51 protein-coding genes (2 of these 51 cut by a window edge) are annotated in these 57,671 nt (G+C 33.5%); 15 read left to right on the top strand and 36 right to left on the bottom strand.

All coding sequences use genetic code 11. The annotated features are described in order from the left end of the window. From ACW5YJ_RS13600 to ACW5YJ_RS13610, 3 genes are all read right to left on the bottom strand, one after another. On the bottom strand, window positions 1-478 hold the 5' portion of the coding sequence (locus tag ACW5YJ_RS13600; RefSeq protein ID WP_119603764.1) for a flavodoxin family protein. It extends 140 nt beyond the left edge of the window; 478 of the gene's 618 nt are visible here — the first part of the coding sequence; it begins with the start codon at window positions 476-478; its stop codon lies off the left edge, out of view. A 301-nt stretch (window positions 479-779) separates the two neighbouring features. Next, the gene (locus ACW5YJ_RS13605) at window positions 780-2,087 is read right to left on the bottom strand and encodes an NtaA/DmoA family FMN-dependent monooxygenase (RefSeq protein WP_017723508.1); all 1,308 of its coding nucleotides are present in this window, start codon (window positions 2,085-2,087) and stop codon (window positions 780-782) included. A 746-nt stretch (window positions 2,088-2,833) separates the two neighbouring features. Then, complete coding sequence (locus tag ACW5YJ_RS13610; RefSeq protein WP_017723506.1) at window positions 2,834-3,187, bottom strand: zinc ribbon domain-containing protein YjdM; 354 nt, start codon at window positions 3,185-3,187, stop codon at window positions 2,834-2,836. A gap of 262 nt (window positions 3,188-3,449) precedes the next feature. On the opposite strand from ACW5YJ_RS13610, the gene ACW5YJ_RS13615 reads away from it, so the two are divergent. Continuing rightward, window positions 3,450-3,581, top strand: coding sequence for a hypothetical protein (locus tag ACW5YJ_RS13615; RefSeq protein ID WP_017723505.1), 132 nt, complete (start codon window positions 3,450-3,452; stop codon window positions 3,579-3,581). 180 nt (window positions 3,582-3,761) lie between these two features. Here ACW5YJ_RS13615 and ACW5YJ_RS13620 read toward each other — a convergent pair whose 3' ends face one another. Then, window positions 3,762-4,238 carry an SRPBCC domain-containing protein gene (locus ACW5YJ_RS13620; RefSeq protein ID WP_457338279.1) on the bottom strand — a complete coding sequence of 159 codons (477 nt, stop codon included), beginning with the start codon at window positions 4,236-4,238 and terminating at the stop codon, window positions 3,762-3,764. 214 nt (window positions 4,239-4,452) lie between these two features. Next, on the bottom strand, window positions 4,453-5,835 hold the full coding sequence (locus ACW5YJ_RS13625) for an amino acid permease (protein ID WP_457338280.1): 1,383 nt from the start codon (window positions 5,833-5,835) through the stop codon (window positions 4,453-4,455). 419 nt (window positions 5,836-6,254) lie between these two features. On the opposite strand from ACW5YJ_RS13625, the gene ACW5YJ_RS13630 reads away from it, so the two are divergent. After that, window positions 6,255-7,262: a fatty acid desaturase gene (locus tag ACW5YJ_RS13630; RefSeq protein WP_017723502.1), complete on the top strand. Its 1,008-nt coding sequence runs from the start codon at window positions 6,255-6,257 to the stop codon at window positions 7,260-7,262. A 287-nt stretch (window positions 7,263-7,549) separates the two neighbouring features. Next, the gene (locus ACW5YJ_RS13635) at window positions 7,550-10,222 is read left to right on the top strand and encodes a fibrinogen-binding adhesin SdrG C-terminal domain-containing protein (protein ID WP_457338281.1); all 2,673 of its coding nucleotides are present in this window, start codon (window positions 7,550-7,552) and stop codon (window positions 10,220-10,222) included. Window positions 10,223-10,484: 262 nt separating this feature from the next. Here the strand turns inward: ACW5YJ_RS13635 and mmuM are convergent, their stop codons facing one another. Continuing rightward, on the bottom strand, window positions 10,485-11,393 hold the full coding sequence (gene mmuM, locus ACW5YJ_RS13640; RefSeq protein WP_457338282.1) for a homocysteine S-methyltransferase: 909 nt from the start codon (window positions 11,391-11,393) through the stop codon (window positions 10,485-10,487). 9 nt (window positions 11,394-11,402) lie between these two features. Then, window positions 11,403-12,731: an amino acid permease gene (locus ACW5YJ_RS13645; RefSeq protein ID WP_017722972.1), complete on the bottom strand. Its 1,329-nt coding sequence runs from the start codon at window positions 12,729-12,731 to the stop codon at window positions 11,403-11,405. Between the two features lie 274 nt (window positions 12,732-13,005). On the opposite strand from ACW5YJ_RS13645, the gene ACW5YJ_RS13650 reads away from it, so the two are divergent. The 3 genes from ACW5YJ_RS13650 (at window position 13,006) to ACW5YJ_RS13660 (ending at window position 16,724) form a co-directional block, all read left to right on the top strand. Next, entirely contained in the window at window positions 13,006-14,250 is a 1,245-nt protein-coding gene (locus tag ACW5YJ_RS13650) for a Glu/Leu/Phe/Val family dehydrogenase (RefSeq protein ID WP_107551098.1), read from the top strand. Between the two features lie 291 nt (window positions 14,251-14,541). Then, entirely contained in the window at window positions 14,542-15,486 is a 945-nt protein-coding gene (locus ACW5YJ_RS13655; RefSeq protein WP_457338283.1) for an agmatinase family protein, read from the top strand. A gap of 17 nt (window positions 15,487-15,503) precedes the next feature. Beyond that, complete coding sequence (locus ACW5YJ_RS13660) at window positions 15,504-16,724, top strand: Nramp family divalent metal transporter (protein WP_017722975.1); 1,221 nt, start codon at window positions 15,504-15,506, stop codon at window positions 16,722-16,724. A 397-nt stretch (window positions 16,725-17,121) separates the two neighbouring features. On the opposite strand, the gene ACW5YJ_RS13665 is transcribed toward ACW5YJ_RS13660, so the two are convergent. Continuing rightward, window positions 17,122-17,619: an SRPBCC family protein gene (locus ACW5YJ_RS13665; protein ID WP_457338284.1), complete on the bottom strand. Its 498-nt coding sequence runs from the start codon at window positions 17,617-17,619 to the stop codon at window positions 17,122-17,124. Between the two features lie 97 nt (window positions 17,620-17,716). Beyond that, window positions 17,717-19,345 carry a ribulokinase gene (locus tag ACW5YJ_RS13670; RefSeq protein ID WP_457338285.1) on the bottom strand — a complete coding sequence of 543 codons (1,629 nt, stop codon included), beginning with the start codon at window positions 19,343-19,345 and terminating at the stop codon, window positions 17,717-17,719. Window positions 19,346-19,548: 203 nt separating this feature from the next. On the opposite strand from ACW5YJ_RS13670, the gene ACW5YJ_RS13675 reads away from it, so the two are divergent. The 3 genes from ACW5YJ_RS13675 to ACW5YJ_RS13685 are packed head-to-tail and all read left to right on the top strand — an operon-like array spanning window position 19,549 to window position 22,696. Continuing rightward, on the top strand, window positions 19,549-20,622 hold the full coding sequence (locus ACW5YJ_RS13675) for an alcohol dehydrogenase catalytic domain-containing protein (protein WP_457338286.1): 1,074 nt from the start codon (window positions 19,549-19,551) through the stop codon (window positions 20,620-20,622). A 15-nt stretch (window positions 20,623-20,637) separates the two neighbouring features. Continuing rightward, complete coding sequence (locus ACW5YJ_RS13680; protein ID WP_457338287.1) at window positions 20,638-21,876, top strand: MFS transporter; 1,239 nt, start codon at window positions 20,638-20,640, stop codon at window positions 21,874-21,876. Between the two features lie 40 nt (window positions 21,877-21,916). Next, the gene (locus tag ACW5YJ_RS13685) at window positions 21,917-22,696 is read left to right on the top strand and encodes a DeoR/GlpR family DNA-binding transcription regulator (RefSeq protein WP_017722980.1); all 780 of its coding nucleotides are present in this window, start codon (window positions 21,917-21,919) and stop codon (window positions 22,694-22,696) included. 118 nt (window positions 22,697-22,814) lie between these two features. Here ACW5YJ_RS13685 and ACW5YJ_RS13690 read toward each other — a convergent pair whose 3' ends face one another. The 9 genes from ACW5YJ_RS13690 to eda form a co-directional block, all read right to left on the bottom strand. Then, a complete protein-coding gene (locus ACW5YJ_RS13690; RefSeq protein ID WP_017722981.1) occupies window positions 22,815-24,536 on the bottom strand; it encodes an ABC transporter ATP-binding protein in 1,722 nt (573 codons plus the stop codon). A gap of 480 nt (window positions 24,537-25,016) precedes the next feature. Continuing rightward, window positions 25,017-25,838: an SDR family oxidoreductase gene (locus ACW5YJ_RS13695; protein ID WP_107551103.1), complete on the bottom strand. Its 822-nt coding sequence runs from the start codon at window positions 25,836-25,838 to the stop codon at window positions 25,017-25,019. Continuing rightward, complete coding sequence (locus ACW5YJ_RS13700; RefSeq protein ID WP_457338288.1) at window positions 25,838-26,869, bottom strand: mannonate dehydratase; 1,032 nt, start codon at window positions 26,867-26,869, stop codon at window positions 25,838-25,840. Before ACW5YJ_RS13700 ends, ACW5YJ_RS13695 begins: the two co-directional genes overlap by 1 nt. 2 nt (window positions 26,870-26,871) lie before the next feature. Further along, window positions 26,872-28,278 (bottom strand): glucuronate isomerase, encoded by a 1,407-nt coding sequence (uxaC, locus tag ACW5YJ_RS13705; RefSeq protein ID WP_107551104.1) that lies wholly within the window; start codon window positions 28,276-28,278, stop codon window positions 26,872-26,874. 17 nt (window positions 28,279-28,295) lie between these two features. Beyond that, window positions 28,296-29,591: a TRAP transporter large permease gene (locus tag ACW5YJ_RS13710; protein WP_017722985.1), complete on the bottom strand. Its 1,296-nt coding sequence runs from the start codon at window positions 29,589-29,591 to the stop codon at window positions 28,296-28,298. Next, window positions 29,588-30,097, bottom strand: a complete 510-nt coding sequence (locus ACW5YJ_RS13715; RefSeq protein ID WP_017722986.1) for a TRAP transporter small permease — start codon at window positions 30,095-30,097, stop codon at window positions 29,588-29,590. Before ACW5YJ_RS13715 ends, ACW5YJ_RS13710 begins: the two co-directional genes overlap by 4 nt. Continuing rightward, window positions 30,072-31,109 (bottom strand): TRAP transporter substrate-binding protein, encoded by a 1,038-nt coding sequence (locus ACW5YJ_RS13720; protein WP_017722987.1) that lies wholly within the window; start codon window positions 31,107-31,109, stop codon window positions 30,072-30,074. Before ACW5YJ_RS13720 ends, ACW5YJ_RS13715 begins: the two co-directional genes overlap by 26 nt. 26 nt (window positions 31,110-31,135) lie before the next feature. Then, complete coding sequence (locus ACW5YJ_RS13725; RefSeq protein WP_171915831.1) at window positions 31,136-32,107, bottom strand: sugar kinase; 972 nt, start codon at window positions 32,105-32,107, stop codon at window positions 31,136-31,138. 3 nt (window positions 32,108-32,110) lie between these two features. Further along, a complete protein-coding gene (gene eda, locus ACW5YJ_RS13730; RefSeq protein WP_457338289.1) occupies window positions 32,111-32,710 on the bottom strand; it encodes a bifunctional 4-hydroxy-2-oxoglutarate aldolase/2-dehydro-3-deoxy-phosphogluconate aldolase in 600 nt (199 codons plus the stop codon). Window positions 32,711-32,866: 156 nt separating this feature from the next. On the opposite strand from eda, the gene ACW5YJ_RS13735 reads away from it, so the two are divergent. Continuing rightward, window positions 32,867-33,811: a LacI family DNA-binding transcriptional regulator gene (locus tag ACW5YJ_RS13735; RefSeq protein ID WP_017722990.1), complete on the top strand. Its 945-nt coding sequence runs from the start codon at window positions 32,867-32,869 to the stop codon at window positions 33,809-33,811. 821 nt (window positions 33,812-34,632) lie between these two features. Here the strand turns inward: ACW5YJ_RS13735 and cidR are convergent. From cidR to isaB (ACW5YJ_RS13755), 4 genes are all read right to left on the bottom strand, one after another. Next, window positions 34,633-35,508 carry a cidABC operon transcriptional activator CidR gene (gene cidR / locus ACW5YJ_RS13740; RefSeq protein WP_017722991.1) on the bottom strand — a complete coding sequence of 292 codons (876 nt, stop codon included), beginning with the start codon at window positions 35,506-35,508 and terminating at the stop codon, window positions 34,633-34,635. A 71-nt stretch (window positions 35,509-35,579) separates the two neighbouring features. Beyond that, entirely contained in the window at window positions 35,580-36,407 is an 828-nt protein-coding gene (bla, locus tag ACW5YJ_RS13745; RefSeq protein ID WP_426432900.1) for a class A beta-lactamase, read from the bottom strand. Between the two features lie 471 nt (window positions 36,408-36,878). After that, entirely contained in the window at window positions 36,879-37,463 is a 585-nt protein-coding gene (gene isaB / locus ACW5YJ_RS13750) for an immunodominant staphylococcal antigen IsaB family protein (RefSeq protein ID WP_171914468.1), read from the bottom strand. Window positions 37,464-37,519: 56 nt separating this feature from the next. After that, window positions 37,520-38,116, bottom strand: coding sequence for an immunodominant staphylococcal antigen IsaB family protein (gene isaB, locus ACW5YJ_RS13755; protein ID WP_426432894.1), 597 nt, complete (start codon window positions 38,114-38,116; stop codon window positions 37,520-37,522). Between the two features lie 252 nt (window positions 38,117-38,368). On the opposite strand from isaB (ACW5YJ_RS13755), the gene ACW5YJ_RS13760 reads away from it, so the two are divergent. After that, the gene (locus ACW5YJ_RS13760; protein ID WP_153672439.1) at window positions 38,369-39,760 is read left to right on the top strand and encodes a GntT/GntP/DsdX family permease; all 1,392 of its coding nucleotides are present in this window, start codon (window positions 38,369-38,371) and stop codon (window positions 39,758-39,760) included. A 74-nt stretch (window positions 39,761-39,834) separates the two neighbouring features. Here the strand turns inward: ACW5YJ_RS13760 and ACW5YJ_RS13765 are convergent, their stop codons facing one another. Continuing rightward, window positions 39,835-40,914: an aldo/keto reductase gene (locus ACW5YJ_RS13765; protein ID WP_017722996.1), complete on the bottom strand. Its 1,080-nt coding sequence runs from the start codon at window positions 40,912-40,914 to the stop codon at window positions 39,835-39,837. A gap of 222 nt (window positions 40,915-41,136) precedes the next feature. Here ACW5YJ_RS13765 and ACW5YJ_RS13770 point away from each other — a divergent pair, with 222 nt between their 5' ends. Next, complete coding sequence (locus ACW5YJ_RS13770) at window positions 41,137-41,442, top strand: monooxygenase (RefSeq protein ID WP_153672438.1); 306 nt, start codon at window positions 41,137-41,139, stop codon at window positions 41,440-41,442. A gap of 77 nt (window positions 41,443-41,519) precedes the next feature. Here ACW5YJ_RS13770 and ACW5YJ_RS13775 read toward each other — a convergent pair whose 3' ends face one another. Together ACW5YJ_RS13775 and ACW5YJ_RS13780 are read right to left on the bottom strand one after the other, a co-directional pair. Next, on the bottom strand, window positions 41,520-41,996 hold the full coding sequence (locus ACW5YJ_RS13775; protein ID WP_457338290.1) for a DUF1440 domain-containing protein: 477 nt from the start codon (window positions 41,994-41,996) through the stop codon (window positions 41,520-41,522). A gap of 114 nt (window positions 41,997-42,110) precedes the next feature. Then, a complete protein-coding gene (locus ACW5YJ_RS13780; protein ID WP_171914461.1) occupies window positions 42,111-42,950 on the bottom strand; it encodes a sialate O-acetylesterase in 840 nt (279 codons plus the stop codon). 204 nt (window positions 42,951-43,154) lie between these two features. On the opposite strand from ACW5YJ_RS13780, the gene ACW5YJ_RS13785 reads away from it, so the two are divergent. Further along, window positions 43,155-44,006: an NAD-dependent epimerase/dehydratase family protein gene (locus ACW5YJ_RS13785; RefSeq protein WP_171914460.1), complete on the top strand. Its 852-nt coding sequence runs from the start codon at window positions 43,155-43,157 to the stop codon at window positions 44,004-44,006. Between the two features lie 81 nt (window positions 44,007-44,087). Here ACW5YJ_RS13785 and ACW5YJ_RS13790 read toward each other — a convergent pair whose 3' ends face one another. The 10 genes from ACW5YJ_RS13790 to ACW5YJ_RS13835 all read right to left on the bottom strand — a co-directional run bounded on the left by ACW5YJ_RS13790 (window position 44,088) and on the right by ACW5YJ_RS13835 (window position 54,252). Further along, window positions 44,088-45,350 (bottom strand): DUF1958 domain-containing protein, encoded by a 1,263-nt coding sequence (locus ACW5YJ_RS13790; protein WP_457338291.1) that lies wholly within the window; start codon window positions 45,348-45,350, stop codon window positions 44,088-44,090. A gap of 318 nt (window positions 45,351-45,668) precedes the next feature. Beyond that, window positions 45,669-46,622: an ornithine cyclodeaminase family protein gene (locus ACW5YJ_RS13795; protein ID WP_457338292.1), complete on the bottom strand. Its 954-nt coding sequence runs from the start codon at window positions 46,620-46,622 to the stop codon at window positions 45,669-45,671. A 9-nt stretch (window positions 46,623-46,631) separates the two neighbouring features. After that, window positions 46,632-47,054 carry a hypothetical protein gene (locus ACW5YJ_RS13800; protein ID WP_107551117.1) on the bottom strand — a complete coding sequence of 141 codons (423 nt, stop codon included), beginning with the start codon at window positions 47,052-47,054 and terminating at the stop codon, window positions 46,632-46,634. 102 nt (window positions 47,055-47,156) lie between these two features. After that, the gene (locus ACW5YJ_RS13805) at window positions 47,157-47,933 is read right to left on the bottom strand and encodes a 3-hydroxybutyrate dehydrogenase (RefSeq protein WP_457338622.1); all 777 of its coding nucleotides are present in this window, start codon (window positions 47,931-47,933) and stop codon (window positions 47,157-47,159) included. A gap of 9 nt (window positions 47,934-47,942) precedes the next feature. Next, window positions 47,943-48,590, bottom strand: coding sequence for a 3-oxoacid CoA-transferase subunit B (locus ACW5YJ_RS13810; RefSeq protein ID WP_107551119.1), 648 nt, complete (start codon window positions 48,588-48,590; stop codon window positions 47,943-47,945). After that, a complete protein-coding gene (locus tag ACW5YJ_RS13815; RefSeq protein ID WP_107551120.1) occupies window positions 48,583-49,287 on the bottom strand; it encodes a CoA transferase subunit A in 705 nt (234 codons plus the stop codon). The genes ACW5YJ_RS13810 and ACW5YJ_RS13815 overlap by 8 nt, the downstream gene beginning before the upstream one ends. A 176-nt stretch (window positions 49,288-49,463) precedes the next feature. Continuing rightward, window positions 49,464-50,453 carry an accessory Sec system protein Asp2 gene (locus tag ACW5YJ_RS13820; protein WP_368679764.1) on the bottom strand — a complete coding sequence of 330 codons (990 nt, stop codon included), beginning with the start codon at window positions 50,451-50,453 and terminating at the stop codon, window positions 49,464-49,466. Then, window positions 50,419-52,764: a CDP-glycerol glycerophosphotransferase family protein gene (locus ACW5YJ_RS13825; protein WP_457338293.1), complete on the bottom strand. Its 2,346-nt coding sequence runs from the start codon at window positions 52,762-52,764 to the stop codon at window positions 50,419-50,421. Before ACW5YJ_RS13825 ends, ACW5YJ_RS13820 begins: the two co-directional genes overlap by 35 nt. A gap of 387 nt (window positions 52,765-53,151) precedes the next feature. Beyond that, complete coding sequence (locus ACW5YJ_RS13830) at window positions 53,152-53,655, bottom strand: GNAT family N-acetyltransferase (RefSeq protein WP_017723025.1); 504 nt, start codon at window positions 53,653-53,655, stop codon at window positions 53,152-53,154. Window positions 53,656-53,679: 24 nt separating this feature from the next. Then, a complete protein-coding gene (locus ACW5YJ_RS13835; RefSeq protein ID WP_457338294.1) occupies window positions 53,680-54,252 on the bottom strand; it encodes a GNAT family N-acetyltransferase in 573 nt (190 codons plus the stop codon). A gap of 251 nt (window positions 54,253-54,503) precedes the next feature. Between ACW5YJ_RS13835 and ACW5YJ_RS13840 the strand changes: the two genes are divergently transcribed. Next, on the top strand, window positions 54,504-54,962 hold the full coding sequence (locus tag ACW5YJ_RS13840) for a hypothetical protein (RefSeq protein WP_017723027.1): 459 nt from the start codon (window positions 54,504-54,506) through the stop codon (window positions 54,960-54,962). Between the two features lie 231 nt (window positions 54,963-55,193). Here ACW5YJ_RS13840 and ACW5YJ_RS13845 read toward each other — a convergent pair whose 3' ends face one another. Continuing rightward, window positions 55,194-56,384: a glycine C-acetyltransferase gene (locus ACW5YJ_RS13845; protein WP_017723029.1), complete on the bottom strand. Its 1,191-nt coding sequence runs from the start codon at window positions 56,382-56,384 to the stop codon at window positions 55,194-55,196. 191 nt (window positions 56,385-56,575) lie between these two features. Between ACW5YJ_RS13845 and ACW5YJ_RS13850 the strand changes: the two genes are divergently transcribed. Then, window positions 56,576-57,671, top strand: the 5' portion of a protein-coding gene (locus ACW5YJ_RS13850; RefSeq protein ID WP_135092299.1) for a M20 family metallopeptidase. It continues 83 nt past the right edge of the window; the window shows 1,096 of its 1,179 coding nt (coding positions 1-1,096); the start codon lies at window positions 56,576-56,578; the stop codon falls past the right edge of the window.

A 57,671-nucleotide genomic window follows, 5' to 3' on the forward strand; every position in this document is an offset into this window, starting at 1 on the left:
CGGGGCCAGCTTCTCCTACCCAATACGCATCAACGTTTGGAGGAATCGTAAAACCGATATGTGATAAACCATAAATAATAGAAGCAGAAGCATGTTTGGCACCATCCTCATTGCCAGTTACAATAACGCCCCCCACTTTATTATAGAAAATAGATTGTCCTTTATTATTCTCTAATTTACTAGAACCATAAAGTCTTTCTATAACTAAAGTTGCTACACTACTTTTTTCGCCAAGCCACAAAGGAGTACCAATAATTACAATATCAGCGTCTATTACTTTTTCTAATATTTGGGGCCACTCATCATCTCCCCCCATATCATCATCTATACCATAAGATATACTATAGTCATTTACTCTAAGCATCTCTACATCTACGCCTTCTGATTCAAAAATACTTGCTGCCTCACTGGCCAAAGCTTCAGTATGTGATAATTCAGTTCCATTTTTTAATGTAGTATTTAAAATGATTACTTTCATAAAAAGCACCCTCTTTATATAGTCATTATATTTATACTTACCACTATATAATATGCATAAACTAGTTACTAAAACCATAAATTAATTCAATATTTTTCATTTATAGAATTAAAAATTTGGTGCAATATTTTATAACATTATTTTAAAAATAATTATGAAACTGCATTATAACGATAAAACTAGAGATATAACTTTCTCTGATTAAAAATAAACTCAATTTCTATACCTCAATAGAATTTGACATTTATTTGTTTCATGAAATTTTATAGCTCGTTTTGCTATTATATTCTGCATTAACACACTATTCCACTACGCATTGTAAATTTTCTCTCAAAGTTGTTCCCGTATACGTTTTTCTAAATAAGCCACGTTCTTGCAATATAGGAATTACTTTATCAATAAAAGCTTCAAACATATCTGGATATGTAGGCGGCATAAGTGTAAAACCATCACAACACTCCTCTTCAAACCATTCTTGCATCATATCTGCCACTGTTATTGGGTCTCCAACAATTGTCTTATGTCCCATCCATGTACTCACACGCTGTGCTAGTTCTCTTAATGTAAGCGATTCTGTTTCTATAGTACTTCGTATCGCTTCATACCGCGCTTTCGACACAACTTTTGTCGTTAATTTATCATAGGATGGTAAAGACGGTACTACAGCATCAAAATCCCATCCCTCAACACTTTGTCCTATACTTTGTTCAATCTGCTTAATTTTTTCATTCACATCTATGAGTCTATCTAGTGTCGCTCTTTTTTCTTTAGCTTCTTCCATCGTATCTGCAACATAAACAGTCAAACCTGGTAAAATCAATGGTCTACTTTCAGAATTATTAAGCTGTTCTACTCGTTTCTCGATATCTTTCAAAAATCTCTTAGCGTCTACCTTATTCCAAGCTACTGAAAAAATCATATCTACAGCTTTCGAAGCAAAATCACGACCTGGAATCGAAGTACCAGCTTGACACAAAACTGGATATATTTGAGGACTAGATGGTAAATTAATAGGACCCTTCACCTTAAAATATTCTCCTTCATGATTAATTTCATTTATTAAGGACCACTCTATTCCTCTTCCAGACTTTTTATCATTAATTAGTGCATGACTATCAAACGATTGCCACAATTGTTTTAATACATGTACAAATTCTTCTGCTTTTTTATACCTTTCATTTAAAGGAGGAAGTTGCGTCATTGAATGATTACCTGCTTCATTATCAAATTGTGAGGTAACAATATTAATACCTGCTCTTCCATGACTTATATGATCTAGACTACCTATTAAGCGTGCTGTATTGTATGGATCATAAAATGTAGAAGATAAGGTTGCTATTAACCCAATATGTTTCGTTACTTGTGAAATAGCAGTCAAGGTAGTGATAGGTTCTAAGAAATAAGATAAATGCCCTGTATTTTCTTGAGAAATATATTGCCCATCTGCTAAAAATATAGCATCTAAACAACCACGTTCTGCAATTTTAGCAATTTTTTGTTGATATGTAATTTGCCCTATTTCATCAATTCTAGAGTTTTCTAGTCTCCACGAAGCAGGATGTAAACCTGTACTATAAATAAGTGAAACAATGTGCATCTGATTCTTCATAATATTGTCTTCTAAGCCCCTTATCACTATGAAAATTCTCTCGATATAATCTAGCAAAGTATGATATTACGAAAATTTTCACAATATTTTAATTACACATAGTATATAAAAACAATTTCTTTTATGCACCTATTTAAAATACTTTTTACACATAAAGATTAAAATGTCTAAATAATTAATACATTAAAATAGCCACTAAATTCTTTAAAGAAATTGAAATTAGTAGCTTAGACTTATTATTTGATTCATTTCACTTCAGACATAAAACACCCTTTTGTCACTTTAATTTTTATCTTTATATTTCGGGAAGTAACCTAATATAATAGCAGGCGTTAAAGGACCAGCAATAATTGTAATACTTACACCTATGAGTAATAGTGTTAACCAAGCTGGTGTATCCGCCCCTCTGTAAGAAATGAGATATTATTTGATAAACTTAATTTAGTTAAAACTTCACTAACTGCAACAGCAAAGAATATTACAGCACCAATTGTAGTAAATCTCAGTAACAAATGTTTACATAGTTAGATTTATAATAACATAAAGAAATATACACAACATGTTGTTTTAATATGTAATATCATATTTATTACGGAGTAATTACATTTGTTCATATACTACAGTAATCTATCAGCTATTTAACTTTACTAAATATAAATAACAAAAAAGGGCGAGACAACGAATCCTCATTTAAATCAGGTCCTTATCCCATCCCTCAGAGTTATTATTTTATACTTAATTTTGCTCTAGCCTTTTAATTTCTTTACAAGTGAAGATTTTAATCCCACTAGTCCAATTTTATCAACTTTCGCGTCGATGTCATGACCATCGTCAGGCTCCACTATTTTTATACTTTTTACTTTTGTACCTTGTTTGATTACAAATGATGTACCTTTTACTTTTAAATCTTTAATAACTGTAACAGCATCCCCGTCAACTAGTTCCTGCCCATTCACATCTCTTGTAATTTGAGCTTCTTTATTCTCATTATTTTCAGCTTCAGACCATTCGTGACCACACATAGGACAAACAAATAAATTTCCATCTTCGTATGTATAACTTGAATCACACTCTGGACAATTAGGTAAAGTATATTCCATGCTTAGACCTCCATTAAATTATTAACTTGCTTTTAATCTATCATATTATAAAATATATGTTCTATTTTCTCTACTTTTTTATTAAAATCGTCACTTATTTTTCGTAACTAACTAAATCACCAAAAAGTCGATATACTATAGTTTTCTAATAAAAATAACACTATTATCTTCTTATCTTTTTCAATTAATTTAAATAAAATGTTTATTTGCATTGATAAGTGGAAAACTACTTGTGTCACAAATCTTAAAGGAGGTTTTTATAATGAGTAAATTTGACGAGTTTAAAGACAAAGCAAAAGATAAGGTTGACGAAGTAAAGAATGATAAAGACAAGCAAAAAGAAGTGAAAGATCAAGCTTCAGATAAAGCAAAAGACTTAAAAGATAAATTCTAATTTTATAAACTAAAAAATGAGCTGGGACATTAACCATTATGTCCCAGCTTCATTTTGGTATTAAGCGACGATTAGCACAATAAAAGCTAAACTATTAAAAATCATTACTCGCTTTATTAAATTAGTTACACATATACAACTGTTTAGTCTCTATTTTTTAAATTTCACTAAATTAAAAAATTAACCTAAATCAAGTTTTGTTTCTACTTCATCTTTTACACTGTCAAAATCATATTCACTTTGATCTAGGGGTTCACCTGTTTCTGCTACACTTTTTAAATTTTTCATTTGGAACTGCCAACCCGAAAAATCTAAAATGATATGCGGAAAGTCAAACGGTAAAAATTCATCTAATATAAGTACTGTTTCGCTCCCACTATCATACAAATCAAATCTTACTGCACCGGTGTCCCATGTATAACCAATAGCTACATTCTCTTCGAAAGCAGTAATTTCCATTTCCATATCGTCTTGTTCATCCATATGAAATGTCATCTTGCCACCAACTTTGCGTTCTTTGAATGATAATTGAGGAAACCATTTCTGAACATCCTCAGTCGTACTTAATAAATTAAAAACAGTTGCACTATCTTTCTTAATAGTTATTTTCAATGTTTGATAAGCACCTTGGTCATCCTTTGCATATACAGCTTCCATTTCAAACTAACCTCCTCACACAAATCAAAAAATTTAAACGTATTATTAAATTTTGTCGTAAGACAACAATAATCTTTTATTAAAATAGTACCTTTGTATTAATCTAGCCTTAGAATTGATGTCTATGCATAAAATTTTTAATAAATGGCTCATAAGAACCCGGATTGTTTCACTCTAGCCATCCACTATTTAGATGACTGCATAACCTAATAACCTACTTATACCCCTGACTCTTCACTTCCAATTTACGCGCTTTTCTTGTATATCTCAAATAAATTAATGCAAGTAAGATAAACCATATTGGTGATAATACGATACCCATTCTCGTATCGGGAACAAGGAATAAAATGATTAATACAAAAACAAAGAATAATTGAACCATTCTTGCCATGTTTATGCCACCTGGTAATTTAAAGGCACTTTTTTTATGATTTTCTAGATGTGATTTAACATATTTCGCATAAGAATGCATGATAAACATCCACACAATAACTAACAATATAGTTGATATTGCTGTTACATAGAAGAATACTTGAGTTGCATTAGGTATTAAGTAATTAAGCAATACTGTTATAGATAATAATGCACAAGTCACTAAAATTGCGATATACGGTACGCCTCTTTTATTCGTTTTCATCAGTAAATGATGTGTTTGCTTTTTCTCTGATAAGCCAAATAGTATTCTGCTGTTGGCAAAGATACCACTATTACACGCAGAAGATGCAGCTGTTAATACTACAAAATTGATAAGCCCTGCCGCAAATGGCACACCAATTAATGCAAACAAGCTAACAAAAGGACTGTTATTTGGATCAATATCTTGCCACGGAATAATAGACATCATTACCGCTAATGCTCCCACATAAAATAATAAAATTCTTATAGGTACACTATTAATCGCTTTCGGTATCGTTCTTTCTGGATTCTTAGTTTCACCTGCTGTAATACCTAAAATTTCAATACCAGTAAATGAAAACACTACCATTTGGAAAGACATGAAAAAGCCTGATGCTCCATGTGGAAAGAATGAACCATTGTTAAAAACATTAGCTACACTCGTTTGTCCAAAAGGCGTCTGTATCGCAAATACTATCATTACAATACCTACAACAATCAAAGCGATTATTGTAACTACTTTTATAATTGCGAACCAAAATTCTAATTCGCCAAACATTTTTGTACTTGTTAAATTAAATGCCATTAATATCAAAATACATGATAAAGACGTAATCCAGTTAGGTAAATCTGGTATCCAAAATTCTACATATTTTGCAACTGCTGTAATTTCAGCCATACCAGATGTAATCCAAGTTAACCAATATGTCCAACCAGTTACAAACCCCGCAAACGGACCTATTTGATCATGTGCGATGTCTGCAAATGTTTTGTACTCTGTGTTATGTAATAACATTTCCCCCATTGCACGCATAAACATAAATAATACGAAACCTACAATAATATATGTAAGTAAAATGGATGGCCCCGTTAAACTTATGGATTGTCCTGCCCCTAAGAATAACCCTGTTCCAATTGCTCCGCCAATCGCAATAAGTTGAATATGTCTATTGCTTAACTCTCTGTTTAAAGTATTCGTCATAAAACTAGCCCCACCTCAGTTGTTTTTAAGCACACTTAATATATGCTCAGTTTATTTCCCCTTTGTGTTACTATAAATAAACTAATTTAAATATTACATGCATATTTCTCACAATGCTTGGTTGTATAATATTCTTTTTTTCTGAAAATTACAACTATTGGTATAAAATTATTTAAACATTATTAAGTTTTTACAATTTTTTATTTTTCAACACATTAATTGATTAAAATGTAAACGTTTAAATTGGCTGAGAATTAAATTTCATTTTTAGATAAAGCTTTTATAGCAGTTATTTCATTTTTCATTAAAAAGTGTTCAAATAATTCAAATAATGTTTGTAATAGGTGTGCTAGTTCTATACACTGAATTAAACACTTCATTAAAAATATATTTATGAGTGGATAGAAAGTTTGGTGTAAATGGAAAAAGATAAAAAGAAATTGTTACGTAAGATGGTCAAACCGTTTGAGAAAACAAGCTACACAAAGAGTACAATTCAAATAATCAATACAATAATCCCTCTCCTTGCGTTATTAGTAGCAAGTGGGTTTTTATATCAAGTACATTGGTCATTAGCAATTATTAGTAGTATTTGTGCTTCCATATTTTTAATTAGAACGTTCATTATTTTTCATGACGCATGTCATGGTTCATATCTAAAAAAACAGAAACATAATGATTTATTAGGTAATGTAACAGGTTTTTTAACCTTCTTTCCCTATAGAAAATGGCGTAGAGAACATTTAATGCACCATGCAGGTAGTGGGAATTTGGAGAAACGTGGCATTGGAGATATTTGGGTCATGACAGTTGAAGAATATCAAATTTCGTCTCGTTTTAAACGTTTAACTTATAGATGCTATCGCAATCCATTTGTAATGTTTGTTTTAGGGCCGTTTTTCTTAGTATTTGTATCTAATCGCTTTAACGCAAAAGGTGCTAAAACAAAAGAACGCACGAACACATGGCTCAATAATATTTTATTATTAGTCGTTTATGGTTCCCTTATTTATCTATTAGGTGCCAGTCAATTTTTCGCTATTTTCGCGCCTATGGTCTTTATTTCTGGAATGATAGGTATTTGGCTTTTTTATATTCAACATACTTTTGAAGATTCCTATTTTGAAGAGTCATCCGAATGGGATTACGTTAAAGCAGCTATTGATGGTAGTTCATATTATAAATTACCAAAATTCATTCAATGGGTAACTGGTAATATTGGATATCACCATGTACACCATTTAAATCCTAGAATTCCAAATTATGCTTTAGAAGCTACGCATGACAATGTCACACCATTACACCATGCAACCTCAATAACGATTAGAGAAAGTTTCGCTTCGTTAAAATTCAAATTATATGATGAAAGTCATAAACGTTTTATCACATTTAAAGAATTTGCATTACGACAAAAACAGCCTTCCTAAATACAATATTACTTATACCGAAGGAAATATAAATACTTTAACACACTACTTAATTCTCAAATTTCATGAGGGTTAAGTAGTTTTTTTATGCCCAAAATATTTTTCACATTATTTTTCATAATTTATAAAATGATTAACTTTTAAACGCTTAGCAAAGCTAATCATTTTTTTATTATTTAATAAATATTTCAAAACAATTAATTATTACATTGCGTAAACATATGAAATAAATTATAATACTTATCTATGTCACAATATAATAATAATTTTAAAAAGAGGAGAATGTTATGTTTATAAAGAAAAATGAAAAGTTTGGTATCCGCAAATATAGATTTGGTGCTGCATCAGTACTTTTAGGTACTTGTCTAGCCATTGGTTTAAGTGCTTCTGGGGAGGCAAAAGCATCAGAGACTACGAACGAAGAAACAAAAATCGATTCAAAACATATAAATTCAAATAATCAAAATAGTACAACACAAAGTGAAAACAATACATCAAATGAGGTTGCTACTAACAGTGAAATAACTGCACCTAATGATACATCATTAAATATAAATGATGTTGAAAAGACGGAATCCGTTAACAATGATAAAAAAATAGAAGCAGATAAAACTTTAGAAATTGAAGATAACACTAAACTTGAAGCATCATCTCAAGAAGATATGAACAATAAAAGCGAAAATGCTAAATTAGATACAGCTAGCGACAATAAAGACGCTAATTCTGGTGAACAAACATCATCTAACTCTGTACCAACTTCTAGCGAAGCCCATCCGCAAAATGAAACTACGCCATCTGCCACTACAGCCGAACAAAACACATCACAGAAAAATAAAGTAAGTGAACCTAATAAAGAGGAAACACAAATGTCATCAATTAAGAACGTTACTTCACCAAAACGCACAATCTCTACATATAGTGCAACGAATCCAAACCCTGAAGTAGCTAATAATGAAAATGTAGTTGGTAAAGATGTAAGTGATAAAATTACTGTGGTTAATAGCAATATTGAATCAAATGATACAATCAGACCACATAATGGTGAAAGATCAACTTTAAAATACGAATTAACATTCGATGAGGGTGTTAAAGAAGGCGATTACTTTGATATTTCACTTTCTAATAACGTTAATACACATGGCGTATCTGCTATAAGTAAAGTGCCAGAAATTAAAAATGGTGAAACAATTATTGCAAATGGAAGTATTTTAGAAGACGGAAAAATTAGATATAGATTCACAGATTACGTAAATAACAGAGAGAACATAAAAACAAACCTGTCTTTAAATTTATTTATTGATCCTAAAACTGTTCCTCATGATAGTAACCAATCAATTATCGCAACAGTAAATGGGCAAAAAACTCAAAAAGATGTATATATAAAATATCTAAATGGCATAAATAATGTTGGTTTAAGTGTTAATGGTAGTATTGTTTCATTAAATAAACAAAATAATACTTTTACACACCTTGCTTACATTAATCCAAATAATTTTAAAATTCCTGCTGCTACCGTCTACGGTCAAATTATTAACGGAAACAAACAAGATGGTAACCTACCATCTGTAAAAGTCTTTAAAGTAATGAAACCTAATGAATTAAATCAAAGTGTATATGCTGACACGTCAGATACTTCAATGTTTCAAGATGTTACTAACGACATTAATTTAAATGTTACTAATGGTAATTATCAAATAGACTTTGATAATTTAGATAGTGCCTATGTAGTAAAATTTGATAGCACTTATGATGGCGATGCACAATCATTAACATTTAGAACAACACTTTCAGGATTGTCACCATATTATAAAGATTATTACTCCCAAGCAACCTGGGATAATGGAGTATTATTCTATCAAAATAATGCTGATGGAGAAGGATCTGATCCGAAACCTAAACCTGAACCAGAACCGACTCCGAATCCTGAGCCGACACCTGAGCCTGAACCAACTCCAGATCCTGAACCAACACCGGAGCCTGAACCAACTCCGGAACCAGAACCAACTCCGGATCCTGAGCCAACACCGGAACCTGAACCAACACCTGAGCCTGAACCAACACCGGAACCTGAACCGACGCCAGATCCTGAACCAACGCCGGACCCTGAACCGACTCCGAATCCTGAGCCGACACCGGACCCTGAACCAACACCTGAGCCTGAACCAACGCCGGATCCTGAACCAACGCCGGATCCTGAACCAACGCCGGACCCTGAACCAACTCCGAACCCTGAACCAACGCCGGACCCTGAACCAACACCGGAACCAGAACCGACACCGGAACCAGAGCCAACTCCGGATCCTGAACCAACGCCAGACCCTGAACCAACGCCTGACCCTGAACCAACGCCGGATCCTGAACCAACGCCGGATCCTGAACCAACGCCGGACCCTGAACCAACGCCGGACCCTGAACCAACGCCGGACCCTGAACCAACTCCGGACCCTGAACCAACGCCTGACCCTGAACCAACACCGGAGCCTGAACCAACACCGGAGCCTGAACCAACTCCGGATCCTGAACCAACTCCTGAGCCTGAACCAACACCTGAGCCTGAACCAACACCTGAGCCTGAACCAACTCCGGATCCTGAACCAACACCTGAGCCTGAACCAACGCCGGACCCTGAACCAAATATAGACCCGTCATCTAAGGATAATGAAATTCCATTTTCACCTAATAATCGCAATAATGTGGTTAAACTTGAATTACCAAAAGATACAAAGTTAAATATACAAACTATCAATACTGGCACAATGGTAAAATCTAGTCAAATCGCTACAGATACAGAAGCAGTAAATTCTCTTGAAAAAACAAATACTCCACAGCATACAAATGAAAAGAAACAATTACCTAATACTGGTGAAAAAGAACGCAGTACATCTATGTGGAGTAGTTTCTTACTATTATTAGGTTCTACACTACTCCTCTTTAGAAAAAAGAGGAAAGAAGAAAAGTAAAACTTCTCTATAAACAAAAGCTAGAATGACTTATTTACTGTCATTAAGTGAATTTTAAAACTTAAATATACTGAAATTTACACTTTTTATGAGTTATATCTAAAACTAACAGCTAAATCAACTTAAATAGTTTTGTTAGCAAATTACTTACTGCTTCGTATTAAAATACGCTTCAAGAAATAACCTAAAAAGTTATTTTCTTGAAGCGTATTTTTTATAACCTAAAACAAAACTTCAGTTGATATATTCATACATTTTATAATTAAATCGATAAATTTATTTTATCGTGAATTCTTTGAATGTCTTCTGGTGTCGTTTGGCAACAACCACCAATTATTTTAACATCATGTCTTAACCAATCTGGAATCTGTTCAATAATCAAGTGGCTATCACCCATACTCTCCCATTGTTTTGTTTCCGCATTATATTTTGCGCCACCATTAGGATAGAGCGCAATTATCTGTGGTAAAACAGTAAGCCCTCTTTCTATAGCTTGATTGACCCCTGTTACAGAAGAACAATTAATACCAAAAACTGGAATTTCTTTTTTATATTTTTGGATAAACTCACATAAGTCTTCAAATTTTGTACCATCAGATAAATCTCCTAAATCATTTACCGTTACAGATAACCAAAATGTTTGGTCCATATAGTGTGGAACAATATACTCAACAATAGCTTTAATCTCTTCAAAGTTAGGCACCGTTTCAAAAACAAAGTCATGAATCCCTCTTGTAATTAATGCATCTATACGTAAACGATGAAATTTAAAATAATCCTCGTTGCTTAATTCATAATCACCTGTATACTCAGAACCATCACTTAAATATGCGCCATAAGGTCCTAAACTACCAACGATTACTTGCTTAGATGTACTCGAGTCTATGATTTGATCAACAGCTGTAGTAAATAGTTGTTCTATTTCAACATCTTTTAGTCCAATATCTGAAAATGTTTGATAACTTGCTTGATATGTACTCGTAAGTAATATGTCTGCCCCTGCGTCTGTAAATGATTGGTGTGCTTCTTTAATCTTCACAGGATTATTTTTTAATACTTTACTCGACCATAATGATGAATTTAAATTACAACCTGCTTGTTCTAATGTTGTTGCTAATCCTCCATCTAGCACTAGTGGTGATTGAGCTTCTAACTTTTCTAATAACCTCATTTATTTGCCTCATTTCTTGTGGTACTTAATAAAATAGTATAACAATGCGATTGCTGCAAATGGCACTCCGAAATAAAGCGCTGGTGCTTGATTAGAGTCAAAAACCATACCAACACACGATACTAAACACAAAATAAATCCAATAATAGGTACTGATTGATGTATTTTCAAACTATGATCAACTCTTTTGGCATTAAAGTAAGAAACACATATACTCATCCAAACAATTACTACGGCTAAACCAGCAATAGATACAAGTACTACATATAGTGAATCCGCTGCATAAATACTTGATAATAAAGCTAACAAACCACCAATCATACTAAATAGCGTTGCATTTACAGGCATTCGATATTTATTTAAACGTCCAAACCATCTAGGAAACACACCTTCATTTGATAAACTCCATATCATTCTGCTTGCAGCATATAACCCTGAATTAGCAGCAGATAATAACGCAGTAATAATCACTAAATTCATAATGTCCCCAGCATATGGAATCCCCATTTTTTGAAAAATTACCACGAAAGGACTTTCTAGAGATTTCCCTTGATAACTAGGAATTAATATCGAGATAATAACCATCGTTCCTATAAAGAAGATAACTAGTCTCCATAAAGTGGCGCGTATCGCCTTAGGAATAATTTGCTTAGGGTTTTCAGTTTCACCAGCCGCAATTCCTATTAACTCCGTTCCACTAAAAGCATAATTCACAGCCAACATTGTTAAAAATACTGCCCCTATACCATTAGGAAAAGTAGGATTAGTGTATCTCTGTGTAATTGTGTTTATTCCATCATATCCATTGTAATGGATTATACCTAAGATGACGCAAATACCTAAAATAATAAATACAATAATCGTGACCACTTTTACCATAGAAAAATAAAATTCAACTTCTGCATAGAACCTTGTCGATATGATATTAAAAATCAATACCAATATAATCGCACTGGCAGCAAATATGTATTCGGGTATTTCAGGGAACCATTTTTGCATCAAAATACCTACTGCAGTAAATTCAGATCCTAATGCTACCGTCCACGTTAACCAATAAAACCATGCAACAATATACCCCACAGAAGGATGAATATATTTGCTAGCATATGTATGAAATCCTCCTGTTACTGGATGTTTAATGGCTAATTGTCCCAAACAAAGCATAACTAAGTATACGAGGATTGAACCTACTAAGTAAGACAATACAGTACCTAGTGGACCTGCTTGCTGTAATGTATATCCAGAACTTAAAAATAAACCTGTACCAATGACACCGCCAAAACTCAATAACATAAGATGACGTTGTTTCATAGCACGTTTGAATGTCGTTTGTTCCATTTTATGTGCTCCTTATCTTTAAGTACTAAATATATAATTTTTTATATTATTAATCATTCTATTGATTTCTGAAAATTTAGTCAATATAAAGTTACAAAATATACTACTCAAAATTCATACACAATTGTATACACATCAGTAAATTATTTAATAAAGTAAGCGCTATCTTTTTAACTGAATTTTCGCACTTTTATAAAAATTCAGTTTTTGGTATTGATTTTCATTCTTCACAGCCTTAACATGAAATATAAGTAACAGATAAAGGAGATATGTAATGACAGAACATAATGATTTAGTAACTTCAACACAAGAAATTACGAAAGAAGCTTTACATAAATTAGGTTTTGACGATGGCATGTATGAACTCATCAAAGAACCTTTAAGATTTTTAGAAGTACGTATCCCAATCCGTATGGATGACGGTACGGTTAAAACATTTACTGGTTATCGTGCACAGCACAATCACGCTGTCGGTCCTACTAAAGGTGGCATCCGTTTCCATCCCGATGTAAATAAAGAAGAAGTTAAAGCGTTATCTATGTGGATGACTCTAAAATGCGGCATCACCAACCTACCATTTGGTGGTGGTAAAGGCGGCATCATTTGTGACCCTAGACAAATGAGCAATCAAGAATTAGAACGTTTATCTCGTGGTTATGTTAAAGCAATTTCACAATTTGTTGGTCCTGAGAGTGATATCCCAGCACCAGATGTTTATACAAATCCACAAATTATGTCTTGGATGATGGATGAATATAGTAAGATTAACCGTTCCAATGCCTTTGCATTTATTACGGGTAAACCCCTTTCTTTAGGCGGTTCACAAGGCCGTAATCGTGCCACTGCGCTAGGTGCAGTCATCACAATTGAAGAAGCAACAAAGCGTAGAAATATTGATATTAAAGGATCTCGTGTTGCGATTCAAGGCTTTGGTAACGCTGGAAGCTTTATCGCAAAAATCTTACATGATATGGGTGCCAAAATTGTAGCTATATCTGAAAGTTTCAGAGCGTTACATGACCCGGATGGTTTAGATGTTGATCATCTAGTTGAACTCAAAGAACAACATGGCAGAGTCACACATTTATTTGATGATGCTATACCTAAAGAACAATTATTTGAGGTTGATTGTGATATCTTAGTACCTGCCGCACTATCTAATCAAATCACTGAGGATAATGCGCATCAAATCAAAGCAAAAATTATAGCTGAAGCAGCTAATGGACCGACAACTCCAGAAGCGACACGTATTTTAACTGAGCGCGACGTCTTGATTATTCCTGATGTCTTAGCTAGTGCTGGTGGCGTAACGGTCTCTTACTTTGAATGGGTACAAAATAATCAAGGTTACTATTGGCCTGAAGCTGAAGTTAATATGAAGCTACGTGAAAAAATGGTAGAAGCGTTTAATACAATATATGACTTAGCAGAAGATAGAAAAATGGATATGCGTTTAGCTGCTTATGTCTTAGGAATCAAACGTACTGCTGAAGCATCACGTTTCCGCGGTTGGGCTTAATGGTTAATACGTATCACGCAAATTCATAAAACATATAAATAGGGCTTGCTTATAACATCCACTGGCGTTAAATGACGCTAGTGGATGTTTTGTTTATTTATCACTAATCTACCACTAAATATGCACTACTTAACCTTCTTGAAATTAGCTTTCTATTTAAAAATCATTTTATAAAAGTATATATTATTTAGCTAATACTCCCACCTTCTAAAAATTCGAATTTTCAGATTTATTTGAAATACAAAATAATAATCTATATACTTATTTACAATAAAGGGGAGGATATACATTATGAAAAATAATATTTACGGTAATGTTCCATGTTTTTTAAATAGTAAAAACCTAACTCAAAAAAATACTTTAGACACAGATGTCATTGTTTATGGCGCACCGTTTGAAGGTGAAAGTACTTGGGGGAATTATACTGGGGTTGAATTAGGCCCAAAACAAATACGCGTTTGTTCCGCGCGTTACAGTCAATATTTACCCGAGTTAAATCATATTGATATCAGCGAACACTTAACTATTGGAGATGTGGGCGATGTTCCATTTGTAGCACACGACAATAAACAAAGCTATGATAATATTGCTAAATTCACTAAACCACTTTGGGAAAGTGGAAAGTTCTTAGTAGGCTTTGGCGGTGAACACGGTGTTACATATCCTATCCTTAAATCTTTAACAGAAACTGGTAAAAAAGTTGGCATCATACATTTAGACGCCCACTATGATAATATGCCGGACTATGAAGGTGAACCTTATGCACGTAATACACCTTTCATGCATCTTTATAATACCGATGGCATACGAAACGAAAGTATTATTCACACAGGTATTCACGGACCTCGAAACCAACCTGCTACAGGTCGTTATGCTCAACAAGCTGGGGCTGTTACTTTAACAATTAATGATATTCGTGAAGCTCAGGATTTAAAAAAATATGCACATGATATTTATGAACAAGCGAGTCAAGATGTTGATGTTGTGTATTTAACAATTTGCAGTGATGTATTAGACTTTGCATTTAATCCAGGAGGACCGGTAGATGGTAACGGCATCACCTCTTATGAATTATTAACAATGATTCATGAATTTGGTAAATTAGGTCTTTGTGGCATGGATTATGTAGAAGTATATCCAATGATGGATGCCAACCAAAACTCAGCTCACTTTGTCTCTACAGCAGTACTATATGTGCTTGCTGGCCAAGTCGCTTATTTAAATCAATCAAAATAATTTGAGGAGTGGTTTAATTGCTAAAAAGTGCTAAGAAAGTTTTACGTTCACTTGGTCCAGGAATGATTATTACAGCCTCTTTCATTGGTCCAGGCACTGTGACGACCATGACTCAAGGTGGCGCAGGATTTGGCTATAGTTTACTTTGGGCGGTAGCATTTTCCATCATCGCTACAATTGTACTGCAAGAGATGATTATTCGGTTATCACTTGTCACCCGTGAGGGCTTGGGCGAGGCCATCCAAGACTTATTTAAAAATAAATTTGGCAAGCTGATTATAGTTTGGTTCACTTTAATAGCTGTAACTATTGGTTGTGCAGCATATATAAGTGGTGACTTGATTGGCACCTCACTTGGTGCTTCCTATTTACTAAATTTGCCTGAACATTGGGTAGCACCCGTAATCGGTGTCATTATATTACTCATCGGCTTATTTGGTAATTATCGTTTTTTAGAAAAAATAATGCTCTTACTCATGGTTATCATGGGCATTATATTTATTACTACTATGATTGTTATTAAACCAGATGTTATAGGTATCTTAAAAGGTATCTTTGTACCTACAATACCAAATGGTTCAATCCTCACGGTTATTGCACTTATTGGTACAACAGTTGTGCCTTACAATTTCTTCATCCATTCTACTGCAGTCCATGAACGGTTTGGTCATATAAAAGAATTAAAATTTGCACGTTGGGACACAGTCATCTCCATCTCAGTTGGCGGTATTATATCCGCAGCGATATTAATCTCTGCAGCCACTTTAATCCAAGGTAAGGAGGTTACAAGTGTGATACAACTTGCAGGCCCGCTAGAACCCGTGTTAGGTGATGCGGCTCCAATCACAATCAGTGTTGGTTTGTTTGCTGCAGGTTTATCATCAGCTATTGCTTCCCCCACAGGTGCTGCCGCTACTATTAGCAGCCTACTCGGATGGCAAGGCGGTATGAAAAGTAAAAAGTATAAGACAGTGTTTACTATTATCATAATTATAGGTATTATCAGTTCGGCCTTAGGCTTTGAACCGCTTCAAGTATTACTCATTGCTCAAGCCTTAAATGGTATCATTTTACCTATTGTGGCCATTTTAATTTTTATTATTATTAATAAGAAGAACTTAATGGGTCACTTTACTAATACCATTTGGCTTAATATTATCGGGGGAATAGTAGTTTTAGTCGTAAGCTTTTTAGGTATTTATAGTTTAATAGATGCTATTAGTAACTTTATGTCCTAATCTTTTATAATCAATTATCATAGTCTTACAGTCTCTGTACAACTTTTAAATATAACTTTTCAAACTACTAATCAACTGTATTTACGGGAGATTAGTAGTTTTTTGTTTTTATAGAGTAAATTATAACTTCTCTAGTTTCCAACGTGTATAAATAATATAGTAAAATATCGCTTCAACTTCTAATCAACCTATATGTATCACCTTTATTAATATAAACAATGTTGTTTCTCTATGCTGAGAATTATTCTTTAGCCTTATTAGGCACACGATGAAAAAAGTAACTCGTATTACATAACATAGCTAACTAAAATACATACCAAAGCCCTCGTTACCTTCATTATGTAACGAGGGGCTTATACTCATATGGTAATACTATATAATGAGTTCACGTCTGTTATTAAGCAAGTATTTGCTTTAGTTGTTCAAACATTTCATTATATCCTTCTTCTGTTTGCTTTTTAGTAGCTTCCTTTGATTGTTCGTATGATTGCTTGTTAATTGTGTCGTTTAAAGGCACTTTTAAACCTTGATTAAATTTAACCTGTGTTTCATTTTCTAAATCTATAAACTCAACGGTTATGATATCTTCTAAATCACTAAATTGAGGTATTTTAAATGAGTACATTAATTTATATGGTTTTACAATATCCATATATATACCTGTCGCTCTATATGTTTTATCTCCTCTTTCATCAACTATCTCCCACTCACCATTAATTTCAAACTGGTTCTGTGCGACTTTATTTGTTTCTTTAGAGGTATACAACCATTGCTTGAAAATCTTTGGTTCTGTCCATGCCTCAAACACTTTTTCAACCGAAGCGTTCACTTTAAATTCTATATTTAAATTTACGATTTCCCACTCCACAACAGTCATCCCCTTAATAATATTCATTACTATATCATTTCCTCTTTTAACACCTATAAACCACAAATACCTAGTGTTCCCAGTTGTAGCATTAACTATTTCAAATTGTATTAGGACTGTAAAGTTACATCAGTGCACTAACATTGCGCATAATACGTGCTTTTTTGTAACCATGTAAATCATGCAATTCTTTGTAAGCGCTGAATAATTTTTTATAAATACGTACTTGTTGAGGATCTGGTTCTACTTGATAAAGTACCGGTTCTTTCATCGCCTTTATAGCTGAATTGAAATCAGGATGGGCACCTCCACAAATAGAGCCTAATATTGCTGCACCAATTGCTGGTGCATATTCACTATCAATTACAGTAATCTTCTTATTTAATATATTGGCATAGATTTCCATCAATAAACCATTCTTTTTAGGAATACCTCCACAAGCAAATACATGATCAACTTCCATTTGCCATCCTTGATATTGTTGCATAATCATTTTTGCACCAAATGCAGTTGCTTCCAAATATGTACGATAGATTTCCTCATGTCTTGTCTGTAAACTCATACCAAATAGACTACCTTTTAAATTACTATCACTTAATACACTACGATTACCGTTATGCCAATCTAAGGCAATAAGACCACTTTCACCTGGATAAAGTTGGGCAGCTTTTTCATTAAGTAAATCAAATATAGATATTCCACGTGATTTTGCTGTTTTAACATAATCATAAGGAGCTTGCTTAGCGACATATTCAAACAAGTCACCTACTGCCGTTTGCCCCGCTTCATAAGCATATAAATCCGGAATGATGGCTCCTTTAACTGATCCAGAAATTCCAGGAACTTTATGTTGTTCTTTATTAAGCATTAAATGACATGTGCTAGTGCCCATAACCATGGTCATTTCTTTATCTTTTTCTGAACCGATACCTAATAAACTTGCGTGTGCATCAATGATAAAAGGACTGACTTGTGTATCCGGTGACAAACCTAGTTTTTCTGCCATCTCTTTGCACAAAGTACCTACACTGTCACCTATACTGACTATTGGTGCATCAACCTTTGTACGTACAATATCAGATAAATTTGAATCTACTTTATCAAATAAATCATAATGAAAACCTGTTTCTGTTTCCCAAAATGATTTGAAGCCCAATCCACAATTAGACCTTACATTCTGACCAGTCAGGCGATTTACAATCCAGTCGCCCGCTTCCATAATATTTGCTGTAACGTCCATAACTTCAGGCGCTTTATTGTTAACTTCCATGATTTTAGGAATCATCCATTCACTACTAACGTTAAATCCATAGTACCCTAACCATCTATTTTTAGCTTCTAATGCAGTCTTAAATAATAAATCTGCTTCATCTTGTGCACCATGGTGTTTCCATAACTTTACATAAGCATGCGGATTATTTTGAAAACCTGCTCTGTTGTGTATGGGTTCCATTTGTTCATCTACAAATATAACTGTTGAAGATGTAAAATCAATGCCTATGCCAACGATTTCAGACACTGAAATATTGGTTCTTTCTATAATGGCAGGAATACCTGTCTCAATAATTTCCATATAATCATTGGCATTTTGGAGCGCAAAGCTTTGGGGTAGTTTCTCTCCACCCAACTCACCTTCTATTGTGCCATGTGTATAGTTTTTTATATATTGTTCTTCAATTTTTCCATTTTCAGTATTAATTAAAAATGCTCTACCTGAACCTGTACCAAAATCAATGCCTATGCTGTAACTCATTGTATAAGCCCCCATTCACCTTTCTTAAAGAAAACGCTTTCTTAAATCATAATTAAATTCAAACTAAAAATCAACACAAAAAATCACAAAAGGACAAATAACTGCAAAATAAAACAAGTTGAGTTTGACAAATCCACTTGTAAGCGTTTACTATTGTCGATATAAACATATATGAACAAATAATATTAAGGAGATGTGCAAATATGAAAATTCAATCGAATGCTTTTCGATTAACTGAACCTGGTCAATTCGAACAAGCTACACTTATTCATGACTACGACGATAGAGATATTATTATTAGACCAACTAAAGCAAGTGTCTGTCATGCAGATTTACGCTATTACACAGGCAATCGTCGTCCTGAAGCACTCGCAAAAAAATTACCTATGGCATTGTTTCATGAGGGAATTGGTATCGTTGAAGACTCCAAGCATTCAGATTTCATCCCAGGTGACAAGGTTGTCATTGTTCCAAATATTCCTTCTTACCTACGTAAACAAACTTTTGCACCTTCTCCTTATCAAGATAATTATGATGAACATGCTTTATTTATGGGAAGTGGCTTTGATGGTATATGCCAAGATCAACTGGTTGTGCCTGGAGACAATGTAGTTAAAGTACCTGATAATTTAGATGAAGACGTTGCTTTGTTAGCAGAGTTATGTTCTGTTTCGTTATTCCCTATCAATCAACTTGAACATATCACTACAGATGACTCTCCTCAAGTTGCCATATTCGGTGATGGCCCCGTTGGTTACTTAGCAGCTACAGCATTACATTATATTTACGGTATAAAACAAGAACAATTGTTAGTGTTTGGAGCCATCGAAGAAAAGTTAGCTGCTTTCGAAAGTTTTGCAACGACTCATTTAGTCTTTGACTATGATTTCAAACAACATCGTGGCGTACATACTGTCTTTGAATGTGCTGGAGGCAAATTCTCTGAATCTGCTATTAACCAAGCCATCGATTTAATTGATAGACAAGGTCATATTGTATTAATGGGGGTCACTGAGGAGCGTGTCGGTATCAATACGCGCGATGTACTTGAAAAAGGGTTAACATTTTCAGGAAGTTCTCGTAGTACAAAACGCGAATTCGAACAGCTTATCAATGCATTCAGCAACAAGCAATACCAGAAAGCGTTAAGACAATTAATTCCTGACACTTATTATCATATTTATAATACAAATGATTTAAAAGTAGCGTTAGATGATACAACAGCAAACAAAGGATGGAAGAAAACTTATTTACAATATCATTGGGAAAATGACTAAAAAGGTGGGTTATAAATGAATAATTCAAGTTCTATTCTAGGTATGCCTCGACAAATTATTTGGGGTTATATTGGTATCATCGTTTTTATGATGGGTGACGGCTTAGAGATTGGTTGGCTAAGCCCTTGGCTACATGGACATGGTTTCTCTGTTCAAGAAACAAGTTTACTCTTCTCTGCATATGGTGTAACAGTTGCTATAGCAAGTTGGCTCAGTGGTGTATTTGCAGAAGCACTTGGCGGTAAACGTACCATGCTATTAGGCTTATTCTTCTACATTATCGGTACAATTTTCTTTGTTGGCTTTGCAATTCCATCTCAAAACTTATCATTAATGTTGCCAGCATATGCATTAAGAGGGTTGGGTTATCCGTTATTTGCTTATTCATTCTTAGTATGGATATCTTATCGTTCCGAACAAAAGACACTCGGCGCAGCAGTTGGATGGTTTTGGTTTGTCTTCACAGGCGGCTTAAACGTTCTTGGCGCTCTCTATTCTATTTGGGCAATCGAATATTTAGGGCATATAAATACATTATGGAGCTCATTAATATGGGTTGTTCTAGGGGGCATCTTTACTATAATATTAAATAAAGATACACTACCTGCAAGCCAAGGTAGTGCTTTAGAAAAACTTAAAGAAGTATTTAAAGGTGTAACTATTGTTGCCGAAGAACCAAAAGTGTTATTAGGTGGTATTGTTCGTGTAATTAATACGACGGCACAATTCGCGTTTCCAGTTTTTTTACCTATCTATTTATCATCTTTTGGTATTCCGACCTCTAAATGGCTAGCAGTATGGTCCACTATTTTTGTTGGTAATATCTTGTTTAACCTTATCTTTGGTGTTGTTGGGGACAAGATTGGTTGGCGTAATACTGTAATGTATTTCGGTGGCATTGGAAGCGGTATTTCAGTACTATTGATGGGTTATGTTCCTATTTGGACAGATGGCAATTTATCTTTATTAACAATTGTTGGTTTCTGTTGGGGCGCGTTTATTGCAGCATATGTACCACTATCTGCATTAGTACCTTCCCTTGTTAAAAAAGATAAGGGCGCAGCTTTATCCGTGCTTAACTTAGGTGCTGGTTTACCTGTATTTGTCGGTCCAATGATTGTTTATCTATTCATCGGTAGTATAGACGCAATCGGCGTGATTTGGGTCCTTGCCATTTTATACTTTATCAGTACATTCCTGACTTATTTTATTAAAATGCCAAAACATATGCAAAATGGTGAATATACCGCATAATTAGTAATAGCCAAACAATAATTTTAGGAGGTTGTCGTCGATGTTACCAGCAGAAAGAGAACAACATATTATTACATTTTTGAAAGCTAATAAAAAAGCTACGATACACACGTTAGCTAAAGAATTCAATGTACATGAAGCAACGATCCGTCGTGACTTAAATAAATTAGAACAGTACAACCACATCAAGCGGACGCATGGTGGTGTCGTATTAAATGACACGGAGGTTTGGGATGAATTAAACTTTGATGACCGTGAAACAAGTTATTATTATGAGAAAGTAGCTATAGGTCAAAAAGCTGCTGAATTTATTGAGACGAACGACACTTTGTTCATTGATTCTGGATCGACGACATTACATTTTGCGCGTGCGCTTGCACAAAAAAGCAATTTAACAATTATCACTAATGATATTCATATTGCTTCTATTTTAAAATCAACATCTAACCAAGTCATCGTTACTGGTGGTACCTTATATAAAGATAATTACTTATTGAATGGTATGATGACAAACGAAGCGCTTAAACAATTTAACCCTTCTAAATTATTTCTCGCAACACCTGCTATTGATTTAGAAAAAGGCGTTACACACTTTAATGACACACTAGCTTCTACAAAAATACAAATGGTTAAACAAGCCAAAGAAATTTATGTGCTTACTGACAGTTCTAAATTTGACAAAGTGTCTCTTTATCACGTTTGTCCTAATGACGCAATCGATGTATTGGTAACGGACCAAACTAACTCAAAAATTGATTGGCAAAGTTATCACAATCATTTTAATAAAATCATTACAGTAAATGTAAACACACAATCTTAACCCTTTTAAAAAACAGTCCCAATATACAAACACTATTTACTATTTGTGTGAACAAAAAAGCGTGCATCATTAGGTACTGAGCCTATTGATGTACGCTTTTTATTTATCTACTTTAAAATTAAAAAGTCTCAACTTCCGCAAATTGTGATGTGTAAAGTTGTTTATATGGACCGTCTTGTTGCATAAGGGTTTCATGACTTCCCTCTTCCAATATTTGTCCATCTTTTATAAATATTATACGATCTACATCTTTAATCGTTGATAACCTATGCGCAATAATTAAAGATGTTCGATCTTCTGAAAGTTTCTTAAACGCTTTTTGAATTTTATTTTCTGTTTCAATATCTAGTGCACTTGTTGCTTCATCTAAAATAATAATAGATGGGTCTTTCAAAAACATTCTCGCAATCGATATACGTTGTTTTTGTCCACCAGATAATTTTGTACCTCTTTCTCCTACGAGTGTATCAAGTCCGAATGGCAACTCATTTATAAATGTTTCTAGTTGAGCGTTACGGATGGCATTCCATATCTGTGTTTCATCGGCATCTAAATGACCGTAGACAATATTATCCCTTAATGTGCCAGAGAACAAGAAAACATCTTGCTGAACAACTCCAATTTCTGAGCGTAATGAAGCTAATTGGATAGAACGAATACTTTGCCCATCTATTAAAATATCACCTTCATCTACTTCATAAAAGCGTGGTAATAGCGAACTAATTGTAGTCTTTCCACTACCGCTTGGACCAACTAATGCGATCTTCTCACCTTGATGAATTGTTAAATTCATATGATTTAAAATGGGTGTCTCCCCATAGCCAAACGATACATCTTTATACTCAATCGTCTTAGGCTTTGTCGGCATCTTAGTAGCATGTGGATTATCTTGTATTTCGGGATCTAATGCTAAGATTTCTCTAAAATTATTAAATCCTGCAATAGCTTTTGGAAATAATTCGATAATCATGTTAATTTGTTCTAAAGGTTTAAATAATACGTTCGTAATCATAATAAATGCTACGATACCGCCGTAACTTAAATCTCCATGTAATACAAAATAACTACCTACGATTAACACAATAACCAGTGTTAATTTTTGGGCGATATGACTAATCGTAATATTCCATGACATGTAATTATATGCCTTTAATTTGGTAGCTCTAAAATTGTCATTTATACTATTGAATTTCTGTTGTTCATGACGTTCATTAGTAAATGCTTGAACTAATCTAATACCACCAACATTATCTGCTATCAATTCATTAAAACGAGATACATTCGCGAATAACCCTTTAAATGCTCGAGACATTTTTTGACTGAAATATATAGCTAATATAAAAACAATCGGCACGACACAGAATGTAATAAGCGCTAATTTCACATCAATCGTTAACATAATTACAAACGCACCGATTAAAGTCATAATAGATAGAAATATATCTTCTGGGCCATGATGTGCTGCTTCACCAATATCCATTAAATCATTGGTTAGTCGTCCTATTAATTTCCCAGACTTTTGATTATCAAAATACTTAAAGTTTAATTTTTGAATATGACTATATAAATCATTACGCATATCTCGCTCTATATTTGTGCCTAACTTATGACCCCAGTATGTGACAACAAATTTAAGCACTGATTCAATAGCAAAAATGCCTAGTAATACCAATCCAAAAGTTACAATAAGATTCCAATTATTTGTTGGTAACAGACGATCTATGTAAATACTCGTTATGAGTGGAAATATTAACTCTAATAAACCGACAACTATGGCAGAACCAAAATCTATAAAAAATAATCCTTTGTATGGCTTATAATATTTCAAAAATGATTTCACAACATCCCACCTAATCTATAATTTATAAATGTGCATATGCCTTTCATTATGGATTAAGTGATAATTATTATCAATGCTTTTTCATAATTGATCTACATCCATTTTGTAATAATGATGGTTACTTACCATCATTTTCAACGTTTTATTAAATAGTTATCTCATGCCTGTTCTCTGTGTTTATTAAATCTAAGCTGCCACATACTTTTACAATAAAAATAAGAGTGGATCAGAAACCAATTATGATGACATCGGTTTCGTATCACACTCCCTCAATAATAATTAACCATTCATACATTTGTTACAATATTTACTTCGTCACTTTTCGAAATGATAGTTATATGTGGTTAAGTATATAAACCTTTACAACATAACGTAACGCCTATGGTTCTATACTGAAACAAACGTTAGCTATGTAGTCATTGGGTTATTTTCTCCTTCGACCTGTCAATTAACTGACCCTCGGCCAGTTACAAATCTTTGCTAAACTCCAGAATATGATGAGAATCCACCATCGACTGGTACGACTATACCAGTAACAAATCCACTCATAGCGTTATCCATTAACCAATAAAGTGTACCTAAAATTTCTTCAGGTTCGCCAAAACGATTCATTGGTGTTTGGGATAAAATTTTCGAAGCACGTTCAGAATATGAGCCATCTTCATTACGCAACAATGCTTTATTTTGGTTTGTTTCAAAGAAACCCGGTGCAATTGCGTTCACACGAATTTGACCTGCAAAGTAAGTGCTTAACCACTGTGTAAAGTTACTCACTGATGCTTTAGCACCACTATATGCCGGAATCTTAGTTAATGGTGTAAAAGCATTCATAGATGAGATGTTAATAATTGTTCCTGTGTCAACTTCTACCACATCTTCACCAAATACTTGTGATGGTAAGAATGTACCTGTGTAGTTTAACTTAAACACTTTATCTACACCTTCTTCAGTTAAATCGAAGAAGGTTTTGTCACCGTCTTCATCATACATTTCATCATTCGTTGTAGCATTTGGATTATTACCACCTGCGCCATTAATAAGTACTGAAATTTTTCCAAATTTATCGTTAAACGTTTGTTTAGCTTGTTGTAACGACAATTTATCTAATACGTTAGCTACCAGTGCGACGGTTTGTATTCTTTCTTTATCAATTTCATTTTGTAAGTTCACAATTTTCTCTTCGGAGCGTCCTAGTATCCCCACATTCGCACCTTTTTCTACAAGTGCTTTCACAAATGTTGAACCTATTACGCCTGTTGCTCCTGTAATAACGACATTAACGTCTTTAAATTGTGCAGTCATTATTTACTCACTCCTTCAATTAAACCACTAATATATGTTGCTCCTAATGCTCTATCGAACAATCCATAGCCCGCTTTCCCTGTTTCTCCCCAAATCATACGTCCATGATCTGGTCTGATTGTGCCTTTATATTCTATATCTCTTAATGCTTCTACAACTGCTTTCATATCTACAGATCCATTTTTAGATAAGTGGCCTGTTTCAACGAATGAAAATTCATCTAAGCGTTTTACATTACGCATATGCACAAAATGAATATGCGTACCAAATTCCCGAATCATAGTTGGTAAATCATTCTCAGCTAAGGAACCCAGAGATCCAGTACAGAAGCAGATGCCATTATGTTTACTATCATTTATTGCTAGTAATTGTCTATAACTGTCATTATTCTTAATAATACGAGGAATACCAAAGATTGACCATGGTGGATCGTCCGGATGAATCGCTAAATCAATATCGTGCTCAATTGCAGTTGGTAACACTGCGTCTAAGAAATATTTTAAGTTTGCCCACAATTGTTCATCTGACATTTCACGATAGGTTGTAATGAGTTGATTCATCTCTGCTCTCGAATAACTTTCGTCCCATCCCGGCAAATTCAAATCTGTTGTTAAAGGGTCGATGTCTTTCAACTGATCGTGTTTATAAATTAATGTATTAGATCCATCTTCAAGTTCGTAGTCTAGCTGTGAACGAGTCCAATCAAATACAGGCATAAAATTATATGTGACTGTTTTAACGCCATTAGCTGCTAAATTTTTCAATGATATTTTATAATTTTCAATTAAAGCGTCGCGTTCCGTCGTCCCCATTTTAATTTTTTCACTAACCGGAAGACTTTCTACCACTTCAAATTTTAAGTCTTCCGCTTCAATAGATTGTTTTAACTGAGAGATTCTTTCGGAAGTCCAAACTTCACCAACTGGTATATCATAAATCGCCGTAACGATTTGCTTCATATCTGGTATTTGTTTAATATTTTTTAAAGTCACGGGGTCATCTTCCCCGTACCAGCGAAATGATAATTCCATAATTATTCCTCCTTAACTCCTTCAATTTTGAATAAATTAACTGCATTGTTATAGCAAATATCTTTCACCATTTGATCAATTGTCGATGGTGATAATGCAATTTCTCCTTTTTCAATCTTTTCTCCCAAGAAATTACATAATATTCTTCTAAAATACTCGTGTCGTGTATAAGAAATCATGCTACGAGAGTCTGTTAACATGCCGACAAATTTAGACAATAAACCAACGTTGGCATAATCTACTAGGTGACGTTCCATGCCTTCTTTAGTATCATTAAACCACCATGCTGCACCTAACTGTACTTTGTGTTCACTATTTGAAAAGTTACCAGCAGTCGCTTGGACCATTAAATGATCATTTCCATTATTAGGGTATATAATAGTGTCTGAAAGTGCCTGATGTTGCTCAAGATGGTCTAGCATAGCATTTAACCTTTTTGCGCTGAGTTGTTCTCCAACACTATCGAAACCACTGTCTGGACCTACTTTGTCATACATATTTGTATTATTATTTCTTGTAGGACCTAAGTGGAATTGCACTACCCAATTTAATTCGTGATAGACTTTACTAATTTCTGTTAAAATATAGCCGGCTAATTCATATTGTTCAGTTTCTGAAACACTTTGACCACTTACTAATGTTTCAAATATCGTATTAGCTTCTTCAGACGAAGCAGTCATTAATGGTGTTTTTTCAAAACTTTGATCCGAACTTCTAGCTCCTTGTCTATCAAAGTAATGCACACGTGCTTTCAATGCTTCGATATAATTATTTAAGTTATTAATGTCACAATCAGTCGCTTCATCTAATTTAGTTATTTTTTCTTGCACTGTGGCACTACTTAAAAATACATAGCTATCCGGTCTAAATGTAGGACACACCTTGAATGTTACTTTTTTATCTTCATTTAATAATTGATGATATTTCAAATCGTCACATGGGTCATCTGTCGTACATACAACTTTCACATTACTTTGCTTTATTAAATTCTGTGGTGTGTGTGACGTCTTAGCTAATTTACGGTTTAATGATTTATAAAGTTTTTTTATATTTACTTTATCTAAATCAGTATCCTCATTAAAATAACGTTTTAATTCAAGTGCACACCAATGGTACATCGGATTAACGATTGAATATGGCAACATATGCATAAATGCTTGGAATTTATCAAAGTCATCTGCATTACCAGTGATATATGCTTCTTCAATACCGTAGGCCCTCATTAACCGCCATTTATAATGATCTCCCCCTAGCCAAAGCTGCGTAATATTCTCATAATTTTTATTTTCATAAATTTCTTTAGGGTCTAAATGACAATGGAAATCATAAATAGGTAAATCTTTCGCCTTTTCATATAACTTCACTGCTGTTTTATTGTTTAGTAAAAAATCATCAGTAATTAATGACATAATATTTTGCTCCTTTTCTATAATCCTAATAATTTAGGAAGGAATAATGAAAGTTCTGGGATAAATGTTATAAATAGCATCAAGATAATTAATGCGATGAAATATGGTACTAAATATTTAAATACTGCTTCTACACGTACGTCGCCAACACTTGCACCTACAAATAATGCACTACCTACTGGTGGTGTGATGTTACCAATGCATAAGTTAAAAGCGATAATAATCCCAAAATGAATTGGGTCTATGCCTAAAACTTCTGAAATTGGTAAAAATATCGGCGTAAATATTAATACAGCTGGCGTGATATCCATAAATGTGCCGATTACCAGTAAAATGACATTTATTAATAGTAATAAAATGATTGGATTATCAGTCATAGAAATAATGCCATTTGAAATAGCTTCAGGTAACCCCGTATAACTCATAACAAGTGAGAACAATGCAGAAGCAGTAATTAAGAACAATATCATCCCACTTATCTCTGCAGTCTCTTTTATCACATTAGGAATTTGTTTCAATGATAAACTTTTATAAATAAGCGATAATATAGTCGAATAAAGTACGGCTACAGCTGCGCCCTCAGTCGCAGTAAATATGCCTGAAACGATACCGCCAATAACAACGACAATTAATAACAAACTCGGCAAAGCATCTAATGTTAAAAACAATTTATCTCTCCAACCAATACTTTCGGACACTTTATATCCTTGTTTTTTCGCCATAATAAAAGCTATTATCATACATGCAATGCCCCACAAAATCCCTGGTATATAACCAGCTATAAATAATGCAGCAATCGATGTACCTCCACTCACAAGCGAGTAAACAATGAGTAATGAACTCGGTGGAATCAATAAACCTGATGGCGCCGAGGCAATATTAGCAGCTGCCGAGTATTCTTTTCTATATCCTTGTTTTTCTTCCATAGGTCCCATGATGCGCCCCATTGCTGCTGCGGCTGCTACGCTTGATCCTGAGATTGAACCAAACAACATGTTGCCAACAATATTGGTATGCGCTAATGACCCAGGCAAACGACCTACAAGCACTTTTGCAAAGTTAACTAACCTAAATGCAATGCCGCCATTGTTCATTATGATACCTGCCAAAACGAATAGTGGTATGGCGAGCATCGTAAAATCGTCAATACCTGTAACCATACGTTGCGCTGCCGTCACTATGGTCACATCAAATGGTAAAATCATTAACAACGTGATGAGCGAACTCAAAATAATCGCTAGTGCAATAGGCAAACCGAATAATAGGAAGAAGAAAAAAGTTATAAACAATACTAAACCTGCCATTATTGTCATATATGCTCACCTCCATCTTCCTTATTAGCTTCTTGGACTGTCGCTAATTCTTGTTTATCTAACAGGTTATATATAGCATAAAAAATAATAAACAAACCAGAAACAGGAAGTGCGCTATACATCACAGCCATTGATAAACCAGTTGAAGGTGCTATTTGTAACCATGTTAATTTAACTACCTCATAACCGCCCCAAATCATAAGAACCAGTGCTACAATAATTAAAATAATATCCGAAATTTTTTCCATTATTAATTGTATTTTCTGTGGTAATTTTTCACGGATAAATAATATAGCTATATGCTGTTTGATACCGAACACATAACTTGCACTTAGTAATCCAAACCAAATTAGTAAAAATCTTACTATTTCTTCACTTACAGTACTTGGACTATTAAAGATAAAACGTGTCAACACTTGGTAAATCGACAGGATAACCATTACGAAAAGGGCAATACCAGCTAAAGTTAGCAATAATTTATCAATGATTGTCTTTGCTTTCTTCATAGCGTTGTTCCTCCTTTTCGATTAATTTATAATCCGCTTTAGTGTCTGGATTCTTTTTAAATTCATCTTGTAAAGGTTTTGAAGACGCTTTGAATGATGATTTATCTACGTTATGGAATTTCACACCCATTTTTTCTTTAGCTGTTTTCTTACTATCCTCAACCGCGTTATCCCAAATCGTTTCATGCTTGTCAGTTGAATAAGCCGCTGCATCTTTAAGCCACTGTTGTTGTTCTTTAGAAAAACTGTCGTAGGTTTCTTTATTTATTATTAGTATGTCTGGAACTATGGCATGCTCCGTATAGTAATAATGTTTAGCAACCTCACCATGATTATTACTTGTTAATGCTGTTTCGTTATTCTCCCCAGCATCAATCACACCTGATTGCATTGCAGTGTACACCTCTCCAAAATCCATAGGTGTAGGCGTACCGCCAAGAGATTTAATTAAATCGACGCTTGTTTTACTAGGCTGCACACGAGTTTTTAGCCCTTTTAAATCCTTACTTGTTTCAACTTTTTTATCTTTTGTATAGAGATTACGCATGCCTGCATCGTAATAAGTAATACCTAAAAATCCTTTATCAGCAGTTGATTTAAAAAATGCATCTTGTACAGATTGTTTTTGCATCACATGTCGATAACTATCTTGCGACTCAAATAAATAAGGCATATTAAACAAGGAGTACGTTGGAGAAAAACTTTCTAATGCCCCTGCTGAAACCTTAGTCATCTGTATTGCGTTTGTTTGTGTCATTTCTATAGCTTCACGTTCACTACCTAATTGTCCATTTGGATATATATTAACTTTTATCTGTCCATGGGATTCTTTTTCTAATCTATCTTTAAAAATCTCAAGTGATTTGTGTACTGGATGTTCGGTTGGCTGATTATGCGCTAACATAATTTCTTTTTTCTTACTTTCTGCGCTAACTTTAGAATCTGATAACACAATAACTAACATGCCAGCTAAAAAGAATACGCTTACAAACAGAGCTAAAAATTTTTTCATGTTTTTCGCTCCTTTTAATTTAGACCTTAACGTTTCAGTTCACCAAAGTGCGACGACAGGTTATGAACTGCACTTTCATCTATATTTAATGCATCTTTATTTGTCGTATGTTGTATAACTGAGCATTTTGTAGCAAAATCAGTTATAGCATTTAATTGCCATCCCTTTGCTAGACCATGTAAAAATCCAGCCATAAACGCATCGCCAGCTCCAATACGGTTAAGTACGGTATATGGATATGCTTTACCACTTATGAATTTTTCGCCAGCTAGTGCAATTCCTTGCAATGTACTTTGTTCAATATCTCGATTACTGGAAGCCATTAAATCTATATCAAATCGCTTTTGTATTGTCTTAGCACAAGTTTCAATATCATCATATTCGTCATTCGTTTCTAACAAGTGAGTAGCGTCTTTCTTGCCAAAGAACAATACATCTACAAGTGGTAATACAGATTGAATTACCGGTAATGCTTCTGCTTTTGTCCATAAATTGCTACGGAAATTAATATCAAACACAATTTTAGTACCTTGTGCTTTTAATTCTGTAAGTACTGATACAATTTGCTCACGAATAGCCTTATTAACAGCTAATGTAATACCTGTGAAGATGAAGAAATCGCCACTTTGCGTAACTAAGCCGTCGATAACTGTGTTTCCATGTTGCGCAAATGTAGAATACTCACGATCATATATAACTTTTCCGCTTCTATAACCAAAACTTTCTTCCATGTAATAAGTCCCTATTCTACCTTGCTGTTGTTTGACGAATTCAGTGCCTACACGTGTTTGATACATTTTTTGTAATGCTATGTGACTCAGTGCATGTTGTGGTAACACCGTTAACATCTCTGTTTTATGACCAAATTCTGCTAATGTAATGAGCGCATTCAATTCTGCGCCGCCGACATTTACGTCAAATGTATGTGTATCTTTAAGCTGTTCATAATTAGGCGGAGTATAGCGTAGTAACACTTCACCAAATCCAAATACCGTCATAAATTACCCCTCGCTTTTTAATTCATCTACATAATCCATTAAACCTACTTTACCTTGTTGTTGATAAATTTTTGTAATTTCACTTCCGATACCGACCGCAAAGCTTCCTGCGTCTAACCATTCTTGATGATTATCTTTACTAACCCCTCCTGTAGGAACAATTTCAATTTGAGGTAGAGGTCCTTTAAAATCTTTTATAGATTTTGGAGAAAACTGTGTCGCAGGAAATAGTTTCAATACTTTGCAACCGTATCGTAAAGATTCGACCATTTCTTTAACAGTCATACATCCAGGAATATAAGGTACATCATATAGATTAGCCATTTTCGCCGTCTCTTTATCAAAAGATGGACTTACTATAAATTTGGCACCATTTAAAATGGCATTACGTGCAGACACGCTATCTAATACTGTGCCAGCACCAATAAGCGCATCTTCTCTCTTTGATAACTCACCAATAATATCGATGCCATTCGGAGTTGTTAACGTTACTTCAATAACATTAAGACCCTTATCTATGATTGTATGCGCAATATCTAAAAATGATTCAGCATCATCAGTACGCATCACCGCAATATGTTGTTCTTGTTGAATTACTTTCATTGTTTCTACGGAATTCATCTTGTCATCCCCTTTTTTAAAAAATAGTTTGACCAAAAATAACAACGTTGTTATTAATATTCAAAAAAATATTGTAATGCTTGTCTCTATGGTATAATTAATTCTAACTTAAATCAATCTATTTCAAGGAGAAGTTTTATGGCTGTGACTTTAAAAGATGTTGCCGAAGCCTGTGGTGTCAGCTATTCCACAGTCAGTAAAGCATTAAAAAATTCCCAATTAGTTAAACCAAAAACAAAACAAATGATTCAACAAAAAGCGGTTGAGATGAATTATATCCCAAATCATTCTGCAAGAGCACTTGTTTCTAAAAAAAGTGGCACAATTGGATTAATCTGGCCATCTGTGGATCGTGTTGCTGTAACACATCTCATTACAGAAATTAATTTAGCTATTAAATCATTAGGTTATGTTATGTTTGTGTCAATCGATGATGTTGCTGCTGCTTCAAAAAAATTTGTTGAATTTGGCTGTGACGGTATTGTAATCTTCGATGAAGGCGACGACTCTAACCTACCTCCAGAAATATATAACAATGTGCCTGTGGTTGCTTATGGTGTTGACCGTACAATTCCCTACCCTATTATTAACGTAAATCACGCAGAAGCTATGGTCTTAGCAATAAAAGGATTGCTTGCTAAAGGCATCGATACAATAGACTATATTGGTGACATCAATACAACAGACGCTCGACAAATTGCTAAAAAAGAAGCCATTGTAAATTACTGCGAAAACAACAATGTTACCTACCGAATTATCGATTCTAACGGATTGAACGCAATAGATGCTGAAGCTGCGGTCAAACAATTTTTAAATAACGAAGCACTCTCTTCTGGTGTCATTTGCGGGAGCTATGATATTACGGTAGGTACGATTAATGCTATGGATTCAAATCAACAACCTATAATTTATTCTTATGACAATATTCCACAAATAAAAAAATTGGATTACCCAGTTCAAGCTATAGGTGTACCGACTGCTGAAATTGCACAGCAAATTGTCACAACTTTAGATCAAGTTATCAAAGGTGAACCTACAGAATCTGCGTATCACCTACATCCTTCTACAAGCAATGAAGACTAATTAATATATTGATATATACTATAAACAAAGCGCCCAAGACTACATGGACAGTGTAGACTTGGGCGAAATTGTTTGAGAGATATTTATCTAGAGGGTTAATGCATTTTTATGACTTCAAACGAAATATCCATTTCGTTCAATGTATTATAGTTTCGTCTGGTAATTGTTTTTAAAATCTAATAAGTGACTTCATAAATGCGTATGTCATCTTATCGATTTACTACAACAGCCAGTATAACAATAAGTTTTGTTAAACACAGTTAATATAACGTATAGATAGGTTCATTATTTCATCTATGTGTGGCGTCTTGTATCGAAATGATGTTTTATCAATAGCGTTGGATGGGGTGTTTTTAACTTCATGACTGGGAGAAAGTTAATTTATCATTAGTTTTATTTACCATTTCGAATTATTATGTTTATATTCTCACAAGTAACACATCATTCATCTGTTTAAGGCTTACAAATAACAACCATGTTAGGTTATGCTACATCGACTCTGTGTAGCAATAATGTATTACCCAGGCAATACACAATTTCAGGCACTTTTAATTCACATAGTAAGTTATGAACCCTAGTTAATAAAACGTTTTCTATTAAGCCGCTGTTGTATCTTAGGTGTACGATAAAATAAATACATTATGAAATACTTATCTATAAATCATTATAAATGATTTATTAGTGAGTACTCATAACCCTCTACGAATCTATTATAGTATGATAATTAACATGATTAAAATACATAGTTGGAATATTAAACATTCCCTTTTAGAATACTTGGTGCTAACTAAATATAATAATTAACTAGTATAATTTTATATTTAGTTGTAATCTGTTAAAAATTGAATCCATTCATGTGTTACATGGTTCATATAACTATCTTTTTTCCAAATCAAACCTAAATTCCATGCAGCATCAGCCCCAGTAATTTCAATACCAACAACGTCATCATTCAAAATGCGTACAATACTCTCAGGCAAAATACTCACACCAATCCCATCTCGAATCATATTTTCTATAAAAGTAATTTGTGACATTTTTGCTACTGTTTTCGGATGAAATCCAACTTTCCTACAACTTTCGATAATTTGGTCTTTTAAATAATAATCATCATGAAACATGATAAATTTTTCACTCTTCAAATCCCCTAGATACACAGATGAGTATTTCGCTAACTCAGCATTTTTATCGACCACTAGTAATAACTTTTCGTTATATAAAGGTACTGCATGGTAAATATCATCATCTACAGGCAACGTAGTAATACCAACGTCAATTTCGTCGCTATTCAAATAAGATTCAACAGCTTTTCCACCACCTTCTATCACTTCATACGTTACATTTGGATATTTGTTATGAAATTCATTTAAACTTTCTGTAAATAAACGAACATTCATAATAGCAGAAATACCAACACGAATATGTCCTCGTTCTAAGTTTGTGACGTCCCCCATTTCTAGCGACAAATCATCCAGTACAGCCAAAGCTTCAACGCACTTATCATAAAATATTTGACCAATATCTGTCAGTATAATGTGCTTTTTTCGTCTATCGAACAAAGTAATACTAAATTCATCTTCAATACTTTTGATATTCTTACTAATTGTAGACTGCGCGATATAAAGATGTTCCGATGCCTGTGTCATACCACCATTTTTCACAACTTCCACAAAATACTTCATTTGCTTAATTTCCATTTCAAACTCCTCTATACCCTCTGTTTAATTATTATCAGTAATTGATTTGATTCTTCGATGGGACAAATTTATCACTTCAATTTTTTAATTGCTTCTTCCGCTGCTGCTGCGATGATTTTGTCATCAGGTTTCGCGTTTTTTTGATCTTGTTTCGTATAAACTGCTAAAATAATTGGCTTTCTATGTTTATCAGTATATATGAATGCTAAATCATTGCGTGTTCCATAAGTTAAACCTTGGCCACTCTTATCTCCAACAATATACTGTTTAGGCACACCAGCTTTTATCAAACTATCACCAGTTTCATTTTCAATCATAACTTGTTTTAATAACGCTTGATTGTCTTTATCCATTTGGTTGCTAGCTAACAATTTATGCAAGGTTGTTGCTGCTGCTCTTGGAGTCGTAGTATCAGCAATTTTAGTTGGGTCGTAATCATTTAAATCTGGTTCTAACCTTTGAGGTTTTGAAATATAATCTCCTAGACCTTGAAGTTCATTGTTAAACCCTTCAATGCCGCCAATTTCATCTATAATCTTATTATTTGCAGTGTTATCACTTTGGAGCATAGATGCCTGTACTAAACTTTTCAATGACATTGTTTTACCTATGTATTTTTCGGTAACTGGAGAATACGCAACAATATCTCGTTCATTAATTTTTATCTTTTTATTAAGCTTACTGTTAGGCACATTATTGAGTAAAATCCCACTCGCAATGGCTTTATAGGTAGAGGCAAATGCAAATCTTTCATCTGAGTTATGTTTGTATACTTTACCATTATCAGTATTCATACCGTAAACACCTATAGTGACATCATTCTCTTGTTCAATATGTTTAAGCTCACTCGCAGATGCGCTATTATAATGCGTTAAATGTGCTAATATCAATGTAAACATACTCACCAAAGTAGCTAGAAATATTTTTTTCATAAGAAACATCATCCTCCTAATTGTTTAAAATGTTTTTATTAAACTTTTTTATAATTATAACTGTAAAGTTAACTAAATAAAATCAACATTATAAAGAAATGAGACAGAAATCTAATTTAATTTAAAAGTCTTTGTCGTCACGCGCCGTCAAATTAATTAGAGTTGAAGGGTGTAAAAGCTTAATCTGCGTTAAAATTCATGCATAAGCAATTCTTTCTCAATATACTGATTACAAGCGCTTTCGCCCTTGCATAAGAACTACTACCTCTTAAAAGCGGAACACCTGAGTATACACTCATGTGTAAAAGCCACTAACTTTATAAATTAAGAAGTGGCTCTTTAGTGAAGTCGGGCTTTATAATAATTAAGGCTGAGACAATTAAATTTGCCCCAGCCTCTCTATTCACTATTTTAGATTATTATTGCTATTAGATTATTCTATTGACCAATTGTCATTTCCATTAAATTGTCGTTTTGGTCAAAGAAAGCTGTATAGAAGCCATCATTTGTTTCATATTTAACAAACGTACCATCTTTATTACCTAATTTCCCTTCCTCAATAATTTCATTAGAATTGTGTGCATCTTTGAAAGTTTCTTTAGAAACTGAGTCCGGCTTTGTGAAGAATGTTATTTGAACTACTTCATTATCGCTATTAAAGGATACAGAAGTATCGTAGATTTTTTTAACGTGGTCAAACTCTTTCTTAGCATCAGTATCTACTTTATAATCGTTAATTGAAACATTGTCATATTTTAAAGCACGTACAAAGTTATAATCTTGAGTGAATGATGGGTCATATGTTGTATAGCCCTCATAGTTATACCATGGTGTTTCAGCTTTTAGTTCTGCATTACTTTCAGCATTTGCACCACTCGCACCACCTTCACCATGTCCCCATTTTTGCTCTTGCTCAGCTGCTTGTGCAGTTGGACTATTTGTCGTAATATATGCTGCTGAAGAACCTAGCACAAGTGTTGAAACAACGACAGTTGCTGAAAGTATCTTCCCTGTTTTACGCATAATAAATCACTCCTTTAAATTTATGTCCTTTTTTGCCAAACAACAAATTTTCGTAATTAATGAATTTCTATTTGATATAGATAACCTTGTTTATCAAAGTACACATTATAATAACTTTCATTTGTTTCATATCTAACAAAACTACCTACATCACCTGGTGTTTCTCCCTCTGCTAAAATGTCATTACTTTGATGCGCATTTTTGAATTCAGTTTTAGAAATTGTATCAGGTTTTGTAGCAAATCTTAATAACACAACTTCATCTTGTTCATTAAAGTTAATCATTGTATCATATAACATCTTTGAATGATCAAATTCTTTATAAGCATCTGGGTCCACTTTATATCCATTAATTGTGACATTATCGTATTTTAGCGCCTGTACAAAGTCGTCATCTACTGGGAATGACGCATCATGAGTTGTGTATCCATCATAATTGTACCACGGTGTTTCAGATTTTAGATCAACACCACCCTCGCCATCTCCCCATGTTTGACTTGCTTTTGTTTCTGCTTTTGCTTCTGATTTTCTTTCTGGATTGCTACTCGTTAAATACGCAAGAGATTGCCCTAGAAACAGTACCATCGTTAAGCCTACTATTGTACATAACCTGACTAAATAACGAATATAATCACTCCTCCATTTTTGTAGCACCTATCTGCAAAAGTGTAATTATTCACTTTCATCATACACCTAATATTTTTAATTGCAAGATAATATTAAATATTTAATAAATTAATTTTCTAGTTTTGCCAGTATAATGAAAGCGGTTTATTGTAATTATTTTTGATTTGTTTTAAAATGTTTCTCATGACTAAAATTAATTTTCTTTCAAAACATTTAATGTCTGATGTATATAACAGAGATATTAATTAATTTTGTCATATTCAAAGGGGGAAACATCCATTGACAACTCAAGATTATCAACTATTGATTATAACTGTAATTAGTATTGTGTTACTGATTTTTTTAATCACTTCTAAATTAAAATTCCATCCACTACTAGCGCTGTTGCTTACAGCCATATTTGTTGGATTCACCTCGGGGTTAGGTATCGATAAAATTGTCGAATCGATAGAAGCAGGTGCCGGTTCTACACTTGGAGAAACTGGAGTAACTATTGCTCTAGGAGCAATGCTCGGCAAGATACTATCCGACTCTGGTGCAAGCGACAAAATTGCTTCATCTATACTACACAACGCATCTTATAAAAAATTACCTTGGATGATGGCATTGGCTGCGTTTATCATTGGTATTCCAATGTTTTTCGAAGTCGGATTAATAATGCTTTTGCCACTGATTTTTACAATTGCTAAAAAATTGGAAGACGAAAATAAAATTAAAGGATCTGCGTATGTTGCAATTGGCGTACCTGTTATTGCAGCATTAGCAACTATGCATGGTATGGTACCACCACATCCAGGGCCTCTTATTTCTGTAAACCAATTTAATGCTAACATAGGTTTAACGATGATTTTTGGTATTATCTGTGCCATTCCAACTATTATCATCGCCGGTCCTTTATACGGAAAATTTATTACACCTAGATTATCCGTAAAGCCAAATCAAGATTTGTTAAACCAATATACTTCAGAAGATGATAATAAAGATGAACAATCAGAATCGGTATCAACCATTTTAGCTTTTTCAACCATTTTAGTACCTGTCATCATGATGTTATTACATGCAATTGCAGGTGTTTTCTTTGGAGAAAAAACAATACAATATAAAATTTTTGAATTTTTAGGAAGTCCGATCATTGCAATGTTTATTGGTGTGCTCTATGCCATAACCGTACTTGGTTATTTTAATAAACAAGATACACAAAAAATCCGTGATGCTTTAGGTAGTAGCTTAAAACCTATTGCAGGAATCATACTCATTATTGCTGGTGGTGGCGCATTTGGTCAAGTCCTCGAAGATTCAGGGGTAGGCACTGCTATTGTTCACCTAGCACACAGCTTTTCGTTATCTCCATTACTCATGGGTTGGGTGGTTGCTGCACTATTATCCATTTCAACAGGCTCTGCAACAGTTGGTATCGTTGGTGCAACTAACTTAATCTTTCCACTTGTTCAAGCAGATCCTAGTATAAATAAAGAATTATTAACTATTTCAATTGGATCAGGTTCATTATTCTTCAATTATGTGAACCATGGTGGATTCTGGTTAGTCAAAGAATCTTTTGGTATGTCCATGGGTGAAACATTTAAAACTATTACTATCGTACAGTCGATTGTCGGTATTAGTGGTTTAATCATGGTATTGGTATTAAATGCAATTATAGGTATTTTTTAAGACAAAAAAGGAGCTATTCCTCAAACTTGGAATAACTCCTTTTTTGTCTTTGCTTATTTTTGACAACACTATACTTACAATAGCGTATCTTTATTAGACATTAATTGATTATAACCATCCAAATAAACTTTTTCTGATTCTGATGCTTTATCATAAGAGTTCATAGCACGATGCCATAGTGGATATATAGGCTCTGGGTTAGTTAAATCAGTAATTGCGGCTGTTTCTTGATTAGTTAATTTTAAATTATATGAAGCAATATTATCTTGTAGTTGTTCTTTCGTTCTAGCAGCTAAAACAAGAGAATCGACGTTGGGACGCTCTCTAAGCCACGCAAGTGTGACTTGAGCAACTGAAACACGATGTTGCACAGCAATTTCTTGTAAGGTATCTATGAGGTTATAAAATAACGTTTTATCTTTGATATATGGTTCTGCCCAACCATCACCTTGTCTTGTGCCGGACTCCCCAGACTGTTGTCTATTAATCTTACCTGTTAGTAACCCTTCTCCTAAAGGGGACCAAATGCTATTACCTATACCTAATTCTTTGGCAGCAGGTAATAACTCATATTCTGCTTCTCTTGATTCAGGCGTATAATAAATCTGTTGTGCAATTGGAGGTGCCATATTATTTGCTACTGCTAAAGTATGTGTCTTAGCTAACGCCCAACCACTATAATTAGACACGCCCCAGTAACGTATCTTACCTTTTCTAATCAAATCATTCATCACTTGTATCGTCTCTTCTACAGGCGTTTGGCCATCCCATAAATGCGTATAATATAAGTCAATATAATCTGTGTTCAAACGTTTTAAAGAAGCATCAATTGAGCGCTCTATGTTCACTCTCCCTGCTCCACCATCATTTGGATTATCTGTTAATTGAAACCCTGTCTTACTGCTGATAACCATCTGTTCACGTTTATCTCTAATCGCTTTACCTAATGCAATTTCCGCATCACCTTTAGCGTATAAATTAGCAGTATCGAATTGGTTGATACCTTGATTTAATGCATAATCTATCACATAGTCAGTCAACTCTTGAGACATACCACCTGCATTTTCAAAACCATTTGTACCTGCGAACGGAATACTACCAAGAGCATATTTCGATACCGATAAGCCTGAATTACCTAACAATTTATAATCCATAGTTATCCTCCTTATTAATATAGTTTTAACTATTTTCCCTTTAAAAGTAAATTTAAATCAAAATGACTTTTATAAAAATATATAAACCATATCATCATGGCTATTTAACATTTATATTTTTAATGAAATATACGTCAAACTCAAACTTTTGTTGGTACACATCATTACTAATTCTAGTTATGATGAACTTATAGTTAACTTAATTTTGAAAGGATGTTTTTAATGGTAACAATTTTACAAGTAGATTTTCCTTTAGAGGGACCATTTGGTAATGAGATGGCTCAACAATTTGAAGATTTAGCAACATCTATCAATCAGGAACCAGGATTTTTATGGAAGATTTGGACTGAGAATGAGTCAGAACAAGAAGCAGGAGGTATTTACGCATTTGATAATAAAACTCATGCAAAGCAGTATTTAGAGATGCATAGCCAACGTATCAAATCTATGGGTGTACCTTTTGTAAATGCTAAAGTATTCGATGTTAATGAAAATCTCACAAAAATTAATAAAGGTCGTATAAATTAAGCTATTACAATCAAAAACGCTCTCAACACATACTATCAGATGTATATGTTGGGGGCGTTAATTTATACCACGTAAAATTATTTCACTGAATTTCTCACAAAATCTATCGTATTCATCCATATGATATGACCAATCAATTCTGAAAAATGTTCTTCTGGTGGTATTTTATCAACTTTAGGCGTAAGTTTTAGTATGGGTAAAATAATCTCATGAAATAACACATGGATACCTATACCAAACATTCCGCCTTTCCATCTTGAAATTGAGTTGTATTTTTCACTTAATAGTACGTACAATGTAGCATTGACTATAGAAAAACCATAGTGAATACCCATGACTGAAAACGATACTTCATTGCCATTATATACATATGATGCATTACGTATTTTATCAGGCACGTTAAATATTTCCATCATCTTAACAGGTGGTGGTTCTTCATCACGTTTAGGCGTTCGTGGTGGTAAAAGACCTTCCCACCCTATTTTTACAGCGCCTGCTAAGAAACCGCCGATGGTGCCTGTAAGTACAACACGTTTAATTGAAAACCTAACCATATCCTCACCCCTTCAAATATCTTGTAATATTACAATTACCCTAAATGTAGTGAATTATTTAAACAAGATAGGACAAAGGAATGGGAGAAAGTTCATTTCCCAAGAAATTTTAATTTATTGTAACTCTTTCATACCTTCTATAAACTTTTCATAAGTAATTTCATTTTCGGAGAACTGAGCAACAAGCATATACATTTGCTCATTTTTTGTATGTTCTTGTTTATATAATAGTGTGTCAGCTTGTGTTTCTGCTGGTAATGGATTAATAACGTGTTCACATTTTGAAAATGCTTGATAGTAACGCATACCAAATAGCCGTTGGGAAACTGCATTGATATGAATAGCGTCTGGATTAGAAGTTAATCCTTCTGCCGTAACATAATAGCAATTGTCTTTTTCTTCAGCCGTTCGCTGTAAAACCTTATTAATTTCTTTATATTCTATGGCACTTTGACCAAATGCTGACTTCCCTAAGAAATCTGGAAGTAAACCTACCACAAACGGTACTTCAGGCACATTTAACGTTGTTCTAAAATGATCAATAAGTTCATTTAATTTTAAAGCATATGTTTGATATTGTTGATTTAAACTATCGCTCTCACCTTGATGCCATAATATGCCTATAATTCCACTCGTTTCTTGTGCAAATTGCGCTTCAGTAATAGCATGCCTAGCAAGTATGCTTTCTGGTTCCCAATCATCTATAGAGGTACCACCATCTGCACAAGGTATCAAGCCTATCGTTTCATTAGGGTGGTCATCTAACCATAATTTAGCAAATGAGGCAGCTGGTCCAACACCAGCTACAGAACGATCACTATGAACCGGCTCATCCATCATTTGCCACCTACCATTTTTAAGAACCATAATACGCTCATCTAAAATAGGCGAAACATCTTCCAAGTAACCTCGCCCTGCCATATTTGACTGCCCTATTAGCAATATTGATTTCATATTAAAACTTCCTAACTTAATTACGTATTTGTTATAAGCATCATACTATATTCACGTAGTTAAGAAAATGAATTGCTTTAAAATTTCGCACTGTTATAAAGTATAAATCTTCACTAAGAATAATACATTTTCACCTAAAAGTGTTTACGTATCGATAAAAAAGTGAATTTAATTACTAATATGAACATATCGGAGGATGTAACTATGACAAGAATATTTGTTACTGGTGCGACAGGATTAATAGGTACTAAATTAACACAAAGATTACTAGAAGAAGGCTATCAAGTCGCTGGATTCACGACATCACAACAAGGAAAGGCAAAGCTGGTGGATAATGGCGTTAAGGCATATATTGGAGACATTTTAAAATATGATACAGTTGAAGCTGCAATAGCTGATTATCAGCCTGATATTATTATGAATGAGATTACAGATTTAAAAAATATAGATATGTCAGCCAATACAAGAGTTAGAATTGAAGGAACTAAACATCTTGTCGAGGCCGCTTTAAAAAATGGTGTAAAACATATGCAATCTCAAAGTATTGCTTTTACTTATGAAGGTGGTAATACGTTAGCAACAGAAAACACATCCCTTGATTATAATGCAATAGGAGATCGTAAAACTACAGTTGAGGGTGTTGAAGGTTTAGAAAGCGAAACTGCACGTATTGAAAATTATGTTGTACTTCGCTACGGCTTACTATATGGTCCAGGTACATGGTACGGCAAAAATGGCCTGATATATAATTCATTTATCGAAGGGGCTGTCACAATGACTGATGGCATACAATCATTTATTCATATTGATGACGCGGTAGAAATAGCAATTCAAGCATTAAACTTTGAATCCGGTATTTATAATATCGTGGATGATGAACCAGTTAAAGGTAATGTATGGGCACAATGGTATGCAGACTTATTAAATGTGGATCCTAAAATCAACATCCAACCATCAGAATCACATGAACGTGGTGCTAATAATACTAAATTCTACGACCAAGGTGGAAAACTAATTTATCCTTCATGGAAACAAGGCATGGATCCAATTAAATAATTAAACAGTAAAAAACCCCTAAAGTTTAACTCTAGGAGTTTTTTACTGTTGATGGATCAGTTTAGTACTTCCATAGCTATTTCATTTTTTCTGTGTTTTTCTAGTTCTAGAAATGATATATAAAATAACGACCAAGCACAGCGCAATTAATAAGTACCATCCATATCGACTTACCATATAGATATAATTCTGCTTAAGTGGTGTCACTATAACGCTTGGTTGTTTCATATCACTTGTGAGATATTGTCGCTTAGTATCCGCAACTAATAATTGATTGTTTTTAACTTCAAACTTAATTTGTTGTCCTTTTTCTACTACGTCACGTAAAGGCGTTTCGACGTTATACCATTTACCATTGATAAACTGCTTACCTTTAGGCATAACTTCTTTATATTCAAATTGATTATATACCTTATCCAATAGCGCATTGCCGATAACGTGTCGTTTGTACTCTGAATCATCAACGTCCCAATGCCCTACTCCCATAACTACTTGTACGAGTCCAAAGTTTCCTCTATCTATTGTAGCAGTATAGTTATATGCTGCTTTATCACTAGATCCTGTCTTTAATCCATTTGTCCCTTTATATTCATGAACATCGCCTTCCAATGAATGATGATACGTATGGAAATGTTCTTCATATGGTGTATTGGGTTTGCTGGTGTATGTAATATGTTTTGTAAAAGACGTTAAATATGGATATGTATTTTTTAAATAAAAAGCTAATTTGGCAAAATCTCGTGGCGTCGATGAATTATCTTCATCTAAGTTACTACCTGATGGTAAATATTCATTTCCGACACTACGATTTTCAGCACCAAATGGATTGGTAAAATGTGTGTGCTCCATCTTGAGCTTTTTAGCTTTTTGATTCATCATTGTTACAAATTTACTTGTGTCAGGTTCCACTTGTTGCATGAGCATGCGTGTTGCAACATTCGAACTAGGTACAATCAGTAAATTAATAAGTTCTTTTATAGTATATTGTGTTCCCTCATGCATGATATTATTGCTTAGTAACGGATGATGACTAAAACGTTCATCATCGGCAGTTACAGTCACTGCTTTATCCATGGTGAGAGTGCCATCTTGAATTCTTTCTAACACAATTGATAATGTCATTAGTTTCGACATGCTTGCTGGCCGCCATGGTTTATCAATATGCTCTTCCCATAATATTCTACCTGTTTGACTGTCTGCTATAATACTACCTTTAGGTTGATAAAAACCACTCATGTTATGGCCATGCGCTCTTGTTACATCAATAGACGACTCAGCAAATATATAACTAGATTGCGATATCACTAAAATTAAAAGAAATAATACAAATAATATGCGCTTCACTTTAACCTCCTTCATAAATATAAAATATTAACTATAATATACTATGTTTCTTTAAAGGTTAAGATATTATTTTTTTACACTTTATCACCATTTTTTGAATTCTTTATATGCTCTAGATAGATAAAAGTGTTTCTTTTTTATTCAATACTTCATATAGTTAGCTCGCTTTCTTAGGAGACAGCTTTAGCCTGTAGCCTTCAGTTTGTCCAAGAACTTGATATCCCAGATTCTTACGGTATGTTGAAATTGAGTAAACTACTAAATATATTAAAATGAGCTAAGGCAACACTGTGCCTTAGCTCGCTTTTTAAACTTTAATTATGATTTTATCGCTTTTTGATAAAAGTAATTTGCGACCACAATATCTACAATAGCAACTCCTACAGATTTAAATATTGTGATTTCATCTTCAGACACGCGGCCTTCTAACTTTGAAGCAACGATATGTCCAAGTTCACCATATAAATAATCTTGTGCAAACATACCTTCTGATACTGGATTAATTAAGTCTCCCGTCTCTTCCATTGCTGCTTGTACTGCTTCAACAACGACCTTATCTGCATCTTCAATCGCTTCAGATGGCAATTCTTGCATGTCTGGTTTAAATGAACCAACCGCATTTACGTGCACCCCATGTGCTAAGCGTTGTTTGAACACAGGTGTTTTTGAATTAGTTGCTGTTACGATAATATCTGAACCTGCTATAGCTGTTTCAACATCATCACAAACGACTAGCTTTAAATGTTCATGGTCTTTTTGAACTCTTTTAGAAAAGTTAACTGCTTTATCATAAGTACGATTATAAAATTGTATGCGCTCAATATCTCTAACAGCTAACACCGCTTCAATAAGCCCTTGTGCTTGGTCACCTGTACCGATTACACAAAGTGTTTTCGCATTTTCTCGTGCAAGATACTGCGTAGCCACGCCAGAAATGGCGCCGGTCCTAATCTTAGTTAAATATGAGCCTTCTAAAACAGCCAACGTCTCACCTGTTTCATAATCCGATAGAATAACAGAGCCTACTATGGTATTTTTACCAATTTTTGTATTATTAGGAGATACTGTGACAGTCTTAAGACCTACAATCTTCAACTCATCTGAAAGTGCTGGCATAACGAGATAGCGATTATCTTCATTAAAAGGTAATGAATAACGCAGTGGGGTATTTGTCTTACCTTCAGAATATGCTTTTAGTGATTCTGCCACTGCATCAATGATTTCTTTCATATCTAATAATTTTTCCTGTTCCTGTGCATCTATATAACGCATAAGCCACCTCTAATCTGTATGATTTTCTTCATTATTAATAATGTCTGTTTTATCTTCAAATTTAGATATAACTATAATAAATAAAATAAAAAATATTACTAATGCTAATATTGAAAACCACATTGTGTACCCATTATCATAAACCGTTATAAAAAACAGCGAAGCTAAAAAGCCATAAAGTACAAGGTTTCGAATAAATAGCAGCCAATAATCAATCTTCACACTAATAAATGTTTGAATATTTGGATTCTCATTTTTTATATGATATAAAGTGAATTTAAGATTTCGAATTATTACAAAAATCAATACTAAAATCATGATTGCTGTGAGAATTTTTGTATAAATTTGTTTATCTACAATATCAGAAAGTATAGCAAAGGTTATAGAACTAACAACTAGGGTAAAATTATTATTTGCCTCTGGATTTTTCATCGAATGCCTACCTCCAATTATACTTTACGCTGTTAATTTTAACGTAACATATTTTAATTGGAAATTATCATTGATTTAAAAATAAATTGCTCTAACGTTAAATTATTGTACGGTGTAGCCTCCATCTATAAGAATCGCTTGTCCTGTTACACTTTTACCACTATCACTACATAAGAATAAAGCATAATCTGCAATATCTTTAATATCTAACAAACGCTTTTGTGGGATTAATGGGTACAATACCTCTTCTAACACTTGCTCTACTTCTACGCCTCTGTCTTTTGCTAAATCTGTCATTTGATTACGTACTAAGGGTGTGTCGATATAGCCAGGACAAATTGCATTGACTGTTATACTTGCTGTTGCTGTTTCTAATGCCGATACTTTTGTTAAACCGATAATACCATGTTTCGCACTATTATACGCCGCTTTCCCTGCAAAACCTATCACACCATTAATAGAAGCCATATTTAAAATACGACCAAATTTTTGTCGCTTCATAATAGGCAACGCATGTTTAGTTCCGATAAAGCTTCCTGTTAACATGATATCTATCATCTGCCTAAATTTATCTGTAGGAAAAGACTCAATACTTTCAACATGTTGTAAACCAGCATTATTGAACAAAATATCCAATCGTCCATAATAAGAGACAGTTTGTTCAATCATTGATTTCACAGCTGTTTCTTCTGTAACATCTACTTGTATAGCAATACAATCATAGCCTTGTGCTTTCAATTTGTCAGTTTCTTCATTGAGCTTATCTTGATTTAAATCAGCTAATACTACTTTGGCTTCATTTTCCAAAAATACTTTGGCGATACCTAATCCTATACCACTAGCTGCACCTGTAATAATCGTCACTTTATCTTTTACCAATTGTGCCACCTACTTTAATTCATTTTCAAAATATGCCTCTGTACTAGCTTCTACTTGCTCCAAAGTTGTATCAGGTTGCAATTCAATAAGTTTCATAATACCATTCTCAAATTTAAATACAGCTAAATCAGTAATTAATGTATTCACCACACCGGCGCCTGTCAGTGGTAGTTCACATTGAGATTTAATCTTAGAGTCTCCGTGTTTATTCATATGATCCATAATGACGACGACCTTTTGTGCACCAACGACTAAATCCATTGCGCCCCCCATTCCTTTCACTAACTTTCCGGGGATCATATAATTAGCTAGGTCTCCAGATTCTGAAACTTCCATCCCTCCCAGAATAGCTAAGTCAATATGACCACCGCGGATCATAGCAAACGATTCCGCATTATCAAAATAAGATGCGCCTTTTGCAGCGGTTACTGTCTCCTTACCTGCGTTAATTAAATCCGGATCAATTTCTGCTTCTGTAGGATACGGACCAATACCGAGCAATCCATTTTCTGATTGAAAATAAACATTCTCTACGTGATCATTAATTTCGTTTGCTACTAAGGTAGGCATTCCAATACCTAAGTTAATGACCATATCACTTTTAATTTCTTGTGCTGCACGTTGAATAATCTTTTTGCGTTGTAATTGCTTATCCATGGTTAGCCTCCTTAAACGTACGCTTCTCAATCCTTTTTTCAAAATGAGATCCTAGATAAATGTAATCAATATAAACACCAGACAGGTGTACCTCATCTGGATCAATTTCACCTACTTCAACTAACTCTTCTACTTCAACTACAGTTGTTGCAGCTGCCATCGCACATAGAGGGTTAAAGTTGCGAGCTGTCTTTTCAAAGACAAGATTTCCAAAAGTATCTGCTTTTTGTGCTTTTATAATACCAAAATCACCTTTAATTGCACGTTCCATTAAATATGTTTCTCCATCAAAATCACGTGTTTCTTTACCTTCAGCAATACGTGTGCCAACACCCGTCTTAGTATAAAATGCAGGAATCCCTGCTCCACCTGCACGTAATTTTTCTGCTAATGTGCCTTGAGGCGTTAATTCAACATCTAGTTCTCCACTAATAAGTTGCTGTTCAAAAATTTTATTTTCTCCCACATAAGAGCTAATCATTTTATCAATTTGTTTATGCTCTAGTAAGCGACCTAAACCAAAATCATCGACGCCACAATTATTACTAACTACCGTTAATCCCTTAGTACCTTTGTCACGAATTGCTTCAATACTATGTTCTGGAATACCACACAACCCGAATCCTCCTGCTAGTACAGTCATATCATCCTCCAAACGTTCAAAAGCTTTATGTATTTCTTTAATTACTTTCGACATATATTAACCTCATTTCTAAGTTTACTTTTAATACCTAGTACTAAAACAATTATACGTGAAAATACTTATGAAGTCTTTTATTTATGTTTGCGCTTACATTTAAGTGGTGGTTATTACGCGAATAAAAAAAGAGAAACTGCAATAATTCTACAATTTCTCATATAATTTATTAATTTTTATTTACCTAATAATAGGCCGTTTAACAGCATAAGTTGTTCTGGTACACTATTCCGTGAAACGTCTGGGTGATTCACAACCATATCATCATCTAAGTTAATTTTATTAATTAACTGATTATCAATACGATTTGTTTCATCAAAATAATATTTAACATTATCGCAACAAATCACATATTTTTTTGCATCGTTTGATTGCTTCAAATGCTGTTCAATTGAAGGTACTAAGTCTTCCTTTCTTAATCCTTTCATAAAACGTCTATCATTTTGAGCTAAATTACCACCTATATTGACAATCGGGTCTACCGCTACTGTCTTAAAGTCTAATGCTGCACCATGATATAACGCGCCCGTTCCGCCTTTTGATCCACCATATAGTACCACGTTTTCATCTTCAACGCCTAAATTGCTCGCTGCATATCTAATCGCATCTTGAATATCTTCTTCGTATTCTGGATAATTTATCGTACTAATATAGTGAGATCCGTGAGATACATTCAAGTCCATAATACGCATCGTATAAACGTTTTTCACTAAACTTCTTTCAATACCATCAAAGAATTTAGGAAACATACGCTTAGGCATTAATGCACTATCATACTCTTGTAAATTAGGCATACAAGTAAAAATAACTAACAATTTTTTAGGGACATTTTCATTTACTTTTCTGCCTTCTGGTTCATCCAAAGTATAGAAGATATCACGAAATTGTTTCAAATCTTTTCTTTGAAATAGCTCTTTGACATGTTTTCTTTTATAGAATTTAGAAATAGTTCCTTGATGAAAATAAAGTATATAATCATTTTTTAATAATGTCTTATATTGTTCATGAAGCTCAGGAGTTTTTCTTACCATTTCTAAATAATTTAAGTTACTTTCAGTATCTATCAATATTCTTTTGTCATTATTAAAGTCAATTGGCTCACTGATCTTATAAATCATTTCTGTATTCATGTTATTTATCCATCCCATTACTATTAGTTTCTTCAAAAACAGTCTTTAGTATTAGTTGCGAACTTTCTTTACTATCTTTTGAAATCAGTCGGTTCACTATTTTCGAATAATCCATATAATTCATGCCTTTAAGTTGCAGCGCGAGTTTTTCTTCATCTAAAGAAACGATTGGGAAGTGTCCTAATTCAAAAATATTAAAGTAGAAGCCAATATCTTTCTGATACATTTCTACATCTTCTTGTAATAACAGAATAGGCTTATTTAAATGTGCAAAATCAAAGATAGTTGATGAATAATCAGTAATCATCGTTTCACAAAGAATATACAATTCTTGAATATCTACAAATTCATTATAAAAACAATGTATTCTAGCATCTAAACTATTATATTTACTTCTAAGCATGCCTTCGTTTGGATGTAATTTAACAATGATTTCATATTCTTTAGGAAGATATTCTAATAATTTCACTAAATCAATACTTGTTAAATTTTCTCTTTCTTTTTTTCTCCATGTTGGACAGAACAAAATATATTTCTTATCTTCATTCGTCGTAAATAAATATTTTCTTTGTAATTTTTTACGTTCTTCTTTAGTTACTTGGTTGAGTAAATATTCATTTCTAGGAGCACCGTAGTCTAATATTTGCAGGTTTTCATTATCTTTTAAATTAAATGCCGATTCAAGTAACATCGTATTCATTTTTGAAGATGTTAATAAATAGTCCCATTTTTTCATACGTGGCCTGAATTGTTTTAATTGATTTTTTCGTTCTTTTTCGTCTCCTAAATCATTCACCATTTTTTTCAACGGGAAGCCATGCCAAGTTTGTACAAACACTTGATCCGTATGCTTATATACTTTATCCCATGAATTACTATTCATAAAGACATACTTACATTGCCTAAATTTATTTTTGTATTCCTCAGTTCCAAAGCGTATAGGTTTAAAACCGTAGTTTCTAATTTCAATGTCTACTAAAGAATTAGCTGAACTAACAAAAATATTTTTTTGTGGGTAGTTTTTTTGAATACTGAGTGCGATATATTTAGGGTCTCCACTAAAATTATTACCGTGGAACGATTCAATAAATACATTACTCTCTTTTGGTTCTATATTATCTAATATTTTCTTACTAAGTCTTTCTTTACGATTATTATAATATTTTTTAAACCCTTCGAAGAAAATATTATTTTTTAATACCTTACTTAAAAAAGGTTTCTCTTTTAAATCTTTATATAAAACCCTACCACTATCTAATTTTTCAATTTTATTTTTAGGTTGAAGACGTACTCTTTTTTTATATTTTGTTGGTACAAGAGGACGTTTGTTTTGAGACGCTTTTTTAAATTGCTTTAAATATTGGTTACTGTATTCACTATCAAGAAATTCTGTATTTAAAACTTCAACATCTGTTAGTCTATTTTCTTTTGAATATTTATTATTTAACATTGAAAGTAATAGTTTACTGTCCCTAGAAAGGTTTTTTTCTAAAAATTGAATACCATAGTATTTGTCATAAACTTCTTTAAGTACATCATCATTACCTGGGTAAATAAGCGCTCTATTTCCTCTAGCTAGTGTTTCTAAAATTGAATATCCTAACGTTTCATAAGGCGATGAGGAAATATAAATATAATTTAACGGTTCTTTCTCATTTATATGTATATTGTCTTGTAAGTTGTAATAATTTACGAGGTTCTTATATAAGGCTTCTGATGGACCATAACCAACAATATAAAGTTGAATATCGTCTCTTTCAGTGTTTTTAATAATATAATTTACCAATTTGATTACATATGAAATATCTTTGATGCCGTCTTCAAAGCGTGCTTTTATTAAAAGATTTCTTTTCGTATTTATTGGTTCTTTATTAATTTTAATATGTTCTGCATTAACGTATTTGTTAAATACTGATTTATAATTATATTTACAAATAAACCTCTGTTTAATACCTTCTGTACTAACTCTTACGCCATCTATAGCTTCTAAGCAAAGGTCTATTGAATCATCTATATATTCCATTGGGCCATGTATTTCTCCAATGACTTTAGTTGATTTATTGATAGCTTTGACGTCTTTGGCGTAATGGAATAAATCTTCTCTTGTTATAATTAATACATCGCATTTAGATAATAATTTTATATCTCTAAATTTATAGATATTTAGATTTTCATTATCAATGTTTTCATGAATAAACAAACGTGTAATAGCATCTTGATCAAAGTCTAAATTATTAAAGTAATTAACTGTATATCCTTGCTTTAAAAAGGATTTAATCAAATTAATATTACTTCTTGAAGTTCCGCCTTTAGCAAAAATATTAAATCCCAAAATATTGATATTCATAAACGCATCCTCCATTCATTTATTATTTCGCCCTTATGAACATTTCACTCTTGTAATAAAAAAATACCGAAAAAGTCATTTAGGTTATATTATACTGTATCATTTTATTAAAATCTATATTTTTTGCAATAAATATAGATTTGCTTTAAGATTAAAATTCTACTTAAAACAAGAATTTTTATTTATTAGATTTTAATTAGTATCTATTTTTTCTTTAAAATTTTAAATGAGCTAGTTCATTTAAAATTTTGTATCTTTACATAAATTGCAGTAATACTCCATACCAAGAAACAGTTAAAACGACAAAAACACCGACAAAAGTCATAAGACTCTTGCCGGTGTTTTTAAAAATACATAATTTAAGTCATGCTTTGTATTTTGTAATAATTAGGCGATTTCAATTTGGAAACGACGTACTACTGTTCCATCATCTAATGTTGAAGCTTCAATTTCTTCTCCACCATTGTGTTGAATAACTGCCGCTGAAGCTTTATTTTCCTTATCGCATGTTATCAATGCTTCTTGTACACCAATTCTTGATAAATAATCTAAAGATTTTTTCAATAATTTATTACCAAAACCTTTACCACGGTGTTTCTTTCGGATGCCGTAGCCAACATGGCCACCAACTGTTTTAAGTTGCTCATTTAAATTATGACGAATATTTGCAGCACCAATAATCTCATCGTCATCTATTAAAAATAGCGTCGTATTATCTACCGATGCATCATGTGATTTATTCTCTGCTAATTCATGTACTAAATCTTCAAAGTTATTATACTTTGTAATGTTAGTGATTTCAGGTACAACTTTCTCATCGTGATCAATCCACTCTCTCATATAATCACAATACATCATTTCGTCTCCCATTGTTAACTCTCTAAACTCCATGTTGACACTCCTTCCTTTCTTGATTTATGTTTTTAATATTTCATCATGTGTATTTAAATAATAAACGTAATGGTCTGTCCATTGACCATTTTCAAATATAAACCCCTTACGGACACATTCATATTGGAATCCTACTTTTTCAATTAAATTAACAGACCTTGGGTTATCGATATTGATATGAGCCTCAATTCTATGAAAATTCAGTGTCTCGCGGGTTTGTTTAATTAATTCTGTTAATGCTTCATAAGCATATCCTTGATGCCAATGTTGGTTATGAATAAAATAGCCAATCTCTGCCCACTGAAAATTATCACGACTTAAGTTTTTAATATTAAGCATACCTAAATGATTATGTGCCTTATCAAAGATTCCAAAGATATATAAATCATCCGATTTAATTGCCTCTTGATGTCTGGTGACCAAAGCTGCAAACCAAGGCTCGGTTGCATCTGACATATCTAGTTGACCCTTGTCATGTTTATATTGAGATGGTTTTCTATTTACAAAACCTCGTAACCATGATTTATAATCATTTTCTTCCAACGGTCTAATGATAAGACGTTGTGTTGTGAAATGCAACCATAAATTTTTATCCATTAACTAGCTCCTTATAACACGTTTCTTTAACATAAACTTACCATTTAAACAGGTGAAATTATAGTTACTTCTTTATAATCAAAAATTTAATTTAACACAGTATTATTAATATATTACCTTTTTATTGTGCGTTAAAACTTTCTTTAAAGGGTATGTAAATTAATGAAAGCGCAATCATTATTAAATATGATATCCTATATATTTACTTAACATAAGCCAATAGAGATTTGATATCTTAGGAGGTTATTATTATGAATAAAACAGACACTTCAAAAATTTTCTTTATGTTTTTCGGTATTTTGTCATGGTTGTCAGCGATGATTTTATTTATTTTACCTACACTTCCACCTTACCAAGATTACATTAAAACTCAAGGTGGTATGGCAACAGGATGGATTATTTTGTTGCTTGTGTTTATCACACTATTTTACATTGCCATTTTAATTCTGGATATTTATAGTCCGATTGCTACACAAGTAGTTCAATTTGTTTTATTAACAGTTGTTATTGTCTGTGCTGTACCTTCAATAACAGCATTTATCTTAGCATCATTTGTTATTAATATTAGTATCGTTGAAATATTCATTCCAATTATACTTGTAATCTTAGCAAGTATGCTCCATATTTTATGGTTTGCAATTCCTTTTATGCAAAATAAAGAAAACCGAGAGAATACTAAAAATAAAACAAAAACAAATCCATTTAAATAACAATAATCTCTATAGAATCACTGCTATATAGAATCACTACTAAATTTATTTAGTTAGTGATTCTTACTCATGAGCTTGTGCTCAAGTGTTCCACTTAAACTCATATCGTTCATTTATTTGGTTATTATGTATTAAATAAAACGAGACAGCATTCTTAGTTCTGTAACTAGAATACTGCCTGTTCTCATTAACACACTTAAGCACACTTTCAATACGTGGCTTGAATGATTATTATTTAATTGTGCCTAGTTCTTTACCAACTTTTTCAAAAGCCGCTAAAGCTTTATCTAACATTTCTTTTGTGTGAGCTGCTGTAGGCATATTACGTACACGTCCAGTACCTTTAGGAACCGTTGGGAAGACGATTGATTTCACATAGACACCTTCATCTTTCAAGCGACTACTAAAGGCTTGTGTTTCCTTTTCATCTCCGATAATTACAGGTGTAATTGGTGATTCTGAGTTACCGATATCGAAGCCTAACTTTTGCAATCCTTCTTTTAAGTAATTGCCATTTTCCCAAAGTTTATCATGTAATTCTGTAGATGCCATTAATTTTTTCACAGCTTCTGTAATTGCTTTTGTATCCCCAGGAGCTAATGATGTTGAGAATAAAAATGGTCTAGATTGTGCTTTTAACCAATCAATTAGTGATTGAGTACCTGCTACGTATCCACCAACAACACCTATTGCTTTTGATAACGTACCAATTTGAAAATCAATCTTATCTTGTAATCCGAAATGCTTAACTGTTCCCGCACCTTTACCCATTACACCTGAGCCATGTGCATCATCAACATAAGTAATTAAGCCAAACTCTTCTGCAATTTCAACGATTTCTGGTAACTTAGCTACGTCTCCATCCATACTGAATACACCATCAGTGATATACATTACTTTATTATATTGGCCAGATTCTACAGCCTCTTTTGCTTTAGCACGTAAATCTTCCATATCTGAATGGTTTACACGAATAATTTTCGCTTTAGATAAACGACAACCATCAATGATAGAAGCATGGTTTAATTCATCTGACAGAATAGCATCATTTTTATTCATAACTGCTGAAATAGCTGCCATATTACAATTGAATCCTGATTGATATGCAATAGCTGCTTCAGTTCCTTTGAACTCTGCAAGTGTTTGTTCTAATTCATCATGAACATCTAAGGTACCATTGATTGAACGTACCGCACCGGCACCAACGCCATGTGTATCGATCGCATCTTTTGCTGCTTTTTTTAAGTCTTCGTCTGTTGCTAGTCCTAAATAGTTATTGGAAGATAAGTTTACATAATTTTTCCCGTTAATAGAAATTTCAGGGCCATTTGCACCTTCAATTGTATCTATTTCATTATATAATCCGTTATCTTTTAAATATTGAATATTTTCATCTAAAAAGCCATGTAGTGACTGAACCACTGCAAGTCCCCCTTTGAATTATCTTAGTCTTCAAATTAATCATAACCTATTTTAATAAAAGTGGAAAGTATTATAAACACACGTCACAATGCATTTCTCACAACATAATTTGTCTACTATCAATTGCACCTACAGTTGTGCATTATTAAGTGGTATAATAGTGAAAAATGTTTAAGGAAGAAGGGCTGAAGTTGTTTGATTGGTTTCAACTAGCACAACAAAAAGAAAGTAGAATGGTACAAGTTCGACGTTACCTCCACCAATATCCCGAATTATCATTTGAGGAATATCACACACGTGACTTTATACTTAATCAATTAAGTCAATTATCATGTGAAATTCGTACTCCTGTAGGACGTAATGGTATCGTAGCTACATTTAAAGGTCATGGTGATGGACCAACCGTTGCACTTCGTGCAGATTTTGATGCACTACCTATAGATGAATTAACAGAAGTAGACTATAAATCTAAAAATCCTGGCGTCATGCATGCATGTGGTCATGATGGGCATACGGCAATCTTATTAGGTGTTGCAGAGATTATTGAAAGTCACTTATCTTCTTTAAATGGCGATGTGGTATTAATCTTTCAATATGGCGAAGAAATTATGCCAGGTGGGTCCCAAGAGATGATTGATGATGGCTGTCTACAAGACGTTGATAAGATATATGGTAATCATTTATGGTCTGGATACCCTACAGGCACAATTTATTCACGTCCAGGTGCATTAATGGCTTCCCCTGACGAGTTTAGCATTACAATCCAAGGTAAAGGTGGACATGGTGCTAAGCCACAAGAAACGATAGATCCTGTTGTGATTATGGCAGAATTCATTATGAGTACACAAAAAATTGTATCCCGTACTATTGATCCTGTAAAGCAAGCCGTAATTAGTTTTGGCATGGTCCAAGCAGGTTCTGCGGATAATATTATTCCAGATTCTGCATTTTGCAAAGGGACTGTACGTACATTTGATACAGAAATTCAAACCCATGTTATGACTAAAATGGAGAAATTACTTAAAGGTTTAGCCGTGGCTAATGACATAACGTACAATTTTGACTACATTAAAGGTTATTTACCTGTACACAACCATCAAGATAACTATGAAGTAGTGAAACAGGCCGCTAATGATATGAACTTAAGATTCAATGAATCAGATTTAATGATGATTGGTGAAGACTTCTCACACTATTTAAAAGTACGTCCAGGTGCATTCTTTTTAACTGGGTGTGGTAATCCTGAAATTGATACTATACATCCACATCATAGCCCAAGTTTTAATA

The sequence above is a fragment of the Staphylococcus sp. mip270_02 genome (genome assembly GCF_054031535.1).

What these genes read in the sequence shown, in the direction of transcription:
- ACW5YJ_RS13685 (WP_017722980.1), top strand. Translation starts at nt 21,917, where the DNA reads ATGTTACCAGCAGAAAGAGAACAACATATTATTACATTTTTGAAAGCT.
- eda (WP_457338289.1), bottom strand. Translation starts at nt 32,710, where the DNA reads ATGAAAGTAATTCAACAAGAACAACATATTGCGGTGATGCGTACTGAT.
- ACW5YJ_RS13655 (WP_457338283.1), top strand. Translation starts at nt 14,542, where the DNA reads ATGAAAAATAATATTTACGGTAATGTTCCATGTTTTTTAAATAGTAAA.
- ACW5YJ_RS13635 (WP_457338281.1), top strand. Translation starts at nt 7,550, where the DNA reads ATGTTTATAAAGAAAAATGAAAAGTTTGGTATCCGCAAATATAGATTT.
- ACW5YJ_RS13625 (WP_457338280.1), bottom strand. Translation starts at nt 5,835, where the DNA reads ATGACGAATACTTTAAACAGAGAGTTAAGCAATAGACATATTCAACTT.
- ACW5YJ_RS13780 (WP_171914461.1), bottom strand. Translation starts at nt 42,950, where the DNA reads ATGAAATCAATATTGCTAATAGGGCAGTCAAATATGGCAGGGCGAGGT.
- ACW5YJ_RS13785 (WP_171914460.1), top strand. Translation starts at nt 43,155, where the DNA reads ATGACAAGAATATTTGTTACTGGTGCGACAGGATTAATAGGTACTAAA.
- ACW5YJ_RS13675 (WP_457338286.1), top strand. Translation starts at nt 19,549, where the DNA reads ATGAAAATTCAATCGAATGCTTTTCGATTAACTGAACCTGGTCAATTC.
- ACW5YJ_RS13665 (WP_457338284.1), bottom strand. Translation starts at nt 17,619, where the DNA reads ATGAATATTATTAAGGGGATGACTGTTGTGGAGTGGGAAATCGTAAAT.
- ACW5YJ_RS13830 (WP_017723025.1), bottom strand. Translation starts at nt 53,655, where the DNA reads ATGGAGTTTAGAGAGTTAACAATGGGAGACGAAATGATGTATTGTGAT.
- ACW5YJ_RS13700 (WP_457338288.1), bottom strand. Translation starts at nt 26,869, where the DNA reads ATGGAATTATCATTTCGCTGGTACGGGGAAGATGACCCCGTGACTTTA.
- ACW5YJ_RS13775 (WP_457338290.1), bottom strand. Translation starts at nt 41,996, where the DNA reads ATGGTTAGGTTTTCAATTAAACGTGTTGTACTTACAGGCACCATCGGC.
- ACW5YJ_RS13795 (WP_457338292.1), bottom strand. Translation starts at nt 46,622, where the DNA reads ATGCGTTATATAGATGCACAGGAACAGGAAAAATTATTAGATATGAAA.
- ACW5YJ_RS13615 (WP_017723505.1), top strand. Translation starts at nt 3,450, where the DNA reads ATGAGTAAATTTGACGAGTTTAAAGACAAAGCAAAAGATAAGGTTGAC.
- cidR (WP_017722991.1), bottom strand. Translation starts at nt 35,508, where the DNA reads ATGGAAATTAAGCAAATGAAGTATTTTGTGGAAGTTGTGAAAAATGGT.
- ACW5YJ_RS13620 (WP_457338279.1), bottom strand. Translation starts at nt 4,238, where the DNA reads ATGGAAGCTGTATATGCAAAGGATGACCAAGGTGCTTATCAAACATTG.
- ACW5YJ_RS13605 (WP_017723508.1), bottom strand. Translation starts at nt 2,087, where the DNA reads ATGAAGAATCAGATGCACATTGTTTCACTTATTTATAGTACAGGTTTA.
- isaB (WP_171914468.1), bottom strand. Translation starts at nt 37,463, where the DNA reads ATGCGTAAAACAGGGAAGATACTTTCAGCAACTGTCGTTGTTTCAACA.
- ACW5YJ_RS13670 (WP_457338285.1), bottom strand. Translation starts at nt 19,345, where the DNA reads ATGAGTTACAGCATAGGCATTGATTTTGGTACAGGTTCAGGTAGAGCA.
- ACW5YJ_RS13680 (WP_457338287.1), top strand. Translation starts at nt 20,638, where the DNA reads ATGAATAATTCAAGTTCTATTCTAGGTATGCCTCGACAAATTATTTGG.
- uxaC (WP_107551104.1), bottom strand. Translation starts at nt 28,278, where the DNA reads ATGTCATTAATTACTGATGATTTTTTACTAAACAATAAAACAGCAGTG.
- ACW5YJ_RS13610 (WP_017723506.1), bottom strand. Translation starts at nt 3,187, where the DNA reads ATGGAATATACTTTACCTAATTGTCCAGAGTGTGATTCAAGTTATACA.
- ACW5YJ_RS13770 (WP_153672438.1), top strand. Translation starts at nt 41,137, where the DNA reads ATGGTAACAATTTTACAAGTAGATTTTCCTTTAGAGGGACCATTTGGT.
- ACW5YJ_RS13765 (WP_017722996.1), bottom strand. Translation starts at nt 40,914, where the DNA reads ATGGATTATAAATTGTTAGGTAATTCAGGCTTATCGGTATCGAAATAT.
- mmuM (WP_457338282.1), bottom strand. Translation starts at nt 11,393, where the DNA reads ATGAGGTTATTAGAAAAGTTAGAAGCTCAATCACCACTAGTGCTAGAT.
- bla (WP_426432900.1), bottom strand. Translation starts at nt 36,407, where the DNA reads ATGTTTACATTGATATTAGCACATTTAACGCATTATAATAGCGCATCT.
- ACW5YJ_RS13715 (WP_017722986.1), bottom strand. Translation starts at nt 30,097, where the DNA reads ATGAAGAAAGCAAAGACAATCATTGATAAATTATTGCTAACTTTAGCT.
- ACW5YJ_RS13710 (WP_017722985.1), bottom strand. Translation starts at nt 29,591, where the DNA reads ATGACAATAATGGCAGGTTTAGTATTGTTTATAACTTTTTTCTTCTTC.
- ACW5YJ_RS13800 (WP_107551117.1), bottom strand. Translation starts at nt 47,054, where the DNA reads ATGAAAAATCCAGAGGCAAATAATAATTTTACCCTAGTTGTTAGTTCT.
- ACW5YJ_RS13735 (WP_017722990.1), top strand. Translation starts at nt 32,867, where the DNA reads ATGGCTGTGACTTTAAAAGATGTTGCCGAAGCCTGTGGTGTCAGCTAT.
- ACW5YJ_RS13695 (WP_107551103.1), bottom strand. Translation starts at nt 25,838, where the DNA reads ATGACTGCACAATTTAAAGACGTTAATGTCGTTATTACAGGAGCAACA.
- ACW5YJ_RS13720 (WP_017722987.1), bottom strand. Translation starts at nt 31,109, where the DNA reads ATGAAAAAATTTTTAGCTCTGTTTGTAAGCGTATTCTTTTTAGCTGGC.
- ACW5YJ_RS13810 (WP_107551119.1), bottom strand. Translation starts at nt 48,590, where the DNA reads ATGGATAAGCAATTACAACGCAAAAAGATTATTCAACGTGCAGCACAA.
- ACW5YJ_RS13650 (WP_107551098.1), top strand. Translation starts at nt 13,006, where the DNA reads ATGACAGAACATAATGATTTAGTAACTTCAACACAAGAAATTACGAAA.
- ACW5YJ_RS13725 (WP_171915831.1), bottom strand. Translation starts at nt 32,107, where the DNA reads ATGACGGTATTTGGATTTGGTGAAGTGTTACTACGCTATACTCCGCCT.
- ACW5YJ_RS13825 (WP_457338293.1), bottom strand. Translation starts at nt 52,764, where the DNA reads ATGAATATCAATATTTTGGGATTTAATATTTTTGCTAAAGGCGGAACT.
- ACW5YJ_RS13815 (WP_107551120.1), bottom strand. Translation starts at nt 49,287, where the DNA reads ATGTCGAAAGTAATTAAAGAAATACATAAAGCTTTTGAACGTTTGGAG.
- ACW5YJ_RS13630 (WP_017723502.1), top strand. Translation starts at nt 6,255, where the DNA reads ATGGAAAAAGATAAAAAGAAATTGTTACGTAAGATGGTCAAACCGTTT.
- ACW5YJ_RS13840 (WP_017723027.1), top strand. Translation starts at nt 54,504, where the DNA reads ATGAATAAAACAGACACTTCAAAAATTTTCTTTATGTTTTTCGGTATT.
- ACW5YJ_RS13645 (WP_017722972.1), bottom strand. Translation starts at nt 12,731, where the DNA reads ATGGAACAAACGACATTCAAACGTGCTATGAAACAACGTCATCTTATG.
- ACW5YJ_RS13835 (WP_457338294.1), bottom strand. Translation starts at nt 54,252, where the DNA reads ATGGATAAAAATTTATGGTTGCATTTCACAACACAACGTCTTATCATT.